Here is a 57,671-nt window from a genome sequence, read left to right as displayed (position 1 = left end):
CTCATTCGTCATCCTCAGGCTGTAAAAGTGATACGGGACAATATACATGCGGGTGCAGGGTCCCACAGTAATAATGCGATAACTAGCTTAGTGTTTTTGTATGCGTGGCGTGAATGGCCGGGTGCGACCTCGTCCTCGTTGGCCTCCCTGGTCGCAGCGGGAAAATGGCATCGCTTGCCAAACGTCGGCACGTTTCTCTTTCCCGATTGCTCGCTGTACTTTCTACCGAGACATAAGAATTCCTAGTAAACTTTATTGTGACGAGGCTCGTGCATGGTTCTTCGCTAGCCCATGTACCAGCCATCCGGTATTCCTCGGGCATAACTGTGGCGGAAGAGTAACGCAGTTTCCTCATCAGTGGCCCGTTGTAAAAATATGAGAAAGGTTTGACTGATGAACGAAGTTATTTTGGCTGCGGCATCCGCTCCACCGCTCGGAGTTATTGGGTGGATCATTATCGGTGGCCTCGCCGGATGGATCGCATCGAAGATCATGGGTACCGACGCTCAAATGGGCGTCCCGCTCAATATCATCGTTGGCATTATCGGCGGTTTCCTCGGAGGATGGCTGCTCGGTGTAGTCGGATTTGATGTCGAAGGTGGAGGAAAGTTCTTCAGCTTCCTTACCTGTTTGCTTGGTGCAGTAATCCTCTTGTGGATTGTTGGCCTAGTGGCCAAAAAGAGGTAGATAATAAAAACGTAGGGCGTTGGCTTTCAACCGCGTCGCGTAAGGGCGTAAGCGTAAGGCCTTAAGTAAGCGCCCGGGTACATGCTCAACGAGCCCGGAGCTAGAGTCGATCTAGTTCCGGGCTCGTAGTGGTTGTCCGTGAGGTATTACATGGTCAACGGAATTCAGTACTCACCATGACTCAACACTGGGCGATCCAGATTGGGAATTATCTCAGAGTGGAGCATAGTGAATTTTTCTTCTACCAAACGTAGGTAAGGGGATCGGTTAACACGATGTCTGGTGAATGCTATGTCTAAGGCGAGAATGTACCGGAACGCGGGCGCCTGCTATCTCTTCGACTATGTGTCGTCCGTGGCCAAACACTGCTCCTTTCGTTCCCATCATGCGTCGGCCCATCATCACGCTTCGGGCGTTCGCCGTCGAGTTGATAGTTCCACGATTAAAAAATGGCTGGTGAGTAAATTCGCATTCAATAAGGATCATGATTGCTTTTCACACGAGAAAAAGCGTCACAGGTATTTAGGCGCCGGCCGTCGTGCCGATTGTGTACTGGCGGGAATCCTGTTTGTCATGGGCGCTGCCCTCATTCCGTGGATGATAATTCTGCTGTTCACGATGCCATTTCCCGGCGTCCTCGGCTGGATCGCGTTGGATTGCGCAGAAATAGCCGCACTGTGGACAAGCGCCTGGTGGGTGCTGAAGCGTCAGCCTCATGCAGCTGCGGGTTTGTGGGGTGTCGCTGCTTTATTGCTTGTCGACGCGATTGCCGACGTGACAACGTCGTTTCCGAATATTGGCAGCGCCGTTGTGACTATTCCGGTGGAGTTATTCGTGAGTGGCTGGGCCGCATGGTGTGCTTACGCATGGGGAAAGAGTGTGTAAAAGGGCAGTCAGAATTTTTACGTGTGGAATGAAACCCTTCGCGTGGAGGGGAAACCATTTACGGCCGCGATAAAAAGGCGTAAGTGTGGAATGAGAGCGCAGGAGGTAAAGCCATGATCACGACGGAGAAGATTCACGACAAGCCGCCGGAGGGTGAGGGGACCCGGATCCTCGTGGATCGGCTGTGGCCGCGCGGCGTGAAGAAGGCCACAGCGCCGGTTGATGAATGGTTGAAGGGGCTTGCTCCTTCGCCAGAGCTGCGAAAAGACTGGGGTCACGATCCAGCGCGCTTTTCCGAATTTGCCGACAGGTATCGCTCTGAGCTGGATGAACGCCTGGCCGCCTATAAGGACGCCACCGATTCGGGCGACGACGGCGACAGCTCGGAGGCCGACTCCGATTCGGAGGCTGCTCAGGTGGGGGAGTTATGCGAGCGGGCAGCGTCGGGGGAAAACATCATCTTGGTCTTTGCCGCGAAAGATCGGGTGTTTAATCATGCCGTCGTTTTGAAAGCGTGGCTCGACGAGCACACGCGTTAATGATGGGTAGGCGCCGGCGATAATCCTCCGTTACGTACTAAAACCTTCCCACGGAGGCTCAACCGCGCGTAGGAGACGTCGGTTATGTGTTTGGGAAAGGCGCGGAGCGCCGTTCATACACACGGGAACGCGCGAGAAACGTCGGCTCGGGGCGTCGGCTATACATCGGTTATACACGTACAGAAAGACACATCCACACATCAAAAACAACATCCTGACCAGCGCCGATAAGAAAAGTTGAGTCGTGTGGAATAAGTTTGAGTACGTCCTCGTTACATTTAATGTCGCAAGGTTGAGCGACTAAGACTCAAGTTGGCTTGACAAACTTGAGCTTTCTGGGTCAGACTGTGACAGGTCGTTGAGTCTGATTCACTCAGCCTCACACAAATACGTAGATGCTCCGGGGTGAGATCACGGGTAGGAACTGTAAGTGAACCCCATATGATCCTCACCGGGCACAACAAATGTAACGAAAGGAAACACAGATAATGGGACGTGCAGTTGGAATTGACTTGGGTACTACGAACTCAGTGGTATCCGTTTTGGAGGGTGGGGACCCCACCGTTATCGCTAACTCGGAAGGCTCCCGGACGACACCGTCGATCGTAGCTTTCTCGAAGAACGGCGAGGTGCTCGTTGGGCAGTCGGCTAAGAACCAGGCTGTGACCAACGTTGACCGCACCATTCGCTCGGTCAAGCGCCACATCGGCGACGACTCCTGGAATGTCGATATTGACGACAAGAAGTACACGGCGCAGGAAATTTCCGCCCGTATTCTTCAAAAACTGAAGAGAGACGCTGAGAGCTACCTCGGCGAGGACGTGACCGACGCCGTTATTACCGTCCCGGCTTACTTCTCCGACGCTCAGCGTCAGGCAACGAAGGACGCTGGCCAGATCGCAGGCCTCAACGTGCTTCGTATTGTGAACGAGCCGACGGCTGCGGCGCTAGCTTACGGCCTTGAAAAGGGCGAAGACGATCAGACCATCCTGGTCTACGACCTCGGTGGCGGTACCTTCGACGTCTCCCTCTTGGAAATCGGCGAGGGTGTTGTTGAGGTCCGCGCAACCAACGGTGACAACAAGCTCGGTGGTGATGACTGGGATCAGCGCATCGTTGACTGGCTGACCGACAAGTTCAAGTCCTCACACGGCATTGACCTGACCAAGGACAAGATGGCTATGCAGCGTCTGCGTGAGGCCGCTGAGAAAGCCAAGATTGAGCTTTCCTCCTCGCAGCAGACCAGCATCAACCTGCCGTACATCACGGTTGATGAGGACAAGAACCCGCTCTTCCTCGACGAGACCCTGTCCCGCACGGAATTCCAGCGCATTACCCAGGATCTCCTGGACCGCACCCGTAAGCCGTTCCAGCAGGTTCTTTCCGACGCCGGCATCTCCGTTTCCGACATCGACCACGTGGTTCTCGTCGGCGGTTCGACCCGTATGCCGGCCGTGACCGACCTGGTCAAGGAACTGACCGGTGGTAAAGAGCCGAACAAGGGTGTTAACCCGGACGAGGTTGTGGCTGTCGGTGCTGCTCTGCAGGCCGGCGTGCTGCGCGGCGAGGTTAAGGACGTTCTGCTTCTGGATGTCACCCCGCTATCGCTCGGTATTGAAACCAAGGGCGGCGTGATGACCAAGCTCATCGAACGCAACACGACCATCCCGACGAAGCGCTCCGAGACCTTCACCACGGCGGAAGACAACCAGCCTTCCGTGCAGATCCAGGTCTTCCAGGGTGAGCGCGAGATGGCGTCGGCTAACAAACTGCTCGGCTCCTTCGAGTTGGGTGGAATTGCGCCGGCTCCGCGTGGTATCCCGCAGATCGAGGTCACGTTCGATATCGACGCCAACGGCATTGTCCACGTCACCGCGAAGGACAAGGGCACCGGTAAGGAAAACACCATTAAGATCCAGGATGGTTCTGGCCTGTCCCAGGACGAGATCGATCGCATGGTGAAGGACGCCGAGGCTCACGCGGAAGAGGACAAGAAGCGTCGCGAGGAGCAGGAAGTTCGCAACTCTGCGGAGTCCATGGTCTACCAGACCCGTAAGTTCGTCGATGACAACAAGGAGAAGGTCTCCCAGGACATCCAGGACAAGGTTGAGGAAGCAGCCAAGGGTGTCGACGAAGCCCTGAAGGGTGACGACATCGAGGCCATCAAGTCCGCTGTTGAGAAGCTGTCCGCGGAGTCTCAGGAGATGGGCAAGTCCCTGTACGAGTCCGAGGCTGCTAACGCCGGAGCTGCCGGTGGCGCAGGTGCTGCAGGTGCCGATGCAGGATCTGACAACTCCGACCCCAACGTTGTTGACGCCGAGGTAGTCGACGAAGACAAGAAGGATGATGACAAGTGAGTCTAGGCAACGACATGCCCGATGACCCGGGTGCGCCGGCCAACACAGACCCCGAAGGCGCATCCCCCAACGAGGCTGAAGCTGCGGTTGACGAAGCCCGCCTCGCGCAGGAAACGCCCGACGGAGACGCTCCGGAAGGGGCCGTCGACGGTGAGAACGTTGCCGAAGAGCTTGACGACATCGACGCTGAAGTAGATGGTCTTCAAGACGATCCCGACGTAGCGGTCGAATCCGCGGAAGACGACGCTGCCCGTGACCTCCAGGACGAGGGGCAAACGCCTGTTGATGATGGGGCTGGTGCTGCGGCTGGGGCCGGTGCCGCGTCCCCCGTCGAGAAGCAACTCGAAGAAATGACTGCCGATCTGAAGCGAGTCTCCGCCGAGTACACCAACTACCGGCGTCGGGCTGAGCGTGATCGGGTGGCCACATTCGAGCTGGCCAAGGCGCAAGTCGCGAGTGACCTTCTGCCCATGGCGGATGATTTCGACCTCGCGGAAAAGCACGGCGATTTGAAAGAGGAAGGGCCACTGAAGGTCTTCTCGGACAAATTCACCAAGCTGATTGCGGATCTGGGTGTTGAAAAGTTTGGCCAGGAAGGCGACGCTTTCGACCCCAACTTCCACGAGGCCGTTCAAGACATGTCATCTGGCGACGAGAAAATCGTGGCAACGGTTCTGCGCGCCGGGTACCGAATGGGCGACCGCGTATTACGAACCGCGATGGTTGTGATCGGCGACCCAGAGTAATTGGGCCGGCCCTGATCAGGGGTCATCGTGAGTAACCCTTATCTTTAGCCCGGGTGGTTAATAGCCGCCCGGGCTTTTTCATGCGTTGATTAGCATTGGGGCTGGAAGAGTGCAGCGCGTTGCTCGTGCCTACTTTCTCCCCGTCGCCCTCCTCGTAGTGCCCGTAATACGCAGAATTGCAGCCTCAGTAGCTTACTGAAACAAAATATCCTTCACTGGCGAATTAAATAGAGTCCCGGGCATACTATGTGCACAGCTGACCCAATTGTCGGCAGTACATATAGGCGTCTGCGTGGAGCGCAATTCTTAGGTGTAATTCCTAGGCGCGAGGCTGATCCCGCGATGGCTGCCATGAAACATGGCGTGGTCGTCGTGCATAACGGGTGAAGCCACCGTCCCTTTTTGGTATGGTCACCTTTCACAATTAACTCCGCGCAGTGAGCCACTAGTTCCCCGCCTAGTTATTAGTTCCCCAATGATGGAAGCTTTATGAAAGAAGCAGCAGCCTCTGAGCAACGTGTTCAGCTTGACGAATCACCTATTAACAACACTCAGACAGGGGAGCGGTATTCGCCCCGAATGGGTTTGGGCGAATTTACCATGAATATCCTCAACGGCATTTCGGTTGCCGTTGTCGTGGCATTGGTTCCCCAAGCATTGTTGGGAGAGCTATTTAAGGCTTTGCTTCCCGTGTTCCCGCAGGGGAAGGAAATCATCGGGATGGTGTCCGTCGCCTCCAGTATGCTGCCGATCGCCATCGGCCTCCTGGTTGCGATGCAATTCAAAATGACGCACATTCAGACCGCCACCGTCGCGATCTCCGCTGTCATGGGGTCGGGCGTCGTTAAGGGGATAAACTCCGACGGAATCCTCCAGCTCAAAGGCACCGGGCTGGTGATCAACACTGGGCTGACCGCTGCCTTCGCCGTCATCATGATTCTCCTCATTGGCGACAGGCTGAAGAGCTACACCATCTTGGTGCTTCCCCCGACGGTCATTGTGATAGCCGGTGGTCTCGGTAAATTTGTGACGTATCCGGCGGTGCTGGTCTTCACGAAGTGGCTGGGGGACCTCGTCGTCGGAGCGGCGGATCTGCAGCCCATCGTGATGGGGCTGATCCTGGGCATTGCTTTCGGCGTGATGATGGCGTCGCCAATTTCGACGGTCGGTATTGCCACCGCTATCTTCCTGTCCGGTATTGCCTCGGGCGTGGCGAACGTTGGATGCTGCGCCGTTGCGTTCACCATGATGTGGGCCGGGTGGAAAGTGAATGGGCCGGGCGGATCGCTTGTACATGTGGTGGGATCCGCGAAAGTTCAGGTTGCCAACATGATGCGACGGCCTGTTGCGCTGTTGCCGGCGATAGTTGCGTGCGGCGTTAGTGGCATTGTGGCGGGCATTTTCCGGGTGCAAGGTACGCCCATTTCGGCCGGCTTCGGGATTTCCGGGCTGGTTGGGCCGTTGGCGGCGCTGAATGCCGAGGGCTGGGGATGGAGTGTTCGCAACATCCTGGTTGTCGTGCTTGTTTACGCGGTTGTGCCGTGTGTGTCGGCGTATTTCGCGGTCAAGCTTTTCGATAAGAAGCTCGGCATGACGAACCAAGACATGTATGCCCTGAAATTCGACTAAATCTCTGTGGGGTAGGAACCTGGGATTTAGTTGGTGGGGGCTGGCTGGGCGTTGAGTATGGCCTTTTGGGGTGGGGGGTACCGGGACCAGGTTGCCCGCCATGTCCAGTGCCTAAAACTGCGGTGGTATATGGCGGGGCTATGCGAGAACTGCGGTGGTATATGGCGGGGCTATGCGAGAACTGCGGTGGTATATGGTCAATTTTTGGCCGATTTTCGTCCATATACCCCCGCAGTTTTCACGTTTCACTTAGGGGGACGAGTCCCAAGGCTCTCGGGCTTGCGACTTGCCGGCTTTGTTATTTCCAGGCGCACTTTATTTGCCTGCTCTGCACCCCACCCGCGCTTTTCCAGGACTGGATCATGAGATGGGCCGGTCCAACGTCCGGCATGGAAAACGTGGCTCGAGCCTGGAATATTTTCCCTGTTTAAACCGTTATTCCCAATGTAAAGTTAAGTCTACTAGACTCAACCTTGAGGGTTGGTGAGCGAGCCACGTGTGTGGTGGTGATAGTTTGCCCTGCGATTTTGGCATGCGGCGACGATTACCACGCGTCCTGAACCATGGGCACAAACCTCCGACGTCAGCTGGGCAGCCGAGTATCCGGAAACGGCTGACCAAGAAGGCACCGCGAGGGGCCAACACCCCCACAGCGCACCAACGACACCAACCAATACAAGACAACAACAGTAGCAAGCAAGAGTAAGCAACAAAGCGACAAATAGCGGAAGAAGGCAAATATGACGGCTCAACGAGAATGGGCAGAGAAGGATTATTACAAGGACTTAGGAGTTTCTCGCAGCGCCAGCGAGGACGAGATTAAGAAGGCGTACCGCAAGATCGCGCGGGATAATCACCCGGACAGCCACCCGGGTGACTCCGCCGCGGAGGAGCGGTTTAAACAAGCCAGCGAGGCGTATTCCGTCGTCGGCGATGCCAAAAAACGCAAGGAATACGACGAATTGAAGGACATGCTCGCTTCCGGCGGCCTCGGCGGCTTCGGGGGCAGCGGCTTCAATAATGGCGGTTTCAACTCGGGCGGATTTGGCGGCCAGTACGGGTCGTCGGGCGGTTTCCGCACCACATTTAGCAATTACGACACGGGCAGCGGCTTTTCCGCGTCCGACTTGTTCGGCGGCGGGTCCGGCGGAGGCATCAACGATATCCTCGGCGACCTCTTCAACGGTCGGGGTAGCGCGTCTGCTGCCGCTAGCCGTGGCCAGCGTAACCTCCGCGGCGCCGACGTCGAAACGGAAATTACGTTGGATTTCCGCGAGGCCACCAAAGGCGCCACCGTGCCGATCCGCTTGACGAACCCCTCGTCGTGCCAGGAGTGTCACGGTTCGGGCGCTAAACCTGGGACGTCGCCGCATACGTGTTCGACGTGTAATGGTAAGGGCGTTGTGTCCGACAAGCGTGGCGCGTTCGGGTTGTCGCGGCCGTGTTCCGATTGTGGCGGCACGGGCACGAAGATCGACGATCCCTGCCCGGCCTGCAAGGGCAGCGGTGTGACCAACCGCACTCGGACGATTACCGTGCGTGTGCCGTCGGGCGTTGTCGACGGCCAGAAGGTTCGCTTAGCTGGTCAGGGCGAGGCGGGAATGCGCGGCCGTCCGGCAGGCGACTTGTTCGTCACCGTGCATGTGCGCCCGGACAAGCTCTTCACTCGCAAAGGCGACGACCTGCGTGTTACCGTCCCGGTTAGCTTTTCTGAGCTCGCGTTGGGCGGGGTCGTCACAGTGCCGACGCTGGACAACAAGGTTCGCGTCAAGATCCCCGCGGGCACTAACGACGGCCGTACGCTGCGTGTTCGTGGCCGCGGTGTGCCGAAGCGCAACCAGAAGAATGGCGACCTCCTCGTGACGGTGAAGGTGGCGGTCCCGCCGAAGCTGGACGAAGGGGCTGCCTCTGCGCTCCGTAGTTACGTGGCCGAAGAGAAACGCCTGGGCTTTGACCCGCGCGCTAACTGGCCAGGGAAGGAGGGGTAAGTCATGGCTTCGAACTCTGATCGACGACGCAATACGACGAACTCCTCGAGCGCTGGCGGAGCTGGCGGAACGCGTGGGGCTGGCGCTAGCGCGACCGATGGAGCTGCCGGAACACGCGGCGGCGAAAACCCCACGACCAGCGACACGTCTCGGCAAACCCACACCAGAGGACATCGGCAGCCGCTGGGCGAGGTACGTCGGGAAGAAGTTTATGTCATCTCGGTGGCAGCGGAACTAACCGGACTCCACGCTCAGACGCTCCGCACCTACGACCGCATGGGGCTCGTGACGCCCGAGCGGACGCGGGGAGGTGGGCGTCGATACTCGCCGGATGACATTGAGATGCTTCGCGAAATACAGAAGCTTTCTCACGAAGATGGTGTTAATCTCGCGGGGATACGGGCGATCATTGACCTGAAGTCTCAGGTGGATGAGCTGCAGGCGGAGAACCACCAGCTTCGGGAGCGGTTGGCTCGCATGGAAGCTCAACACGGCAGGTCACGTGGGGAAATTGTGCATGTGCCTCGGTCTACCGCCGTTGTGATGTGGGAACCGGGGGCTCGCCGTAGAAAGGATAGGCGTGATAGAAGGTAGCCGGCCGCGCGGCCATGACTCCGTGACCCAGGATGGCGACGACACCACCGGAGTCCATGAAGCATCCCTGGTCCCCGTGGTCACTGTCCTTCAAACTCACGGATCGAGCTTCGTCGACGCCGTATTTACTCACCTCTTCGCCCGCCGCCCCTCCTTTATCCGGCGTCTTCCGGCGGACTTGTCGCAGCTTAAACCTCGTTTTCGACGTGCGCTGGTGCACGTCTACGCCAAGCAGGCAACAGGGAACGGGCTGGATCGACGAACGCGCCGTTTTCTCCGACACCTCGCCGAGGACCACCGCAGTTTTGGCGTCGAGGCCCCCGACTATGTCGCAATGGGTGACGCCATCATCGACGCCGGCCGCGAGTTGATCGCGCCGCAGGTCACGTCGGAAGAATTCGAACTCTTCGCGATGGCGACCGGCCAGATCATCGGCCTCCTGGAAGAAGGCGCGGCCGAATATAGCGAAGTCCCCGTGCGCTGGGGTGCCACGGTCCTGGATGTCGACCACCGGTCCGATGCGATCACGGTCGTACGGCTTGCCGCGGATTCGCCGATTCCTTACCGCGCCGGGCAGTTGGTGCCGGTCCTGGCGCCGCAGTCGTCGGGTCAGCGGAAATGGCTGGCGCCCGCTATCCCGCACAGTGACGATGGGTTGATCGAGTTTCACCTCGAAGTACCCAGGCTTGAGGGGCCCCGGCAGCAGGTGTTAACGCGCAGTTCAGCACTGGTTTTTGACCTCGCCCGCATGACTCGCCCGGGCGACGTGTGGGAGATCGGCGCCGCACGTGGATCCATGACAGTTGACCTTCTCGACGGCTCACGCCCCGCATTGCTGGTGGCCCACGGTGCCCACCTGGCGGCGATCCGCGCGATTATCCTCGATCTTGCGTCGAAACCGTCGCCGCCGCAGACGCACCTATTCTTCGGTGCCGAATACCCCAGCGACCTGTACGAACTCCGGACACTCTGGTCATTCGACACGGCCATGGACTGGCTGACCGTGCATCCGTCGACGGTGCATGCGGAGGAGGACCAGTTCGCCCGCATGTCCGCCTATGCTGTCGCGCCGCGCGATTTCACTGTTCGGGAGGGGATTTCACTTGCCGACGACGTGATGGCGCGCGGCCCGTGGCTCGGCCATGAAACGCTGCTGGCGGGGCCGAAGCCGATAGTGGGGGATATCAAACGGAAGCTCATGGCGTCGGGCATGAACCCGGCGCTGATCACGATGACCTCGTAGGCGTTCGCGATGGGGGGCACGTGCGCCGCGCCCACCCACGAGCGCGCTACGCGATAACCACCACGAGGTCGCCACCGTCAACGTGGAAGGTCCCGTCGGAAATAATGCGCTCGATGGTTCCGTCAACGGGGGCCGTGATGCTGGCCTCCATCTTCATCGCCTCGATCACCGCGATCTTGTCGCCGGCGTGAACAGTGTCGCCTTGGTCCACGGTCACCGTGACATTGCCCGCGTAGGGTGCGGCGACGTGGCCGGGGTTGGAGCGGTCGGCTTTCTCCGCGGGGTTGACGTCGGCTTCGACGGATTCGTCGCGGACAAAGACGGGCCGCAGCTCACCATTAAGGAAGCACATGACGGTCCGCACACCGCGGGCGTCAGGTTCCGAAATGGACTGCAACTGCACAATAAGGTCAATGCCCTTAGCCAACTGAATCTTTTGTTCCTCATTGGGGTACAGGCCGAAGAAGAACTGATTCGTGGATAGGCGGCTCACCTCGCCATATTCGTTGCGGTGCGTATCAAAATCAGCCGCGGGGCCAGGGAAGAGCAGCCGATTCAACGTGTGACGGCGATCTTCCGACGACCCATTCAAAAGGCCCTCATCCTCGGACGATACCGGCGTGATCTCCGGCGTCTTCTCCCGACCCTTGAGCGCCTGGGTGCGGAACGGCTCGGGCCATCCACCGGGCGGCGTCCCCAGCTCACCATTGAGGAACCCGATGACCGAGTCCGGGATGTCATAGTCATTCGGATTCGCAGCGAAGTCCGCCGGATCAATACCCGCTCCGACCAGCTGTAACGCGAGGTCACCGACCACCTTGGACGACGGCGTCACTTTCACCAGGTGCCCGAGCATCTTATCGGCCGCGGCATAGGCGTCCTCGATTTGCTCAAAGTTGTGCTCCAGCCCCAGCGCTGTCGCCTGCGCGCGAAGGTTCGTCAGCTGGCCACCAGGGATTTCGTGGTTGTACACCCGGCCCGTCGGGGCAGCGAGCCCCTTGTCGAACGGAGCGTACACAGAGCGCACACCCTCCCAGTACGGTTCCAGCGCACTCACGGCCGCAAGGTCCAGGCCGGTGTCGTACTTCGTGTTGGCCGTAGCTGCGACGATGGCAGACAGTGAGGGCTGCGACGTCGTCCCTGCCATAGGAGCCGACGCGCCATCGATAGCATCCGCGCCAGCCTCCCACGCCGCCATGTACGTGGCTAGCGATCCGCCGGCAGTGTCATGCGTGTGAATGTGGATGGGCAGGTCGAATTCCTTACGCAGCTCCGTGACCAGCATGCGCGCCGCCTCAGGCCGGAGCAGCCCAGCCATGTCCTTGATCGCCAGAATATGCGCGCCCGCGTCCACGATGGTGTGCGCCAGATTCATGTAATAATCCAGCGTGTAGAGCTTTTCGTTGGGGTCGGCGACGTTGCCGGCGTAGCTCATCGCCACTTCCGCCACCGCGGTTCCGGTTTCCCGGACGGCATCGATCGCGGCCTTCATCTGGCTCACGTCGTTCAGGGCGTCGAAAATTCGGAAAATATCGACGCCAGACGCAGCGGCTTCCTTCACGAACGCCTTCGTTACCGTCTCGGGGTAGGGGGTGTATCCGACGGTGTTGCGCCCGCGGAGCAACATCTGGATACACACGTTCGGCATCGCTTGGCGCAGGCGATCCAGTCGTGCCCACGGATCCTCCTTGAGGAACCGCATGGCGACGTCATAGGTGGCGCCGCCCCACGCCTCGACGGACAGCAGCTGTGGTGTCGTGCGCGCGACATGGCCCGCGGCGGCAACAAGGTCGTTCGTACGGACGCGCGTGGCCAGCAACGACTGGTGCGCATCGCGGAACGTCGTATCGGTCACCGCAACGCCTCGGCGTTGCCGCAGCTCCTGCGCGAATTTCTCAGGGCCGAGCTTCAGAAGTCGGTCCCGCGATCCCTCGGGCAGCGGAGCCGACGTGTCCAGAGTCGGCAATTTATCTGCCGGGTTGAGAGTGGTCGCGCGCTCACCGTTCGGCTTATTGACCGTCACATTGCCCAAGTACCGCATGATTTTGTCGGCGCGGTTGGCGTACGGCTTGGTCGTGAGCAGATCGGGGTGATCCGCGATAAACGACGTGGTGAAATTGCCGGCACGGAAATCCGGGTTATCCAGGACGCCCCGGAGGAACCGGATGTTCGTCGCGACGCCCCGAATGCGGAACTCGTCGAGCGCGCGCCGGGCACGATGGACAGCGGAGTCGAAGTCCCGCCCGCGGCACGTGAGCTTGACCAGCAGCGAATCGAAGTGCCCGGTGACCTCCGCGCCCGTGGCGGTACCCCCGTCGAGGCGAATACCGGAACCACCCGGCGACCTATAAGCCGTGATGTACCCGGTGTCGGGGCGGAAATCGTTGGCGGGGTCCTCCGTGGTGATGCGACATTGCATCGCGGCACCGTGGAAAGAAATCGTGTCCTGGGTCAGCCCAATTTCGGGCAGCGACGCTCCCGCCGCGATCTGCAGCTGCGCCCGGACAATGTCGATATCCGTGATTTCCTCGGTGACCGTGTGCTCGACCTGCACGCGAGGGTTCATTTCGATGAACACGTGGTTGCCGTCTTCATCAACAAGGAATTCGACGGTTCCCGCGCCGCGGTAGTTGATGTGCCGCGCGAAGTTCACCGCGTCGGTGCAGATGGCCTCGCGCTGTTCGGGCGTCAGGCTAGGCGCGGGCGCGAGCTCCACGACTTTTTGGTGGCGACGCTGCACGGAGCAGTCGCGCTCAAAGAGGTGGACGACGTTGCCTTGTCCGTCGGCGAGGATCTGCACCTCGATGTGCTTCGGGTTGACCACCGCTTGTTCGAGGAAAACGGTGGGATCGCCGAAGGCGGTTTTGGCCTCATTAGATGCGGTTTCGCACAGCTCGCGGAGTTTGTCGCGGGAGGGGATGAGACGCATACCGCGCCCGCCACCCCCGGCAACGGCCTTGACGAAGAGCGGGTAGGGCATCTCCGACTCGTCGGCCAAGTGTTCTAGCTCGTCGAGGTCATCGGTGGCGGGGGTGTCGCCGAGGGTGGGCAGCCCAGCCTCTTTCGCGTTGTGGATGGCGGTGGCTTTGTTGCCCGTCATGTCGAGGACGTCGGCGGTGGGGCCGACGAATGCGATGCCTTCGCGTTCACAGGCGCGGGCGAGTTCGGGGTTCTCGGAGAGGAACCCATAGCCGGGATAGATGGCTTCGGCCCCGGAGTCTTTGGCGACGGAGATAATTTCGTCGACGTTGAGGTAGGCCTTGACCGGGTGGCCTTCTTCCCCGATTTCGTAGGCTTCATCAGCCTTGATGCGGTGGGAGGAGTGTCGATCCTCCCAGGGATAGACCGCGACTGTGCTGGACTCGAGTTCGTGTGCTGCGCGGAACGCGCGGATGGCGATTTCGCCGCGGTTGGCGACGAGAACCTTGGAGAACTGACGTAGTGGCATAGCTTCCTATCTCAACATTGAGGCGAGCTGGTCGTGTCGATGAGTTTAGCGGTAACCATGCCAATAAGTGATGTCAGTTGGTCAGGCCCTTGATGTAACCAAACCGGTGGTTCGTGATCGATACCGCTTGTTCCAGCAGGAATGGCAGAATTTCACGACGCCCGTCGGCAAGAACCGGGTGGTCGATAACAATCGATCCCGAGTGTGCCGCCGCCTTGTACAGCGCCGGGTCGACGTCGCCGAGGGTGCGCACACGAACGGACTCCGCGTTTTCCACTTCGGCCGCGTAGGTGGCGTCTTCTACACGACGGATGCTGAATCCCATGGCACCCAGCTCGGTGGCAGTTTCTGCGGTGGCGGAAACGTCCATCGGCGTGCCCGAGATTTCCGACGCCAGCGTCAGGCGAACAAGGTCACGAATGAGGGTCGGCGACGAACTGGGCGATCCAACTCGGACGCGCAGCGGTGCCAATAACGGCCGGTAGCGGAAGATATTGGACTCGGCGATGAGCGCGGTGTTGTCGTGCTCGACGCCGAATTCGGTGCTCCAGGCGTAGACGTCGGACTCGGCCGCGCGACGCAGCCAGTACAGGTCGGCCGGTGTGAGTGTGTTGTCCAGCTGGCCTTTGATCCTGCGGAGTCGCTGGGCCACATGGCGCTGGAGTCCTGCACGAGGTAGCTCGTCGACGTCCCCTTCGGACCAGGTTCCCTGTTGCGCCACGTAGTTCGGGCCGCCGGCTTTGGCGCCCGACCCGAGCGCGGAGGCCTTCCACCCACCGAAGGATTGCCGCTGTACGATGGCCCCAGTGATACCCCTGTTGACGTAGGCATTGCCCACTTCCACGTGGTCAATCCACCAGTCGATCTCGTCCGGGTCGAGAGCGTGGAGCCCGCCGGTGAGCCCGTAGCCCGTGGAGTTCTGCCATTCGGTGGCTTCCTCCAGTGTCGCGGCGTGCATAATGCCGAGGACTGGCCCGAAGCATTCGTGGGTGTGGTACCACGATCCGGGCTTGACATTGTCGCGCAGCCCCGGGGACCAGAGCGTCCCTTCTTTGTTCAGCTTCCGCGGCTTGACCAGCCATTTCTCGCCACTCTCGAGCTGCGTCAACCCCCGCATCAACTTGTCGGATGGCGGCTCGATGATTCCATTCATGGTGGTGGAAATATCGGTTCCCGGGCCCACTTTGAGGGTCTCGACGGCGTCGATCAGCTGGTTCATGAATCGCTTTGACTTGCCGACGCTGCCCACCACGATGACCAGCGACGAAGCGGAGCACTTTTGTCCCGCGTGGCCGAAGGCCGACTTGAAGACGTCGGAGACCGCGAGGTCCGGGTCGGCAGATGGGGTGACGACGATGGCGTTCTTGCCGGACGTTTCCGCGTTGATCACCATTTGCGGTTTCCAGCTGCGGAAGAGCCGTGCCGTGTCGGAGGCGCCGGTGAGGATGATGGAGTCCACCGCCGGGTGGGAGACGAGGTGCTGGCCGGCTTCATTTTCAGCAACGTTGACGAGTTGGAGGAGTTCCTCGTCAATGCCTGCTTCACGCAGGATCCCCACCGCAACTTCGGCAATGCGGACGACCTGAGGTGCAGGTTTAATGACGACGGCCGCGCCCGCAGCGAGGGCGGCGAATACGCCACCCATGGGGATAGCCAGCGGGAAGTTCCACGGCGGGGTGATGAGGACAACGGAGTATGGGGTGAACCGCGACCCCTTGACGCCATCGAGCGCGCGGGCGGATTCCGCGTAGTAGCGGGCGAAGTCGATGGCTTCGGAAATCTCGGGGTCGGATTCCGCCACGGTCTTGTTCGCCTCGTGCGTCATCGCGGCCAGCAGTTCTCCCCGGTGCGCGGCCAGTGCGTTAGCGGCGGCCTCGAGGACCTCGGCGCGGTCGTGTCCGCTGGTGTTGCCCCACGCGGAGGACCGTGACCGTGCGCGAGCGACGATGGCGTCGATATCCGACTTTTCCGTGATCAGGGGGCTGGTGACGGGCCCCGGGTCGTGGTCCAGCCACCGCAGCGCCCATTCGCGGTTGGCCGGCAGCGACGGGTCGGTGTCCGGCTCGTTGACGAAGTGGCCGGGGACGGACTCGACTCGCTTGGACACGTCGGCGGCGGATTGTTCTTGCTGACGGTCCTGCTGGCGCCGTGGCCCTGCAAACGTGGTCCACCGGTCGTTGACGGCGTTGAGGTAGCGCTTCTCTTGTTCCTGCATGGGCGTCATATCGTCGTCGCCGGCGACATCGGGCGCGAACAGCGCGTAGAGGAAGTTTTGGTGTGCGCCGTTTTCTTCGAGCCGTCGGACCAGGTAGGACACGGCAACGTCGAAGTCTTCCGCGTGGACGACGGGTGTGTACAGGATGACCGTCCCCGTGATCTGCCGCACGGCCCGGGCCTGGGCGGGGGCCATACCTTGGAGCATTTCGATGTCGAGCTGGTCCTCGACGCCGCGCTGCACAGAGAGTTCGTGCGCGGTGGCCACCGTGTAGAGGTTGTGAGAGGCTGCACCGATTCGAATGGCGTTGGCGTGCTCAGGCTGCAGCGCCACATCCAGGAGCCGCAGGTAGTTGGCGTCGACCTCGGCTTTCGTCAGGTACGGGGTCTGCTTCCAGTCGTGGATTTCGGAGTCCACGCGCTCCATGGACAGGTTCGCGCCCTTCACAATGCGCACCTTGATGGGCGCACCGCCCTTGTTGACGCGCTCGTGCGCGAAGTCGATGAGTTCGTGCAGGGCATCCAGGGTGTCGGGGAGGTAGGCCTGAAGCACGATGCCGGCTTCCAGGTCCATGAACTCGTCTTCACTCATGAGCTCTTTGAAGAGCTTGATGGTGAGGTCGAGGTCTTTGTATTCCTCCATATCCATATTGATGAAGGGGTGCGGTGTTCGTTTGACCGCTTCCCGGTACAGAGGGCGGAGGCGTTCCTTGAGCCGACGCGTGTTTCCTTCGATGTCCCACGGGTTGAGTTGGGAGCACACCGACGATGCCTTGATGGACACGTAGTCCACCTTGGGGTTGCGGAGGAGCTCGATGGTCCGGTCTAGCCGACGAGTTGCCTCGCGCTCACCGAGGACAGCCTCGCCGAGGAGGTTGATGTTGAGCCGGAACCCGTTGGCGTGCGCGTCGTCAAGCAGTTTGTCCAGCGCCTTGCCGTTGGCGTCGAGCACCAGGTGCCCCACCATTTTCCGCAGGTAGCCGCGGGCGATGGGCATCACGATGCTGGGCAGCACTTGTCCGGCTAGAGCCCCGAGGGAGACGAGTGCCGTATTTAGAGGCCCAAGGAAGTCGGGGAGGGGTTCCTTCCGTCCGAATGGACTGCCCAGGGAGGCAAATTCCTTCGCGGCGACGGCGTTGTCTTCTGGTCGTGCGACGCGGTCGACGAAGCCCATAGTGAAGTCGATGCCCTGTGGATCGTGAACGAGGGCTGCGAGTTGTTCAGTGGACGACGATTCCTTGCGCGTCTGCTCCCCGTTGGTCGCCTCGAGCCATTCGTGTGCGCGGGCGATGGCGCGGTCGGTGATGTCGTCGAGGTCGTGGGAGTTGGGTGGAGGCTTGAGGAAATCGGGATCGTCGACGTTGCTGGCGGTTGTGGTGGTGGCGGAGATTTCGTCACCGGTGTCCGCCTCAGCGCCCGTACTCGTGGCCGTGTCATTGCCTACTGCGCTGGTGTCCTGTTCGGTGGCGTTCAGCTTCTTGTCTTTCTTGTTTTTCTTACCGCTTTTGTTGTGTTTGCTGCTCATGGGGTGGCTCCCTTGTGGGGTGGGGTGTGCGGTGTGCGTCCTGGCTCAGCGTGTGGTTGAAAGTCACAATTGTGCTGGTCAGTATGTGTGAAAACCACATTATTGTGCTGCTGTAGCTCCTGCAATGTTCACCCCTGAGGTGTGTGGGTATCGGCAGGCACCCCGTCGGTGATGACCTGTGCGAGAGTCGACGAGTAGTCCCTGTACCGGTGGTTTTTCAACAGCTCATCGAACGTGAGTCCGGGAATGATGAGGCCTCCAAGGTCGCGAATTTTCTGGTCACTGGGGGGAGTAGCTGCCAGGCCGTTGGGGGTGAGCCACGCATCGGCACCCCAGTGTGCGTAGGACGGGTCGGGGCCGTGCGCACCGTCGTCTGGACCAGTGGTGAACATGATGGGATCGGCATTATTCCTACCGACGACGATCTCCGTGTGCCCGTCGAGCGCGTGCGGAGCTAATTCACGCGCGTGATCCACGCCAGTTCCGGGGGATCCGACGATGACGACTGTGTCGGCCTCGAGTGGCGGCGTTGCGTCCGAGGATCGTGCAGCATGCCCGACGACGACGCTGCCGTAACTGTGCCCGGTGACGGTCAGTTGCGCGGACGGGTTGCGTGTGCGGAGCGATTGTTGGAATGAGCGCAGGGTTTGTGCTCCTCGGATGGCGTTATCGGTGCTGGCTGCAGCGGGTAGCGATCTGGGCGCGGGGTAGGCAGACCATGCGATGACACTGGCCTTATTGCCGCTGGCTTGCCTGATCTCACGTGCCCAGTCCGTGTGCCCGTGAATACGTCCGGGTTCACTAGAGCCGACTCCGCCGACGAGGGTGGCGACGGCGGGACTTGTGGTGGGGTCTCCTAGCGCGATGGCCACTCCGTCGTGGTCGAGATGGACGAGGTAAGCGTCGTCGTTGTCGGCGAGTGTTTTCAGTATTCCCTCCAGGTACTGCTTTTCTTTGTCGTTGTGGGCGGCGGAAAGCCAGGTATCGAGGCGTTCTCGGAGGATACGGTCGGTGTCGTCAACCGTGCGTCCATCGAGCCATGGTTGTGAGTTGTCGCGTTGGGGGGCCGGGTCGGGCATGGTGGTGGGCAGGAAAGCGTCAGTGATTCCGGCGGCGGCGAGGACGTGGGCGAGTGGTTTGAACTTGGAACTATTCCATATGTCGACGAGAAGATGCGCGAGCACACCGTCGATAGTGTCCAGGAACTTGAGTAGGAGGGCGAGGTCGGCTTTGCATGCCGTTTCGATGATGTACAGGCCGGTGCTAATGAACGGGTCGGCGGTGGCGTCGCGTTGAGCTTGGAGTTCTTTGATGGTGTGTTCGAGGGATTGCGCGTGGCCGAGGGGACCGCGTAGTGCCGACGAGTGCGCGCGCAATAAGCCGACGGACTGTGTGATGTGGTCGATGACCGCGCGCGTATCCGCATTAATCGATTTCAGTGTTGCGTTGGCGGCGCCACCGTTGATTCCACCGATGATGTTGGCGGGGATAGGGCTGTCTGAAATGCTGGTGGTCATGGGCCCGATGAGTCGGGCCATTGAGGCGGCGACGGCATTGAGCTCATCGGGGCTCCATTGAGGGACATGTGTGAGCGGGCCTCCTCCGACCAGGCTGTGTGTCAGCGGTCCTCGCATTACCGACGCTTGAGCTGCCGAGGTTTTGTTTACCGTCGAGGTTGGGTTGAGTGCCATGAGCTGCACCTTTAACCGAGGTTGTCCGCAGGCGTGGCAGTGTCATCCGCACGCATCGGGAACAGTGCACTCAAGCGCGTTGACGAAGCCTCGTCCGCAGCGCAGACACGGCCTCGTAACGAGTCGACGGATTCGGCAAACCGCGTGTGCCGCGCGCTCAGTTCGTGAGCCTGCGCATAGGCGGCGTCGGCCATAGCGAGCAAAGCGGCATGGGTTCGCGATGAGTGGAAGCTGGGCGCTTGTTCATGCGCGGCGTCGCAAACAGCGCCGACGTGCTCGACGGCTTCCGAATGGTCGTGGTGGTCGTGCATCAGGGTGCGCAGCGCCGAGGGAGTGATCGTGAGAGTCATGCGCCACATCGTGCCAACAACAGGTCCGTTGTGCGCGTCGTCAATAGAGGAAAATCGTGTTTTCTGTGGATAACTCCGCACCTGTGGATAACTGGGGGTCGGCGGCCAAAATAGCCCCTAACGTGTCACACTCTGCCGCTAAGCTGCCACGGGGGACCTCTATGCCGTGACAGCAAGCCTCTATGCCGTCACCCCAAATTGATCGAGCGCCAACTTCCCGGCCATCAGCACCACCACGACAAGCAAAACAATACGGACGAATCCAGCACCTTTACTAAGGACCATTCGCGCCCCGATCTGCGCGCCCACAGTGTTGGTGACGGCCAGCCCGAAGCCCAGCAGCCACCAGATATCCCCATTGATCGCAAAAACAACCAGTGCACCTAAGTTCGTGAAGGTATTGAGGATTTTGGCCCAAGCGGCACTGTTCAAAAAGTCCTCACCCAGCAGCGATGTGACCGTGAGGATTAAAAACAAACCGGTGCCGGGGCCGAACGCACCGTCGTAGATCCCGAGCCCCGTGATCAGCACTAATGCAGCAGCCCATCGCCTACGCGTGACCGCCCGTCGGACTGTGACCTGCCCAAACGATGGCCGGAGCAGCACAAACGCGCCGACGGCAACAAGGAGCACGATAACGATCGGCCGCATAATGTCCTTATCAACGGACGACGCGATAACCGCTCCGAGCGCCGACCCACCAAACGCCAGCGGCGCGTAACGGAAAGCGGTCCGTGCGGCCGGAACGCGCCGGGCCATGGTAATCGCGGAGCTGCCGGTACCGCAGATAGCAGCGATTTTGTTGACCCCGAGCGCCTGAGCATACGTGAAGCTGGGGTTCAGGATCATGATGAGCGGAAGGAGAATGAGCCCGCCACCCCCGACGACGGCGTCGACCCACCCGGCGAAGAGTGAGGTGGTCAGCATGAGGGCGATCACGGTGGGGGACATGCGAAAATCGTATCGCTTCCCTTACTGGTTCTCACTGATAGCTACTGCTATTCACTGATAGTCTGTGGCGTATGCGCATTTCACTGGCCCAGATTTGTTCCGTCCCCGATGTTTCTAGGAATACGGATGCTGTGTGTGAGTTGATCATGCGCGCGTCGTCGGAGAACTCTGATCTCATCGTGTTCCCGGAGGCCTCGATGTACCCGTTCGGTCAGGGTCGGCTGGACACGATCGCGGAGCCGCTGGATGGTCGGTTTGCGACGACTGTCCGCGAGACTGCCGAGGCGGCCGGCATTGTTGCCGTGGTGGGAATGTTCGCGCCGGCCGATTCTGTCGAGACCGAGAAAGGCACGCGCCATCGGGTGGACAACGTTGCGCTGGCGGTTGGCCGCGATGGTGCCGACGGAGATCGTGTCAACGCGGCGTACCGCAAGATCCATTGCTACGACGCGTTTGGGTACCGCGAGTCGGACACGGTTCGCCCAGGTAATGAGCTGGAGTATTTCCAGTGCGCGGGTATGACTGTTGGATTGTCGACGTGTTACGACATTCGTTTCCCGCAGCAGTTTAAGAATCTGGCGCGTGGTGGTGCGCAGGTTATTGTCGTGCCGACGTCGTGGTCGGATGGACCGGGCAAGCGTGACCAGTGGCGGACACTGACTGCTGCACGAGCGTTGGATTCGACGACGTGGATCGCCGCCGCGGGGCAGGCTCGCCCGGGCGGATATGACAAGGTTGGCCAGTCCGACGGTCCGACCGGGATTGGCCACAGTGTTGTGGTCGGTCCTGACGGAACGAGGGTCGCGGAATTGGGCTACACCTGCGGGTATGTCACCGCGACTATTGATACTGATCGGCTGGACTCCGTGCGACAAAGCATCCCTGTGCTTGGCGACGATTAGTGCCGACGGCTGGGTCGGGGTAGATGTCCGCGGTACCGATCTAATGTGAGCGCTTCCTGACGTAAGTGGCTAGTGAGGTCAGTAAGGCGCCTCCACCGACATAGGCGAGTAGAGATGGTGAGAAGATTTCGGCTTCCCCTTGCTGGGTAACCCCGTACCAAATTCCGAAAATAATTAAAACGGCGCTTGCGATCCAAACAAAGTACTGATGTTGTGCGTCGATTAATGTGACGGGAAGAAATAGAATCAGGCTGGTAACTGCGATAATGGTTACGCCGAAACCGGCCACGCCAATTACCCACGCGCCCGTTATTGCGCCAATGAGAAATAGGAGAATACCAACGCCGATCGAAGTAAGTTCGACGATTGGTAATTTGCTGGACCGTGCGTTCATCTCTATCCCCTGTATCAAGTGTAGAAATACTTCTCTTACGTCTTTCTGTTGGCTAGCTTCGCAATCCGTGACTGTGACGTTATCAATGTTGCTGTGGGGGGTCCAGAGGGGGCTTTAGCGACCGAATAACACCCCAAAATTGGGGTGAAATGCCAAAGATGAATGGCTTAAACTGCCGACATTAAGGTGTTACTACCTGAGCGCGAGGTTGGAGCCTCCAAGTTTGGCAGTGTCACCTACATGGCCATCCGCACTGGTCGTTAATCTGCGCCACTTTTTATACGGTGAACCCACCAGCCCCTCCAGGGCGAATCTCCAAGATGGGAAGCAGGTTGCCCAATCTATAAAAGGATGCTTCTAGCGGAGCGCCATCTGTACACTACGAAACTATGCTCATAGAAGTAAGCGAGTTACGGTTTTCGTATAAAAAGGCTAAGTCCGTTTTGGATGGAATTTCGTGCTCTTTTTCCGACGGAATTAATATCGTGCTCGGTTCTAATGGCGCGGGGAAAAGTACCTTAATGAAGCTCCTCGCGACAGAGTTTAAACCTAAATCCGGCGTGATCAGGTATGACGGCAAAGCAGCGGAGCGAAAAAACCGTCCTGCCATCGTGTCGCGCTTAGGCTGGGTGCCGCAACATAATGCGGTTGATACATCTCAAACTGTGCGGGACTTAGTCCAGGCAGCAGCATGGCTTCATGGATATTCCAGGAGCGAGGCCCGGACCGCAGCGTCCGAGGCTATTGCGCTTGTCCATTTGTCCGATAACGAAGGTGACCGTTTTTCTTCGTTGTCCGGTGGCATGCAACGTCGGGCGATGGTTGCTGTCGGGATAGCTCACCGTCCCGACGTCCTTATTTTGGATGAGCCAACATCGGGATTAGACCCAAATCACCGAGCCTCGCTCTTGAGCATTATTCGTCGCCTCAGCGGCAAAACCTCAGTCATTATGTCGACGCATATTTCCTCTGATATTGAGCCTACCGATCGCGTTCTTTTTCTTGATTCCGGACGTATTGTCGCTGATGTGCTCTCGGAAGAGCTCGAAAGGCAATATGGAAGTATTGATGCTGCTTTCGGTCAATTGACTGCGGAAGTTGTATGATGGGTTGGAGGCGGCATCTTCGTTATTTTGTTCCTGCGCCCTTCGTTGCTTTTCTTTTATTCTCCGCGTGGCGAGTGGGCTACATTATCGGCTATTGGCCAGATGTTAATGAAGTACATTCTGAAACACTTGCCCTTATCGGAGTGTGCTTAGCGGGGTGTACTGCCTACGACATCGCACGCCATGATGTTGACTATCTCCGCACGATATCGTCAACCTCCGTACGGCGAAGCTGGTATCTCTGCGGGCTCGGTGCATTGTATGCATTGATATACAACGTCGTAACAATAGTTGGTTTGTATGCCGTGTGTTTATCTGGAGATCCCGGTGGTTCTCCATGGTGGTCGATTCCGGTTATGGGGCTGATCTGGTCCCTGTTCTCCGTGGGGCTCGGCGGGGTTATTGGCCGATCGCTCCATACCAAACCGCGTTTAGCGGCGATTGTCGGCTTCATTGCCGGGGTGGCCGTCGTGGTTCTCACTTTAATGGCAGGGTTGCTACGTGTAGTTCCGAAAATTCTATTCTTGAGGCCGTATTCATCGGGGAACTACGTGGGCTACGTAGAGCAATCGGCCCAATTACGTCCAGTTATTGTTGGTGTTGTTATAGGAATTGTACTGGCGGCAATGCTCATTTTCGTCACCACGACCGATTGGGTAAGGAGTAAAAAGCTTTTATCGTTAGCTCTACCTGGAATCGTCATCGTCTCTGTGGTGGCAACTCTCGTCGGAATAAATGGACCTCTGGTAACGGCACGTGAGAAACCATCGAATCCTTCATGCACCCGTTCCGCCGACGGTGCCCGGTATTGCAGTTGGCCAGAAGATGAATCCACTGTGCGGAAAGTGGATACAAACTGGTCTGCCTTTTTGTCTGAATTGGACGAGTTGGGATTCAAGGTCGACGCTGGTGAGTATGCTCCCAAAAAAGTTGGTGGCGATGTTCCCTTGATGGCGGCTGACGCGGGACGATCCTCAACTCTTGTACTCCATGACGTGGCTGAAACCGCCATTGCACAACACAGCGATGAAGCGGGGTGTGAGTATTCCGAAACGGATGGAGTATCGACTATCTCTATCGTCGCAGAATGGATTGCCGATCATTTCGGAGACAAGCCCATTCGCGACGTCTATGGCGGGGCGAATGGCCCTGGTACGAGCGAGGCCCAGAAGTGGACGGACCAGAACACTGAAGGGCGACCATTTCAGGAGCAAGAAGAGCGAATTGAAAACATCACGCGGGATCTTAAGGCCTGTATAGCTTCTTCTGAGAAAGGCAATGCCTAGGCAATCGAGGAGAATAAAGCATCCGGAAGTAAAAGAAGTGTGAGGATTACTTATGAGTAATAGCGTCTTCCCTTATTTCCGCCTTCGTGGCTGGCGTGAAGCCCTATTGCTGTGTTGCGTTGTCATTCCTCTGGTCTGGTTTCATGATTTTTCGCTCCCGCAATTGTTTGGTCCGGAACTGAGCATCCCTGTTTTCCTTCCGAACCTGGTCCCGGTGGTGCTGGCGGGAGCGATGGGTGTTCTGCTGGGGAGTCAATGGTCAGAATCGTATGAACGTGCCGTGACATCCCGCTCGACGGAACGTCCGCGCCTGATTCTGTCGTTCATGTGCGTTCTCATCTTGGTAGCTGTAGCCGGCCTGATGAGGATCCGTTACCTGGGGTGGGAAACGGTTAGTTTGATCAGCGCTCACAGCATGGTGTCTATTGGGTGTGCGGCTGCATTTGGTGGCCGTTGGGGGTCGGCAGTGTCTTTGCGCGTAGTGCCTCTCCTTTCTCTTATCCTTTGTCTCAGCCCGTGGTTAGTGGGGGAGGGCACGCCGTGGGGAAATTCAGTCGGAGTTGGTACGAGTCCCGCGGTGTTAATAGGGGAGGCTGTTCTGGGGGTTATAGGTTTGGTCGTCTGGGTCCGGCAGGGCCGCTAGTTCCTTTGGGTGTGGTGGCCCGTTATTGCCGGCGCACCCATCCCAGGCACTCGTGTTCAACTCATGCACACAGGTGGTCAGCCCCCGCGCACGCATGTCCATCCCGCGCACGCATGTCCATCCCGCGCACTCGTGCCCAGCCCACGCACGTGTGGCGACCAATACACGCACACAGCCACCCCTCGCCACCGGTACCCCATCCGCTACGAAAAAATTTCTAACAAATCTGCCTTGAGTGGAATAGACTCAACTTCGTGTCAGTTGTACTAGATGTGATTAAAACCTGCGTGAAGTACACTCAACAATGGTTATAGCAACGTTCTTCGTCGGCTAGCGGTCAGCCACCCGGTCGGTCCCGTCGACTGAGCCGCAAAGCTCCCGTCCCACAGGCCACACACAGAACGGTCAGCACAGAAACAGTAAATACAGAACAACAAACGCAGAATAGAAAGGTGACATCATGAGCTCTTTTACCCCCACAACTCGTACAGCTGAAGCCCTCCAGGCCGCACTTCAGGACGCCTCGAAACGAGGTAACCCAGACATCCGGCCAGCGCATTTACTCGTCGCTCTCCTCGAGCAGGCTGACTCTATTGCGTCGCCAGTTATTCAGGCTGTGGGCGCAGACCCGAACCAGGTCCTCACTCGGGCACGAAGTCTGGTGGGTGGGTACCCCACCGCCACTGGCCAACAAATGGCGAACCCGCAGTTCAACCGCGATTCCCTCAACGCGCTAACCACCGCGCAGGAATTAGCAGGCCAGCTGGGCGACAGCTACGTGTCCACTGAAGTTTTGCTCGCCGGCATCGCATCCGGTGACAGCGATGCAGCGAAATTACTGCAGGAGTTCGGTGCCACCGCGGACGCACTCAAAGCGGCGTTCCCGTCGGTACGCGGAAACCAAAAAGTGACCACCGAGGACCCAGAAGGCCAGTTCCAGGCCCTCGAAAAGTACTCCACGGACCTCACCGCCCGAGCACGCGACGGCAAAATCGACCCCGTCATCGGCCGCGACGCCGAAATCCGACGCGTCGTCCAGGTACTGTCACGGCGGACAAAGAACAACCCGGTGCTCATCGGTGAGCCCGGCGTCGGTAAAACCGCCATCGTCGAAGGCCTAGCACGACGTATCGTCGCTGGTGATGTGCCTGAATCGCTGAAGGACAAGAAACTCGTCTCGCTCGACCTCGGCTCCATGGTTGCCGGTGCAAAATACCGTGGCGAATTCGAGGAACGGTTAAAGGCCGTCCTTGATGAGATCAAGAACGCCGACGGTGAAATCATCACCTTCATCGATGAGCTTCACACCATCGTCGGTGCGGGCGCGACCGGGGAATCCGCAATGGACGCCGGCAACATGATCAAGCCGCTGCTGGCTCGCGGTGAACTCCGCCTCGTGGGCGCAACCACTCTGGAGGAATACCGCAAGTACATCGAAAAGGACGCCGCCCTTGAGCGCCGTTTCCAGCAGGTATACGTGGGCGAGCCCAGCGTCGAGGACACCGTCGGCATTTTGCGTGGCCTCAAAGAGCGCTACGAGGTTCACCACGGTGTTCGGATCATGGACTCCGCCCTGGTCTCGGCCGCGACGCTGTCCGACCGCTACATCACAGCCCGGTTCCTTCCCGATAAAGCCATCGACCTTATCGACGAAGCCGCCTCGCGGTTGCGCATGGAAATCGACTCCCGGCCAGAAGAAATCGACACCGCCGAGCGCGTCGTGCGTCGGCTAGAGATCGAGGAAATGGCCCTGGAGAAGGAGACCGATGAAGCCTCGAAAATCAGGCTTGAGCACCTGAAAGAAGAGCTTGCCGACGAACGCGAAAATCTGAAAGCACTGACCGCCCGGTGGGAGAACGAAAAGTCCGCCATTACCGAGGTGCAAAGCGTTAAGGAAGAGCTGGAGAAGGCCCGGTCCGATTCGGAAATCGCGGAGCGCGACGGCGACTACGAGAAGGTAGCAAAGCTGCGCTACGGCACTATTCCTGAACTGGAAAAGAAGCTGCACGCCGCCGAAAAGTCCGTGAACTCCACCGAAGAGAACGCCATGCTCTCTGAGGAAGTCACGCCCGAAACAGTGGCCGAAGTTGTCTCCGCGTGGACCGGCATCCCCGCCGGCAAGATGATGCAAGGCGAAACCGAAAAGCTCCTGGCCATGGAGAAAGTTTTGGGTCGCCGCGTGGTCGGCCAGGACGAAGCCGTGAAGGCCGTCTCCGACGCGGTGCGCCGCGCTCGTGCTGGTGTCGCCGACGAGAACCGGCCGACAGGCTCGTTCCTCTTCCTCGGCCCCACCGGCGTCGGCAAGACCGAGTTGGCCAAGGCGTTGGCGGACTTCCTCTTCGACGACGAAAAAGCCATGGTCCGCATCGATATGTCGGAGTACGGCGAGAAGCACTCCGTGGCGCGGTTGGTCGGTGCCCCTCCGGGATACGTCGGTTACGACGCCGGTGGTCAGCTGACCGAAGCAGTGCGTCGTCGGCCCTATACAGTGGTCCTATTCGACGAGGTTGAGAAGGCTCACCCCGACGTCTTCGATGTCCTCCTGCAGGTGCTCGACGAAGGGCGCCTGACCGATGGACAAGGCCGCACGGTGGACTTCCGGAACACCATCCTGATCCTGACCTCGAACTTGGGCGCAGGTGGGACCAAGGAGCAGATGGAAGCGGCCGTGAAAGCCACCTTCAAGCCGGAATTCATCAACCGCCTTGACGACGTCGTTATGTTCGACGCTCTGACCAGTGAACAGCTGACCAAGATCGTCGACATTCAGATCGACGCTCTGGCCAAGAGGCTGGAGTCTCGACGCCTTGTGTTGGATGTCCACGACGACGCGAAGGAATGGCTGGCCAAGCGCGGCTACGACCCCGCGTACGGTGCCCGCCCGCTGCGTCGGTTAGTGCAACAAGCCATTGGCGACGAACTGGCGAAGGAACTCCTCGCCGGGGATGTTCGCGACGGCGACGTTGTTGAGGTCACGGTGGCTGAGGGCGGAGACAAACTCGACGTCCACGGTGGCGGTGTGTCGACACTGTGATGTCGCATCGGGCTGCACGGCAGGTTGTTAAAGGGGAACTGGTGTCGTTACCAGGAGCATCTCACAACCTGCCATACTGCAGTCTGGAGCTCGTCCGCATAAGCTAGTGCCCATGACCGTATACGTTTCTCCAGACATCTTGTCCAAAGCTATCAACAAATCGAATCGTATTAGTATCTTGAGCACCCACTGGTCCAGTGGAAGCCGAAACGCGTATTCGAGGTTCGTGTCTGAACATATTCCGGACGCTCAGTTCTGCCCGCCAGAGTTAGCCCTCACAGGACTGCCCTCCCGCGAAGCCGGGCGTAACCCGCTGCCGAACAAAGGGATCCTGCAGAACTGGGTCTACAAGTGGGGACTGGACAAGAAAACGCCGATCATCATTTACGGCCAGCACCACGGCATTTTCTCCGCCCGTGCCTGGTGGATTCTCAAGTGGGCTGGGTTCACCGACATTCATATTCTCGACGGTGGCCTCCCCGCGTGGGAGGACGCTGGGTATCCCGTGATCGCCGGACCGGGGAGCCTCCCGCAGCGATTCCGTACAGAGATCACCGTCGGCAATATGCCCACCATCGAAGCCGATGAAATCGACCAGTGGATTAAGGACGGCGGATTCCTCCTTGATGCGCGCGACGAACGTCGTTTCAACGGGATTGCCGAAAAGCTGGACTTCCGAGCTGGCCACATTCCGGGTGCGATCAACATGCCGGTCCAGGACTTTTATAACGAGGACCGGACAGTATTGTCGCCCGACGAGATCCGGGCACGGTTCAACAGGGCGGGAATTACCGACGGCTCGAAAGTGGCTGTGTACTCCGGTTCCGCGCTGCACTCCTGCGCGATGATCGCCGTGATGGAGCACGGTGGGATCGGCGGTGCCACGCTATTCACCGGTGGTTGGTCACAGTGGGCGGGGAATCCCGACAACCCCATCGAGCGTTCGGACGATTAAGCCGCGCTGCGCGAACGGTGGCTGGACGAACCAGCCGCCGCGCGACCCTGTCACCGCGCGAACCATGTGACGTTCGTGTAAAAATTTGTGCCCGTCGGGGGTAACCTACCAGCGTATCGCCTGGTCATTGCCTCGAAATGAGGTAACTAGATGGCGAAGTTCGCTCGACATGTCCGGGGTTGCGGATATAGTCGAGTGACGAACATGCCGTTACGAGTTGCAACGGGAGAGCTTGCTTTCCGCGCCGGGCGCATCGTGCTTCCGGCCAGGAAAGTAGCGCCGTAGGAGCAAACCCTCCCCGGGAATCTCTCAGGCCCAGTACCGCTGCAATGAGGCACCACTGGAAAGAGCTGTGCATACAGCCGCCGAAGGAGAAAAGCAGACCGACAACAGCGCCACCTTGAGGGCTCTATAAATCTGTAGGGCTCCCTATACAGGGCGTTGGTGAGGCTGCCGAAGCTCTCAGGTACAGGAGACAGTGCGGGGGAGGCGACCGGTCATCGCCTTCGACGAATGGGAAACAATGTCTCATCCACAGTCTCAGCAGCAGTCCCCCCAACAGGCTCACCCGAAATTCGATCCGGAGAACACCCAGGGTGCGGCCCCGGCGTCTATTAAAACCACGGCCGATCTCACCGCGCCATTGAGTTCACCACGCGTGTCGGCCGCGTCGTTCCCGGCGCGGCACATCGGCCCCAACGCGTCGAGCATCCAACAGATGCTGCAGACCTTGGGGTATTCGTCGGCACATGAACTTGCCGACGCAGCGTTGCCCGATTCCATCAAGAACCGGGAACTTAATCTGCCACCTCGTCGCACCGAGCAGGACGTGCTGGCCGCGCTGCAGGTGTATGCCGATAAGAATGTTCAGAAGAAGCAACTGATTGGCGCGGGTTATTATGACACCGTCACGCCGGCTGTGATCAGGCGAAACATTGTGGAAAACCCGGGGTGGTACACCGCGTACACCCCGTATCAGCCGGAGATTTCGCAGGGTCGCCTGGAGGCGCTGCTGAATTTCCAAACCGCGGTGGGGGATTTAACCGGTTTCGACGTCGTTAATGCGTCGCTGTTGGATGAGGCCACTGCTGTTGCGGAGGCTGTTCAGCTGATGATCCGCGGTGGGCGTCGGTGTAAAGGTGGAGAGTCGGTTGTGCTCCTGGATAGCGCTTGCCACCTGCAGGTGATCGCGGTTGTTCGCTCGCGGGCGAAGGCTGCTGGTATTTCGCTTCGCGTATCGACGATTACCACCGATACGATTGCCGACGAAGAGAACCTTGTCGGCGTCGTTATTGCCCAACCCGGAACGACGGGTGAGGTCCGTGACCTGAAACCTCTCATCGACGCTGCGAAGGAGAAGAAAGCGCTGGTCACGGTGGATTGTGACCTTCTTGCGCAGACGCTTCTGGCGTCGCCGGGTGAGCTTGGTGCGGATATTGCGGTGGGTTCTGCGCAACGCTTCGGTGTGCCGCTTTTCTTCGGTGGGCCGCATGCGGCGTTTATGGCCGTCGCAACCTCGCTGACCAGGAAGATGCCGGGGCGCATCGTCGGTGTGTCGAAGGATGAAGAAGGAACGCCCGCGTATCGCTTGGCCCTGCAGACCCGCGAGCAGCATATTCGACGCGACCGCGCGACCTCTAATATCTGTACGGCGCAGGCACTGTTGGCTGTTGTGGCCGGCATGTACGCCGTGTGGCATGGGCCGGATGGGTTGAAGGAAATCGCTGGCCGTATTCACGCGCATGCTGCTGCGCTGGCCGACGCTGTTGTCGCGGCTGGTCTTCGCATTGAGCATGACACGTTCTTTGACACCGTCACCGTGAAGCACAGCACTGATAATGCAGCGCGTATCGCCGTCGCGCGAGCCCATGAAGAGGGCTTTAACCTGCGAGAACTCGGTGGTCGGCTGGTTGGCATTTCCATCGGTGAATCCACGACCGATACTGATATTCGCCAGTTGGCCGCGATACTGATCAGCGCTGAGGGCCGCGATAGTGGTTCCGGTCCCGACAGTTTGGATGAAGTGCGTGAGCTCACCGCCGGTCTGCCTGGTGATCACCGCGATGTGGCGAGCGCTGGAACAGCACATTTACCTACGGAGCTTCTCCGTCGCGATGAGATTTTGACGCACCCGATCTTCCACGCCATTACCTCAGAAACCGAAATGATGAGGTATTTGCGGATGCTTTCCGACCGCGACCTCGCCCTCGACCGCACCATGATCCCGCTGGGGTCGTGCACGATGAAACTGAACTCCGCGGTAGAGATGGAGCCGATCACGTGGCCGGGGTTTGCCTCGATTCACCCGATGGCTCCCGACGATCAGACGGCGGGGTGGCGTGAACTTATCCACGATCTGCAGGACAGTCTGGCCGAGATGACCGGTTACGCGGCTGTTAGCGTGCAGCCCAACGCGGGGTCGCAGGGTGAATTCGCTGGTCTGCTGGCTATTCGGCGCTACCATCAGTCGCGCGGTGACAATGAGCGCACCATCTGCCTGATCCCGGAGTCCGCCCACGGCACCAATGCGGCGTCGGCGGCGCTGGCTGGGTTGAAAGTTGTCGCAGTGAAATCTCGCGACGACGGTTCCATCGATCTCGATGACCTGGACGCGAAGCTGGAGAAGCAAGGCGACAAAGTTGCCGCCATCATGATCACGTACCCCTCCACCCACGGCGTCTACGAAGAGCATGTTCGCGACGTGTGCGATAAGGTCCACGCGGCTGGTGCTCAGGTGTACATCGACGGCGCCAACCTCAACGCGCTGGTCGGGCTGGCGAAACCCGGGCAGTTCGGTGGCGACGTCAGCCACCTCAACCTGCACAAGACCTTCACCATTCCTCACGGTGGCGGCGGCCCCGGCGTCGGCCCGCTGTGTGTTGCTGATCACCTCGTGCCGTTCCTGCCGGCTGATCCGATGGAAACGACAAGTGCCGACGCGCAGCGCCCCGGTGATGGTGCGGGAGGCTCCTCCGACAGCACAGAAGGCTCGAGCGACGCCCCGTCCGAGGCGCACGGTGTGCCGATTGCCGGTGCCACCTATGGTTCCGCCGGCGTCGTCCCGATCTCCTGGGCATACATCGCGTTGATGGGGGGCGACGGCCTGGCAGCGGCGTCGGAAATGGCCCTGGTGAATGCTAACTACATCTCCCATCAGCTCGCCGACGATTTCCCCACCTTGTACACGGGGAAGAATGGTTTGGTCGCGCACGAATGCATCCTTGACCTGCGTGAGATCACGAAACGCTCAGGGATCACCGCAGAGGACGTTTCCAAGCGGCTCATGGACTTTGGCTTCCACGCGCCGACCTTGGCGTTCCCCGTGCCTGGGACTCTCATGGTGGAGCCCACCGAGAGCGAGGACAAGGGCGAGCTCGACCGCTTTATCGAAGCCATGCGCACTATCCGTCGCGAAATTGATGAGGTGATCGACGGCACCGTCGCCGAGGAAGATTCCGTGATTCGCCACGCCCCCTATACGGCCTGGTCTGTGACGCGCGACGACTTCGACGACGCCGTGTCCCACGGCCACTTCACGCGCGAAAAAGCGGCATTCCCCGTCCCTGGCCTGCGTAGGACCAAGTACTTCCCACCAGTTCGCCGCATTGACAATGCCTATGGCGATCGCCATGTGGCGTGCTCGTGCCCGCCCTTGGAGGATTTCGCCATTACCGACGATGAATTCAACAGCCTGGATAAATAGGCACCCACACCAGCACCAATTCCACGTACCGCAGCACTAACCCCAGCGACGTTGACAGGAGAACACGACGTGACAGACCAACCCACCACAGGATCCGGCGCAGGATCATCCACCCCACAGAAGACCGCATTGCACGATGTCCATGAGGAACTCGGCGCCCGCTTCACCGATTTCGGCGGCTGGGACATGCCCCTCAAATACGGCAGTGAGTTGGACGAACACAAAGCTGTTCGCACCGACGCCGGCATTTTCGACCTCTCCCACATGGGCGAGGTTCGAGTCAGCGGCCCGCAGGCTGCCGAAGCCCTCGATCACGCATTGATCTCACGGTTATCGGCCGTGGCCGTCGGTAAGGCGAAGTACTCCATGATGTGTACCGAGGACGGCACCATCATCGACGACCTCATCACCTACCGCCTCGGCGACGACGAATTCTTGGTCATCCCCAACGCCGGCAACGCGCCCACGGTGGCCTCGGAATTAGTCTCCCGAGCTGAGTCTTTTGACTGCACCGTGGCCGACGAATCCAGCGAAACGTCGTTAATTGCGGTGCAAGGCCCCAACGCGGAGCGCGTCTTGGCCTCACTCCCCGGCGCAGATGTCCGCAACCTGGCCGAGGTGAAGTACTACGCCTTCTTCCGCGGCACCGTTGCCGGGCACGATGTGGTCATCGCCCGGACCGGATACACCGGGGAAGACGGGTTCGAGATCTTCGTCCCGAACAGCGGCGCCCACGACGTATGGGCCGCGATCATGGGCACAGGCGCTGTGACACCATGCGGGCTGGCTAGCCGCGATACGCTCCGCCTGGAGGCGGGCATGCCGCTCTACGGCCACGAACTGGACCGGTCACACACCCCGGTCGACGCGGGCCTCGGCGTATTGGCGGCGACGAAGAGCAAGGACGCCTTCGTTGGCCGGGACGCCATCGTCGCTGCGAAGAAGAACGGTGCGACGCGGAAACTTGTCGGGATGAAGGGGGACGGGCGACGAGCTGCCCGCGCCGGTTACACCGTGTTGACCAGTGATGATAAAGAGGTCGGGGAGGTCACTTCGGGCGCGTTGTCGCCGACGCTCGGCTACCCGGTGGCCATGGCCTATGTGGATGCGGACGTCGCGGAGCCGGGAACCGCGCTTTCCGTGGACATTCGTGGTAAGCATTATCCCTACACGGTGGTTCAGCTTCCGTTCTATAAGCGCGACCGCTAGCCCCAACAGCAACCACATCAATCGACGTTTAAGACCATTCATCCGCAACGACGAGTGCGGATAACAATGCGAAGGAGATCCTGATGTCCAACGTTTCATTGCCCGCTGACTACCTGTACTCCAGTGACCACGAGTGGATCGACAACGACGCCGCCGAGCCTGGCGACACCGTCCGCGTCGGCATTACCCATGTTGCCGCTGACCAGCTGGGCGAGATCGTGTATGTTGACCTGCCCGACGTCGGCACGGAGGTCGAAGCAGGAGAGGCTTTCGGTGAAGTGGAATCCACCAAGTCAGTCTCCGACATCTTCGCTCCCGTCTCGGGCGAAGTGGTCTCGATCAATGAAGACCTTGGCGATGACGCCGGCGTGATCAACTCCGACCCCTACGGCGATGGCTGGCTGTACGAGGTTCGCATCTCCGACCTGGGGGAGCTGTTAGACCAGAGCGCCTACGCCGCTGAGAACGATATCGACGTGTAGGGTCTGTCAGCGAATAACTGGTCAACGACGGCTGCCACTACCTCCTGTCGGGCTCGACAGCATGATTCCCAGGGGCAGAGGTGGCGGCCTTTGTGTGCGGGTGGAGGCATTGTCCGCGTAAGCGGATAGACTATCTAACGATGAATTCCGCAGTTTTCCTGATTCTTGGCGCTCTGCTGCTCCTCGCGGCCGCAGCGCTGCTGTGGGCTGCCAACCGACCGGCAGATGATAGGGAGTGGCGCCGAGCTCTCAACCGCCGCGCCGGGGCGCACGAACGGTCGACGTTGTCCCAGGTGGGGAGAGCTGATCTTCCTTATGAAGGGGAGGAGACGTCTGGCGAGTCGCGCGGTCCGTCTGATGGCGTTCCGTTTAATGACGGCGACGTCGGCGAAACACTCCCGCCGCGCCGCAGAAACCCGCGTTTTAATCCCCAGCAGCCCCAGACTGCGGACGAAGCATTCTCACATTTCGGTGTGAACCCGCACGCAGAGGCGGAAGAAGAGCGCGTTGATCAGCAGGAATGGTCCGACGATCGGCTGCCTGCCGACGACGTCTCGATGACGCACGCGGATGAGTCAGTGGAATCCCAGCGTGTCCAGCACGGAGCGGTCTCCCATGCCGCCGGCGAGGACAACGCGTCCGCTGTGACGCGTAATAACGGGGACGAACGCTCAGACACAGATTCACCCTCGCGCAGCATTCCCGTAAGTAAAACGGGTGCCACGACGGAGTCCTCCGCGGACTCACCAGAAGACGCAGCCGCAGATGCGCCTGCAGACACACCAGAGGACCCCGCCGAGGAGTGGTTCGCGAACCCCACGCGAGCGACCCGTCGGGCACGTCGATCATGGGCTGCCGAGCACGGATGGCAGTTCGACCGCACCGATCCCGACTTGGCCAACGAGTGGGCCGACCACGTCGGCGCATCACCAAGCGAAGCCAAAGACGTCGTTTCGGGACGGATGCGCGCACGCCGCGCACACGTGGCCGACATCAACGACAACTCCTACCTAGGGTTACGCCGATCCGGTTCGTCAGACGTACTCATCGACTTCCGGGACCGTGACCATTGGGCTCTCCAGAATCAACCCGGCGAAGCCCCCGGACAGATCAAACCTCCTCGGCCCGACCAGGAATATGTGGGATCGTGCGGAGGATTCGAGGTGTTCTCCTCAGACCCCCTGTCCGTCCGGCTCATGATGGATTCCCGCGCCGACCGCGCACTCGCACACCTCCGCGGCGCCACCGCAGCCGTCGTCATCGACCCGTGGTGGATCCTCGTCCGCTGCAATCGCCGCCCCACCATCGACGATATCCCCAGGATATTCGCCTATATCGCCGATCTTGACGACGCCACCCGCGTCCTGCCCAACCCGACAGCCGAGTATCTGGACATGACGGATGGCGACCCCGGCCGTGCATATTCGTACGACATCTTCACCCTGGGTGACGGCCCACGCATGCAGGCCGTTCCCGACGCTGGCCTCGCAGGTCAATCCGCCACGGATGCGGGGTCCGCTGCTGATCAACCCGGAACCGCCAGCCAATCCGACGGTAACGACGTCGGCAATAATGATGAACCGGCCGGCCAGGAAGAGCCCTCTGGTACGGATACTCATATCGGATGGTCGGATAGGCCCGAGTTCCGCCACGAGTATGTTGACTTGCCGCGTCGGGATCGAAGCCGACGAGAGGGGACGACGGCGGACGACGAAATGTGGGATGAAGTGGGGAAATCCACCGGAGATATTCCCGTTGTGGGTAGCGATCCTGACCACTCGGGGGCGCATGAGCGGTCCGGGCGAGTTATCCGTGTGGAGTCTGATTACGACAAGTCCACCATTTTCGGCGATCCGCCGTCGTCGGGGAGGCACCGCAAGAGCTCGGCCCGGCGAGGCGCGTCCCACCGGCGGGAGGATGACGATGTGCCCATCGTCGATGGTGAGCTCGAGCCCGAGAATCGGCTCGACCCGGATTAAACGGAACTACAAGCCGGACGATAACAACCCAGCAGCCAGAAGGAGTTTCTTTTCATGAGGGATCACACTAACCCAGGGGCGAAAGACACCCAGCCGACCTCTGCTGCGCAGTCTTTGGATCCAGAGCGCCGGGCCCGGCTGGCAGAGTTAGTCAAAGAACTGGCCGTCGTGATGGGGAAGGTGACATTATCCTCGGGCAAAGAGGCAGATTATTACGTCGATTTGCGTCGGGCCACGTTGCACCATGAGGCTTCGCCATTGATTGGTGCCCTTTTGCGGCAACTGACCGAAGACTGGGATTTCGACGCTGTCGGTGGCCTGACCTTGGGCGCAGATCCTGTCGCCGATTCAGTTTTGCACGCACCCGGCCGGCCCATCGACGCCTTCGTCGTGCGCAAAGAGGCGAAGAAACACGGCATGCAGCGTCGCATTGAAGGCCCGGACATTAAAGGCAAGCGCGTCCTCGTCGTCGAAGATACGACAACCACAGGGAATAGCCCATTGACCGCGGTCAAGGCGGCGCGGGAAGCCGGGGCCGAGGTTGTCGGCGTGGCGACCGTCGTCGACCGCAACACAGGCGCGGCCGACGCCATCCATAAGGAAGGCTTGGAGTACCGGTCCATCCTGGGATTGAAGGATCTGGGACTTGAGTGATTCACCCCACGCGGCGGATCCCCACGCGTCAGACTCAGGCACGGTACAACCCCTAGTTGGCGTCGGTGCTACCGAGTGGAATCCGCACCCCGTCGGCGTTGGCCCATGGGAGGTCGAGCATCCCGGCCAGCCACGGCCGACGGATGATCGTTATGACCCCACCCTTTTGGACGAGGGCGACCGGCGCAATGTCGTCGACGCCTACCGGTACTGGAAGCGCGAGGCCATCGTCGCGGACCTGGACACGCGCCGCTTTCCGTTCCACGTTGCGATCGAGAATTTCACGTCGGACCATAACATCGGGACCGTTGTGAGGACCGCGAATGCTTTTGCTGCAGAGGCGGTGCACATCGTCGGCAAGAAGCGGTGGAATCGTCGCGGAGCCATGGTGACCGACCGCTACCAGCATCTTTATCATCATTCGACGGTTAACGACGTGCTCCAGTGGGCGCATGAGCACGATCTCACCGTGATTGCTGTGGATAATGTGCCGGGCTCGGTGCCCGTTGAGACGGCTGAGTTTCCGGAGCGGTGCCTCCTCCTGTTTGGCCAGGAGGGGCCGGGGGTAAGCGAGGAAGCGCAGCGCGGTGCTGTGCAGACGGTATCGATTGCCCAATTTGGGTCCACGCGGTCGATTAATGCGGGGGTTGCTGCAGGGATTGCGATGCATGCGTGGGTGAGGCAGCACGCGGATCTGTCGCGGGCGTGGTGAGTCTGCAGTTCCTTAGCAGTGTCCGCCCATTCGTGTGGGTTCAGTAGCGCCTACACCATCTATAGGGCACGATTAATGCAATGCAGCATAAACGCAATAGCAACGAAACTGACACACCTGCGGACGTTACCGCCGGAGACACACCTACTCACGAGGGTAGTTCACGGATTAATGGCGCCGAGCAGATCAGCCGTCGTGGCAGCTCTTTGCGTCCGCATCGTCGCCAGCAGGAATTGTGGGAGAAATGGGATCATCGTGCTGATTTAGCCGAGGATGCTATTGATGAGCGCCATGCTCGTCGGCTGTTGGGCTTGCCCGGGACGAATCTTGCGGTCGTTTCGTGGCCCGCTGCGACGCGGGATAAGTTCTTCTTGCGCTGGCATTATTGGTGGCAAGCTCATTATTTAGATTGCTTGGTTGATGCAGCATCGCGACGGCCGTTGAAATCCCGGTCGCGTCGTATCAGCCGGACGATGAAGGGGATTCGACTTCGTAATGGTGCGCCGTTGACAAAAAACCGTTATTACGACGATAAATCCTGGTTGGCTTTGGCACTGGATCGTGTCGTGGGGCTAGGGCATGGCCATCAAGCGAGGGGTTTGAAGGATCTTCAGCAGAACATTATTGATGGTGTCGATCCGTTGACGGGGGTTGTTCCGTGGCGGGCTGGGGAGGCATTTTATAACGTGCCGACGAATGGTCCAGCGGCGATCATGATGGCGCGGATGGGCCGTGTAGATGAGGCTGAAGCGATCACCAACTGGATGTTTGAGAACCTCATCAATCAGGATGGCCTTCTTATAGATGGCATACGGATGAAGATGGATGGTCCGGAGCCTTCGACGGCTATTTATGCCTATAACCAGGGTGTTGCTTTAGGCGCGTGTGTAGAAATAGCTCAACGGCGTCGTGAGGAAGCTGGAATTACGGATAATCCGTCCAGTGCTGGGGCGCACGCTGGTTCCGACGTCGCGATCTCGTCGATTACCAGGGTCCACAATCTGGTCCACGCCATCGCGGTGAACTTGGCCACGGATACCGGCGTGGTCAAGGGCTCGGGCAGCGGTGATGGCGGTCTCTTCCGGGGCATCCTGGTGCGGTATCTGGCCTTAGTGGCGACGGACCTCCCGGATGACCAAAAGCTATCCCGAGCGACGAAGCGCTTGGCGGCCAAACTTGTCTTGTCGACGGCAGACGCGGTGTGGGATCAGCGCCTGGAGGTTAACGGGCTCCCCGTTTTTAGTGCGGATTGGACGCGTCAGGCGGAGATCCCGCGGGCTGCTGGCCGCATTGCTGGGTCGAGCGGTAATGCGGTAGCAGGCGCGGAGATTGCCGAGCGTGATCTGTCCGTGCAACTGTCGGGGTGGATGGCGATTGAAGCTGCTGCCCGGGTGGCCAATTATGAGCGATTGCGAGGGGCTTAGTGACTGCGGGACGCCACCTCGTTGACGCACCCCGCCTCGCTAGCGGTCTTTGACCGGGGCAAGCAAACCGGATTCATATTTGATCTCACCGGCACGAACTTTGTCGTAGTAGTTTAGCTTTGAATCGATAAAAGCGAGCATGTCGCGCAAGTTCGCGATCTTGTCCTCCACTACGTGGCGTTGGTTTTGGAGGATGTCTTTGCGTTGAGGAATGCTACTTTCACCCTCCAGGCACAGCTCCATATACTCACGCATTTGGTCAATCCCCATACCGCATTCGCGCAGGCAGCGAAGACCCCTCAGCCAGGCAATATCGTGCTCATCAAAGACACGATAATTGTTTTCATCGCGCATGACCCGAGGCACAAGCCCGATTTTGCAGTAGTAGCGCACAGTGTCGATGGAGATTTCGCTGGCTTCGGAGGCTTCGCTAGTCGAATACAACATGGGGTGCTCTATCGCCGCTGGTTGATGAGGTCCGTGAAGAAATCGACGGTCTCCACTGCTTCGTGATCGAAGAACAGTGAGGACCCAGTGTCAAGCTCGGCTATGGCGGCCATATCCTCCTCGGTCAATCTGAAATCCTCGATGTCGATATTCTGCTGGATACGCTCAGCGTGGACGGACTTTGCCAGCCCGACGATACCGCGCTGGTAGAGCCACCGCAGTACCACTTGGGCGACAGACTTATCGTACTGCTTGCCGATCTCGGTGAGCACAGGGTTATCGAAAAGCCCATTGCGGCCTTCACCAAACGGAGCCCAGGCCTCGACAGTCACGCCGTGCTTCTGCAGCTGATCGACACGCTCGGTTTGTTGGTTGAATGGGTTAATCTCAATCTGGTTCACGACGGGGTAGGCGGAGTTGAAAGACCCCAAGTCGTGCACGCGCGCCGGCGTGAAGTTCGATACACCGATCGAGCGAATCAGGCCCTCTTTCTGGGCGCGCTCGAGACCCCTCCAGGCTCCATACACATCGTTAAAAGGCTGGTGGAGCAGCATGAGATCAACGTAATCGGTACCCAGTTTGTCCAGTGAAGTCTTCACGCTTTCGTACGTGGCATACTCGCCGTAATTATCCAGCCACACCTTGGTGGTGAGGAATAACTGGTCGCGATCAATGTCGCTACGACGAATCCCCTCGCCGACGGCTTCTTCGTTGAAGTAGGCCTGGGCGGTATCAATGTGGCGGTAACCGGCCTCGATGGCGTGGGCGACTGCATCGGCCGTCTGGTCAGCGGGAATCTGGTACACACCGAATCCCTGAACGGGGATCGAGCGACCGTCGGACATAGTCAGCGGTTTCAGCATGATGTACTCCTTATGAGGTTGACTACGTCCAATTCAACAACCTGGGAGTGACTTCCAAGCAAATTTGGATATGCATTGGCGCGGTTTTGGGTGCTGGATGGCTAAAACCATAAGCATGATGTGGCACGGCTGAAGCCCCTCTGGGCAGTACCCGTTCTATGAAACGAATAGTTCTTCTATAACTTCATTGATCGACTCCAGAGGAGCTACAAACCACTCGGTGACATGAGTAGCATTCGCTGATCTGTCTAAGGAATTGGGGTCTTGGGCAGTGATTTCCAATCGGGCGTGGGAGAACGCTCTATGGATCGCGGCCTCGACGGCTGACGCCTTGACGTTATACAGCTTGTAGGTTGCGGCTATCTCGACAGGCGCGAATAGGTAGGTAGCTGATTTTTCTGCGCCTCGTATGCGGCCTTCGACGGTGCCAGTAGTGAAACCGATCTTGTACAGGTCCTTGATCTGTTTGATGTCAGGATCATCGCTCAAGGAGCGCAGGACATAGATATACCCAGAGGCAATCTCTTCGCCATCGATTTCTGAGGTTTGGATAGGTGTCCTCCGGGCAAGTACTTTTCCATCCTCCTCGTAGAGGCGGATCGCGAAGGACTGTACATACATGGCGCTCTCGGTTCCATTTTCGAAAATCAGCCGCAAGCGAGCTTTGGGCTTGCCGCTAGAATCGAGTGGCGCATTCGGCTCGGGATCGTGAACTTCTGCTACGAATACGAGAGCACCTTTGAGCAGATAGAACTTGCCCTCGGCGATAGACGTTTCACCAGGGAAATTTACGAGTGCAGCGGCGCCGTTTCGCAATTCTTCATGCTTTTTCTTGAAGAGGCCACGGAATTGGCAAAGTCTTTCGCTTTTTTGCGCTTGGCTACAGAGTCGGCACTTTTACGCGTCGCCTTCGGAAGAATACTGACATCGTAGAGGTCAGATTGTTTCTCCCCATCAGACAGGATGCTGCCGAGTACCTCATTGTCAAACTCTGGGTCTTCCAGCAGGGCATCGACGGAGTCCGGTACCTCAGGATCATCTAGCAGTCCTACATTATCGAGGTGGGCGAGGGCTGCTCGTTTCTTGTCGTCGGCGCGGATACCAACAAAGCGGGCGCCAAGCTTTCTCTCTGCAATGTTGAGAGTATCCGGTGATGGCTCACGACCGTTCTGGTCGTAGAACTCGAGAACTTCTATAAAAGCCCGCTTAAGCCGATCATCGCCTACCTCCCGGACCTCACCGTTCTTAATAACGGAGTCCACCACTACCTGCTGCGGAACTTCTTCGTTGAGGTCCGGGCAGCACTCACGGATCATTCTCGGAACCAGCACCTCGTTGGTGGTCTCTGGTTTCATTCGTCCGGCGGGAGCTTTGGCAAATGTGACGTCTTGGAGAATTGGGGCCTTGAGATCGCCTAAGTCTATGTCGAGGATTTGTTTGACTAGTGCTATAGAGGGTTCCTTGAAGATCTCGATCTTGAAGACGCCTTTTTGGTCTCGCTATTGAAACTATCAGCCTTCTTTGTTTTGAAGGTTAAGTTCGGTGTGAGAACTTATTGCTCGGTGATACTAACGTCACTGCTGGGACCTTGCATAGAGCAATGTTTACGCTGTTGGGCCCATTCAGTGGTCGCGTCGCATTCCTGCCTGATTTCCTCGACAATGGCGAGGATGGCGGCATGCCCAACGACCACCGCCTCGGTTTCGTCTTCATCAGCGGTGATGTGTTGACTCTTGACTTGCCGATGTGATGGCGCCGGAACTTTATGCCCGCCAATAATTCACAGTGCTTTGGGAACCGGTTGTGCCAGTGTCTTGAGATCCGACCACGATTCAGATCTTTCGATGTCCTTCTCGTAGGCAATCAGGTACCCCCAACGCTGGCCTGCGTAGGTATCGTCAGCGATGATTCTGCGCACCAGCGACTCGGCAGCCTGGCGTTTAGCTTGAACTTGGGCGTCGTCTCGGCCTTGTTCGCTCTTGCCTTCGATGATCCAGTGCACCCCGTCGGTGTCCTTGGCTACGAAGTCTGGGAAGTAGCGGTCTCTCGAGTTGAAGTAGATGAATGCGTTGTCCTGTGGATGCAGGCGGTGCCACCATTTGATCTTTGGCGAGGTGTTGAGCAGTTTCGCTAACTGGTACTCACCACTGTAGGAATCGAAGTGTTCTGCCTCAAAGAGGGACTTAAACCAGCCGCCGTAGACCCGTCCACGCACGAACTCGGCTCGCGAGTCGATTTGGTCGTGGATCTTCTCGCCCAGCGGCAGGGTATAACCGTCGCCAGGCAGTTCCTTTGGATGAATAGTCGGCACCTCGCGGGTAGAGCGCAATGCGTCCACCACATAGTCGTGGACGAGCTGCTGTAACAGCGACTGAGCTGAGGCTAGGGATTTCACTGTCCAGTTCTCGAAGGGCACATGCCTCATAAACTCCGGCACCAGGCCGGCGTCGATATAGCGAGCCGTCCACTCAGTCTTTGGCACCAGATTCATGTTCATGATGAGTGTGGTCAGTGCCTGATGGGCATCATCGTCAGGGATCGGGATGGAATCGATTTCAGTGTTCTCAGAGTCAGCTGCCCGTAGCCCTTTCCCAACAGCCGCGACGATCTCCTTGCGGTACATCACATCACCAGCAGAAGTCACTCTCCGAGCTGCTTGTTCGATCTGCTCATTAGTAATCTCAGATAGGTCAATCGGAGGCTGCTGTGCTGTAATCGTGGTGACCGGGAAGTGGTAGGAGACATCGGCGAAGGCTGGATTACGGTCAATTGAGACGACCTCCAAGTCAGTGTTGCCATCCGCGGTGCCGTCATCAAGGAGACGGACGCCTACGCTGGGAGTCTGCTCGGTAGCATCCGGGATCGACTCTCCGTGGCCGGTTGCTGGAGCATCAAGTCCTCCTGGCTGTTCACTTGGATCAGTTAGTGGTTGAACGGGTGAAGGACCACCTGGTGTGTGAACCTCCCCGCCTGGGCCTTCTTGGTCTTCAGCCGCTTTACGAATAGCCTTTCCGATTTCACCTTGATCATTCTCTTTGACTGCCTCGTCAAGGCCGAACTGCTGCAAGACATTCTCGGCTGCCAAGAGTTCTCTGAAGGACTGGTGGGCAATGATGTCGAGTTGATCGATCTGCTTCACCCCGGTGTAGCACCTAAACGGTAGGCGCAATCCACGCCCCATCGTCTGTTGCGTAAGCACTTCAGAAGCCATTGCTCGTAGCGTGACGACCACCGCGATGTTCTTTACATCCCAGCCTTCTTTGAGCTTGTTAACGCTCACGACTGCCAGCACCGGTGAATCTGGCTGGTCCAGACGGTTCAGCAGCTGTTGGGTGGCGTCATTGTCGTGCTGGGTGTCCACCTGCAACACCGCCGAGTCTCGTCCGAAAAATTCCGGCGTGCGGAGCAGATCAGCAACTTGGGTCGCATGTTCTACGTCTGAACAGACAACGAAAACCACGGCATTGAGTCGGTTGAGGTTGTTGCTTGCAACATAAGAATCATAGAAGGCCTGTTTAACCCCACGAAGCTGGAGCGCATCACGCAGTTGCTGCTCTTCGGAGGCCTGATCAGTGCCGTAGCCATCCTTACGGAAAGCCAGTACTGGGGCTTTGACGTACTGATCCTTGATCGCCTGATAGAGCGGGTATTCGAAGATTACATGGTCCTTCTTCTTATCTGCCGAGGCCGTCAATCCAATCGATGCCGCTGGCTCCAACTCGCGCAATGCTGCATTAAAGGCCTTCGCGGTAGTTCCGTAGAGATGGGACTCATCAGCAATCACCACCAGGTCATCTAGGTCTTTCAGGTAGTCGAAAAGCACCCCGGCGTTCTCGTTGTAACGACGCGGCTTTCGACGCATCGCCTCCCGTGTGCCGCCGTGAGTATCTCCTTCGACATCCTTCGGAGCAATCAGCTGCTGGATGTTGAAGATGAATGCCAACATCGGGGCCTCACGTCCGTAGGACAACATGGCCGTTCCGTTGGTGCGGTTGATCCAGGCTGAATAGTCCAGTGGCGTAACCACCTCGGGCGGAACCTGTGAGCCGGTAATGAACTTCGGTGCACCTGGGGTGAAGTTCTGCACTGTCTTAGCCTGGACAGCCGTGCTAGGGGTGACGATCACGACGTTGCCCACACCTTGTCGGCGCAGATACTCCACGAAAGCGGCCATTAAGTAGGTCTTGCCAACTCCGGTGGCCAGGTTCAGCACCTGTTGTACCTCGGGGTCATAGTCACCATCAAGGGCGAAAATGAGCTGCCGGAGGGCTTCCTTGTTCGGGGCACGTAAATCAAAGTCGGCGCTGATAGCTTCGAGCAAGTCGGAGTCGAAGCTAATGTTCAGACGTTGAACCATTACCGGTCACCACCTTCGGAATAGCGGAAAATATCATCCGGGATAGCAACCACACGCGATCCCTTACACGCCCGACGCAGAAGCTGGCGAACACCATCCATGACACTAGTTGCGGCGAGCACGATCCTCTCACCTTCCTGAACTTGGGACACCAGCCAATCAACCTGTTCCGCGGTCGCAACACCCTCGACAACTTTCAGTAAAGAATTGCCGCGACGGCCGTCAAACACATAATCATCATCAGGGTGGAGTAGATGGAACCCAAGGTTCGCCGCCACCGACTCCACCAACACATCGCCGGTAGCTTCCGAGGTGAGAATGACGCGTTCAAGCTCGGGGTCATAGTCGAAGCAAGCTGGCGACAAATGGGCGATCTGAAAACCACCGCCACCACGCCAACTAACGACCCCTTTGGTGCGCTTGGTCTTCGCCGCAGCCTTGAGTGCCTTGACTCGGGGATCCTTCTTTGCCTCCGGGTCATCAGCAATCAGCTTGTTCAATACTGAAGTGAACTTCGCCGCGTTCTCCGGTGAAACACCATCGGGCAGCTCGACGCCATCAGCTGGGACCCGCTTACCCTTCGTGTGCGTCACGCCGCCCGGATCCTGGTCGTGAACGACTTTTTCCAAGCGCGGTTTAGTGAAGGTAGTAAACGTGGACTCAAGCAACTCGCATGTCACCCAACGCCGACCCATCTTCTGCGCGACTGCCGCCGTGGTGCCTGACCCAGCGAAGCAGTCCAGCACAATATCGCCGGGGTTAGAGCCAATATGAATAATCCGTTCAAGAAGTCGCTCGGGCTTCGGTGTTGCGAAAGCATTGGTGTCGGGAAACAAAGAGCCAATTTCTTTGACTGCACCTCGATTGTGGCTGACCTCTTCATTGGGGAATAGCGTCCGAGGTACAAGTCCCTTCACTGATGGGTAGGCCTTCCTCATAATCCGGCCTGCACCATTTCTGGTGAACACAAGCGGGGGCAATGCTTCACGAGCTGCTAATCTCTCTCCGACTTTAATACTTGCGGAATTCAACGGTTCAGCCAACATGATCGCTTGTACGTCTCGCTTAATCTTATCCATACCGACGCCGCAAAACTCAGCTCGTTTAACGGCATCATCGATGTCACGGAGCTCGTAATCGGCCCACTCCCGCATCGCTGCTAACATCGCGTCCTGCGACCATCCCCAGTGCCGTCGCGACGATGGATACATTAGTTCGCCAGTTAAAGGATGCTGGATGGCATATACCATCCCCTGGTGCGTAGAGGCCCCAGGCGCGCACGGATCAGCCATAGCCCATGGCCCACTCGGGTCGTTATCTGGATTGGAGAATCGACCATTCATTTCAGCTGTGCGTGCTAAACGATTGACTCGAAAAGCTTCTTCCCGGCGATAAACTAAAATAGTGTCGTGATCGCTGGAAAAATATGCTGCATCATTCCGGGGCCCATCGGCTTTCTGCCAGATAACTTCTGCGACGAAGTTTTCGCTACCGAATACTTCGTCAAGCAGGAGTCGCATACGATGATTCTCAACATCATCCAGGTGCACCCAAATGGAGCCATCGGCGGCAAGAAGCTTCTTCAGATGTAGTAGCCGGTCGCGCATCATCGTGAGCCAGATCGAGTGCTCCAGGTTGTCTTCGTAATGCGCAAAAGTCTGGGCTGTGTTAAACGGCGGATCGATGTAGACCAGCTTCACCTTGCCTACGTACTTGTCAGCAAGCTCTGGTACGCGAGTGAGGGCTTCGAGGACGTCTCCCGATTCGCCCAGAATCAGCAGGTTGTCGTCTTGGGGTTCGCGGTCAGCGCGGTCGGAGTATTCGAAGTCTTCGGTTTTGGGGCTTTGGGTCCCCTGGACGTAGTCGTCGTAGACAATAGTGTGAGTTTCGCAGTAGCGGGGGTCAGAGGGGTCGACCCAAGTGTAGCCGTACTTCCCGGTTTCGGTGGGGATGAGGGCTTTATCCTTGTTGTACCAGGTGAGCTGGAGCCGCTGTTTCGTCATCTAGCTAATTGCTTTCTTTGTCGCGACTGTAACTACTTCGCAGATGCTGCCGATTTGGCAGTCAAGTATTTGGCAGATCCGGGTCAGTAGGTCGGTGGTGACGTTTTCCGCCTTTTCTGAATTTTGCCTTAGTTGCGGCGCCGATACCGGATTGTTCTTGGAGTCGCGTTTCGTTGAGGTCACGATTGATCAGGACTTTCCGCAGGGGGGCTTGTAACTGAATACGAGGTTAGTTGTGATTGTTTTCCTCCGGGTCGGTCAGGTCACCGTCGTTGGTCGTATCGTTCCGGCGCGTTGATTCCTTTCGCGAGCAACGGATGCTTGTTCAATAGTATCTCGATGGTGTTTGCCAACCAAGAGGTCAAAACTCCAGAACGCATAGCTACGTCGTCAAGCGCGACAAGAATTATGTAAATCGAGTGATCCGAGAAGTTTCGGTACCTCGGTTTGATTCGTCTCATGGTTTTCGGTTGTAGTCCGGGAACATCGAGCACCTGGTGATTCCATAGTTGAGTGCAATGAACTACCCGGTTACGCAAGTACACGAATGACTGGACTTGGCCGGCAGTAATTTGCGAGAAGTATTCATTGAATCCGCGATGTCGTCTAACACACCAAAGGTACTGGAAGCCTCAATGAGGCGAGACAGGCTACCAAACGAGCTTGCTTCCACGATAACTCAAATCGGCATGCGGTCATAGGCTTTAGGCTTGTAGCTACGTCCCTGCTTGATGTCATCGCAGTAGTGAGCGACGAAAGGTTCTTTGCTGGGGTCAAGGTTGGAAAGCGCGTGCTCTTCGAAACTTTCAGCGTCCAGGTGGGGTGATTGGGTAAAGCCTACGCCACGTGCGAACATCCCGGTTACCCCAACAAGGCGACCAAAGGAATAAGCAAACCTGGTTCGTAGCAGAAGTTCAAGAGGGTGCAGCAGTTCATTATAGACGCTCACAAGCTCCTGCTCGTCATCATAGAGTGCACGAATTGTCTCGAATGAGGTGCCCTCGAAGAACTGGTTGTCACCCCGTGCTGGGTCATGCTGCCAGTACCGGAAGTATCCGGAGAAGCGGTAATAATTGACCTTCGCGAGGTACTCGGCTGCAGCTGCAGTGTCATCGATGTGCATGCTGCGCTGGCGGAGCAGTTCTACTTGTTGGTCGTAGCTGAGCCAATCTATCGGCACCGGGTATGCCTCCGCAAAAACGAAAGGCCCCCGTCATTTGTGCATTACCCGCTAAGCGAAAGAGCCCGACCGGAGATCTATCACTAGACAATTTACAATACCGCGCGCGTTTAAGCAACGTAGGTTCGATCGCGTTGTTCCGCATTCTCGTGGGATCAGGGATATATGCGTGAGGGCGCGACGCGGTCACCTGTGGCTTGCCGGAATTCAAGTCAATCCAGGCTCTTAGAAGGAGTCAGTCATGGCTATTGGGGAATTCGGGTATTCACCAATGATGTCTTTGGAACTATCCGAACTGCCGAGCATGAGGACAGGGTTTATTTCGGTGGCTGTGATGTGGCCACCGACTTGGGATGTAAGGATCTAGTTAATGTCATCAAGCAGTATGGACGTGGGGTAGCGTTCCGCCATCCCATCGCCGATGCGTTCGACACGAGTGACCTGGACGTTGAAGCTGCCGGGCGTCTCGTTCAAATCAATGATGTGGCCAAGAAGATTCAACCAGTGATGGCCCACAGCACATGAGTCGCTCAGAACCAGCAAGCCTAAGAGAAGACGTTTAGTACCAGGCGATGGTGGCTGAGCAGGCCGCCGTGGTCGCCGAAATACAAAACAAGCATAGCCGGGCGGCTGCCTACCGCTATTACAGGAAAGGAGACCGCAAACCCTGATATTGATCAACTGATCCTCAGCCCAGAACTCTGCGTAGCTTTGCTCGACAAAGGGGACCGTCGACGCTGACGCGGCAACATCACTTTTCAATCTCGCGACAGCAGTGCTCAGGTAGTCGCTAACAAACCATCTTAGATGCTGTCGAGCCTTCGATGAAGCAAACTGGCAAGCGCCAAATATTCGAGTGCTTCCTGGGGATCCTGTTCGGAGGCAAGCTCATGTGATCCAGGGTTTCTTACACCTAACATTGCACCGCGAAAAAGTGCGTGGAATCCGGCTTGCTCATCTATACCGGATCGACCTTCATGACGCGCAACTGAAACTTTAGCGTCTTTGCCACCGAAAGCTTCGTCCATCAACTTCGTACCCGAATTCTCGGATCCTAGGAGACCTCGGACCCGAACGTCGATGGATACGAATGCTTCATTTACAGCCCTACTGAAATGACCGTCCGCGAAGAGCTTTCCTGCTGAATCAATGACGCGGGGGTGAAGATTCTCAAGGGTGAGGCGCCGAATAGGTGCCACACGCGGAAGATCCTTTTTATCCAGGCGTGCTTCGGTATAAGCCAGGTCAGCAAACGGGCCACCAGGCAAATGGTTAACAATGATTCGGGTAACGAGGTAATGGAACTTCCCACCGCGTGGATCGGGAAACTCGATGCGATCCCCTTCGTAGACCGGGGTTTCGGTGCCGAAGTAGGCTTTCTCGATACCCGAATCGTTGAGAACGACCGACTCGTAGTCAGCGCGGCTATCGGTACCCGAGGAACTGCTGATAACAGTCACTGTTTGTGTTCCGTGCCGGCGAATCAATGGTGGTAAAGGCAAATGAACCACTTCCTTACTGTTTGACCAATCAAGCCGCTAACTTATGTTCGAGCGCCTTTGTATCCGTCGTGACACGAGAGTTCCAAAGCGCTTGATGCCTGTGATGCGAGCTAGGAGTTTCTCGAGCCGGGATATTGAGACGTAGGTGGCGTCGAAGTGCTCCTCGAGTTCGTCGAGAAATGGCGACTATATAGTCTTCAAAATATTTGGCACCGAGATGTAGTGGTGTCCCAATTCAGTGCGTGATCCTGCTTCTACCACAGCCTTGAATATGGAACCGAAAATGTCAGGATTGACATTCTTCCAGATCAAGTGCTCAGGTCGACCAGGAAATCCCTGGACTTTCGATCGACCTTTGGGATCTGGTATGGGGAATTCGACCAAAAAGGTGGCCATTCACATAGGGGAATACCCGGAGATACTCAGGTAGATAGGATTTATCGGACAGATCCAGGGCTGCGAAGATGTCTGTGATGACAGGCGCTGCGTCGAAACCATCGTCATGTGTGTAGGACGCAATGGCCTTGGTAAACGCCCCTCGGGGAAGAGATCTGTGTTTTCCGCGAAGTAACAAAAGAGTAGCCTGGCAAAGAAGATATTGAGCCCGTGGCGATCAGCTTCTGTCGTATAACCTCTTCTTCACAATATGGGTGTGCTTTCAGACTGTCATTTCTGAGTCGTCCCAGGCGTGGGAATGCTTTTCGCTTGTCGTCACTCGAGAAAAGTTACACAAAATCCCACTAAAACGTGCACAAAGCTACACTTAAGCTGATAAAAAGTGACATTTTTGACAGTTTAAGTGACAGTTCCGCGGGTTGGAAACTATAAAAAGCAATTCAGAGGGTATTTATAAACTACAAATGTATTTGTCACTTTGTAAGTTTTTGCCACTTACGAACTCCCACTGAGCGTCACTGAGGGCCGTAGATCATGCCAAAGATGCAAAACTCCAAGGCTTAACTCGAGCTTTTGTGACTTTGGCGGCAGAGAGCGCCGGTCGGAATGATCTCGCGCCATGCGTTTTCACGACCTGGCTTTTATAACCCCGCCCCTATGACTCACTAGCCTCGCGCTCGTGCAGCGTCTCCTTGGCATCGCGCGCAGCCAGCGGAGCAGCAAAGTCGTCGCTTGCGGCAGCTCCCTTCGACGCACGTGATTTCTTAATCGCACCGATAATCCCCGGCAGGATAGAAATGAACACGATCGCTAGGAAGATGAGCTCGATATTCTCGCGCACGAAGGTGAAGCTCCCTAGCCACACGCCGAGGAGTGTGACGCCACCGGCCCACAGGAAACCGCCACAGATGTCGAAAAGCAAGAAGCGGGCGTAATTCATGCGCGCCATGCCGATAGTCATAGGAGCATAGGTGCGGACGATGGGGACGAACCGGCACAAAATCACAGCCAGCGCCCCCCATTTCCTAAAGAACGCTTCGCCTTCAGTGATATAGGCCTTCTTGAAGATACGCCCATCGGGGCGTTGTCTGATACGATCTCCGAGCTTCCTACCAATCCAGTAGGAGGACTGGTCACCTGCGATAGCGCAGACGATGGAGACCAACAGCACCTGCCACACGGGTGCGAATCCATTGTGTTGGTTAGCTAGCATGCCTGCGGTGAACAGCAGGGAATCGCCGGGGAGGAGGGGGAACCCAAGCCCGGTTTCGATGAAAATGATGAGCCCCAGGCCGGGGAGGATGAGGTGCCCGAACGGACTATCGGCCCCCAGCCAGTACATCGGATCCAACAGTTTCGGAGCTGCTGTCACCGTTTCGCTCGCCTGAGCGAGGATACTGGTGCGCAACTGTGGCACCAGATCAGCAGAGGCCGCTAGTGTTGCTCGTGCGGACGTGGCGACGTCGGCAAGCATGTCTGTGCCGTGAGCGAGAGCGGCGGAAGCGAATGTTTTTACCCCTGTGCCACCCATGGAAAACGCTTGGGCAAGAACAGTGAGGTCGACAGCGGTCAGTGCACTCATGATCCCACAGCATACTTGGTACGGATCCTTCCTTTTGACTCCGAAACCGCGAATTTGCTGTGAAATTCCTCAATGCGGCCTCACGATGCAGGTCATGAGCGGTAAAGGACGTGGTGTACGGGATAGGGGCGGCGAGTTGCTATGGGTAGTGGCGTAGCTAACATTGGTGTCCAATTCCGTTTGCTATGGCCAAATTCCCCTCACCATGCACGGCTTTTCTCGTCGTGCCGTATTTTCTTATGTGTGAATCATTTCCACGGCGTAGAGCGGCTTAGCGACGGCAAAATGATAGTGATCCAGGGCTCCGTTGCCGCCGGGATTGCATTTTGGTTTGCGCACCATGTAATCGGTCACCCTCAGCCGTTCTTCGCTCCCATGGCGTCGGTGATCGCGCTGGGTACAAGTAGCGTTGGCCGGTTGCGCCGGTCGGTCGAACTTGTTGTGGGAGTGGCCTTAGGGATTGGAATCGGAGACATTATCATCTCCCGAATTGGGACGGGATCCTGGCAGATCGCCGTCACCGTGGCCTGCGCCCTGGCGGCCGCGTTATTCCTCGATAAGTCCCCACTGGCTCCTATCCAGGCAACGTGCTCGGCTGTTTTGGTAGCGACGATTATGCCTCCGGGGACAATGGGCGGCATCACCCGAATGATCGATGCCCTGGTCGGCGGTCTCATTGGGATTATGGTGATCGCCTTGGTGCCTAATAGCGCCGTCCGTCCTGCGCGCCGCGAAGTAAGCCGAGTCATTGGCCATGCGGGGCATGTTCTTCGCACTGTGTCGCGCGGACTGAGGAGCAACGACGTGGGAGTGGTCTCCGACGCGTTGGTATCTGCCCGAGGAACTCAGGCGCGGATTAATGCCATGATTGCCGCTGTACAGGGCGGTACGGAGGTCGCTGCACTGTCCCCATTCTATTGGGGTGCGCGTCGTGATATGCGGAAGATGAGTCAGATTTTGTCGCCCGTGGACAATACGATGCGCAATTCTCGTGTTCTAGCGCGCCGGGCCGCGACGATCATTTCGGACCAGAAAGATGTTGATGAGCGTATTCCAGTTATTTTGGATGCGTTGGCACATGCCTGTCAGGAATTAGAATCTATCTTCGCTGAGCAGGGGAAATCGGGGAAGATTCACGAGGCTCAGCGCTTACCCGCTGTGATTGAGCAACTGAAGAATACAGCGGCGGTGACGTCCGGAGATCATGGTGAGAAATCCGGTGTTTCAGGCATTGTTGTGATGGCACAGGCGAGATCCATCATCGTGGATCTGCTCCAAGTGTGTGGCTTGTCGCGTGAATCGGCTGTGGTTGTGTTGCGGCCGGAAGACAAGAAAGGCGACGGCTCTAACCTACAGATTTGGGAAGGTTAAACGCGGGCGTGTGTTCGTGTTATGGCGTCGCGCTCGCTTTCGCTCAGGCCACCCCAAATGCCGTAGGTCTCACCCACGGAGAGTGCGTGCTCTCTGCATTGGTTAATAACTGGGCACGTTGCGCATACTGATTTTGCAGCATGTTCGCGGGCTGCACGGGCGCGTCCCCGTTCGCCTTCCGGGTGAAAGAACAGGGATGCGTCGGTGTCTCGGCATGATCCATGCCTTTGCCATTCCCACGACTGTGTGGTTGGGGTCGGTAGGTTGTGGATCTGAGGGAGCATGTTCTCCTCCGTCGGGTGTGGTGTGGGTCGTGGTATGCAGATGTGTGGTGACGCTCATGTTTGTTTGGGTTTCTATCGGGTGCGGGAGCGGTACCTCTTCATCTACGGGGGGCGGGTGGTTGCCCATTCTTCAGTCAAGACCGCGTTGGTGAACGGAACGTAACGAGAACACGACTTTTAGGTTGCAAAAGTAATTGACGTATCTGGTTGTACGTGGCCTGCCTCTTGTTGAGCAATCGTGAGCGTTCTACGTAGAGACTTGTTGGGGATAGTTCCAATCAACGGCTCGTCGGATGATCGTCCACTAAGAACGCGGTTCGATGGGCGATAGGCAAAAACCGCCTCTGCGACGGACGGGTACCCCCCTTACTGAGGGGGTAAATAATCGCCAATTCTGTGCATTTAATACATAGAATTATTTTCTTTGTTTTGTTGTAGTTTTGAGTGGCGGACGGTTGTAGGCGCGGTCATGTACTCTGGTTTCTCAGGTTCTATAGTGCTCATCCGCCTTCTATGGAATCGCCGTGATATTTTTTACGACACATCGTCGTCATGAATTGTCCATTTTCAATAAGCGAAAACACCGCCGACCAGGCTCTTTGTTTGCTTATATATTCATCGACGCAAATAAAATTGTCTTTTTCTGATCTTCACGTCAGAATGAGGCAAGAGAAATCGCGGTTCAGTGCCCGGGAATGCGATTGGGTGTGTTCTCGTCGGTGGTGACGGCGCCGACGAGCCGTCGTCGACAGTGAAAGAAGAGGAAGTTAATGTCTGCAGCAGCTAGCGATGGGGCCATTAATGGCCTGGTTGCCGCAGCTGCGCGCGGGGATCGGGATGCCTTGCAGAAAATCATGGATTACATCCACCCAAAAGTGGTGGTGTACTGCCGGCATCGTCTGTCAGATGATTCTTTCCCCGGTCCGGAGGATACGGCCCAAGAGATCTGCATGGCCGTATTGAAGTCGATAGATCGCTTTGTTGACCGTGGGACGCCGTTCATGTCGTACGTGTACGGAATCGCTAGTCACAAGGTTAAAGATGGCTATCGTTCGATGGGGAGGGACCGCAGTCAACCGACGGATGAGATCCCCGAAGCCATTCATGATGTTGCGGGTCCAGAAGAGTTGGCTATTCAGTCGGATGGCCGTAACAAACTGTTGCGTTTGCTCGACATACTGGGTGAGAGACCCCGCGAGATCATTATTTTGCGAGTTCTTGAAGGGTATACCTCGGAAGAAACAGCCAAGATCATTGGTTCCACGCCGAATGCCGTTCGAGTAGCTCAGTTCCGGGCGATTGCTAAATTGAAAAAGGCAATGGCTGAGTCGCCTGACTACGGTGAGGCGATTGCCTTGGCCAACAAGGCCAAAGAGGACTGACAGTGATCACGGGGGTCAACTCACAAAGGAAGTACATACGCTGCGACGGCAACACCGTGCCCATGATGGTGATTATTGCCGACGACGGACGTAGTGCGGTGTCGCCCGCAGGCGGGGCCGTACAGTAATAACCGGTTTTGGTGTGGATGGAACAGCAGGAGCGAACAGATGAGTGGTTTTGATAACTGGGATCGTGAGGGGGTTGAGCACGATCCAGAATCCCTAGCTGCTGTTGACCGCTACCTTGATAATCTCTCCCGGGGTACCGACTCCGACGATGACCTCGGTCAGCTGTTCATCCAAGCTCGGCAGGACGCGGAACGTGATATCCCGGCAACACCTCAGCTCAGCGACCTAGGCTTCTTTGACAGCTTCTCCGACGACGAGGCGCTGGACGATTCCCCCGTCGCTAATGCTCCGACGACTGTCTTCCGCCCCGTGAGTGCGGAGGGACAAACCACTCAATCCGGTGACGACGCAGCTCGCGATAGCGACGGTGACGCCACGGTGCATGACTTCGCAGCCTGGAAGAGTCAGCGTGGCGCGTCGGGTGATGGTGCTGCCAAGGGTTCGCGTTCAGGCCGTCCACGTCACCGTTCGTGGCGTCATGGCGATAACCACAATCCGGTTCCGCGGTGGATGTACGCGCTCGGCGGCGCTGCTGCGTCCTGTGTTCTTTTTGCTGGTGGCGGAGCTGTTATTCACGCCTCGACGCCGGGTTCGCCTCTGTGGGGGCTGAACCAGCGGTTCTTCGGCGATCACGCTGCCGCGGTTGAGTTGGCCTCGACGCTCGATCAGGCCCGCGAAAAGCAGGAGGCCGGGGACACCCAGGGTGCTGCTGCTTTACTGGAGAAGGCGCGCGAAGTTGCCCACAAGGCCAAGGACTCCGGCTCGAAGGATTCGAAGAAAGACGAATCAACGACGACGGTTACCGTCACCGATCAGTCTGTCGTGAAGGGTCCCGACGGCAAACCCACCACCATCGAGAAGACGATGAGCAATGGTGAGCCGAAGAAGGCTGAGCCGCGCAAGGACCCGACGACCACGAATGATCGCGACACCAAGGACACCAAGACGACCACTGAAACGTCGACGGTTACCGTGACCGTGACGACAACGGTGACGCCTGCTCCTGTGCCCGGGTCGAATGGCAGCAACAGCGGTTCGAACTCCGGGAGCGGAAATTCATCGCGTGGATCGTCGTCGTCAGATGGTTCGAGCGACGACGTGACTGAGTCTCCGTCGTCTGGCGACGCGAGCTCCTCCGCCGAGGAGTAGAAGCCGGCGCGACACCGCGACAACGCGCGGCCCGGTGCGGCCGCGCCCCTACCGGTACCCGGCGATGCCGTGGTTGAGCCCGTCCAGGAACCCGAGGCAGTAATCCCACGGGGCGTACTCGTCGGGATTGGGGTTGGCGCTCGGTTCATGAATGGGCGGCTGCTCGTGGTTATACAGCGCGAGCAGGTTGTTAATGAGGATCCCCCAGTCGTAGTAGTGCATCTCTTCGCAGTCATCGCACAGCATCTCCACACCGCGAATGCCGAGCGGGGTGAGAACACGCTGCATCTCCCGGACGTGGTGAAGTTCGATAATGACTTCGCCTTTTTCCTCTTCGGTAAGGGGTTCCATAGGCTCATCGGGGTCGAGGAAGGAGGCGGGATCATTGGGATCTCCCGCGAATGGGTCCGGGGGCATATGGTCTGCGAAGTTCACCCCACTAGGCTAGCCCATGTGCCACAAAATTTTTGCGGTAGCATATGACAAAAGAGTGCGTGGTGGCACTTCGCTTTCGTCATGGTCCTAGGAGATAAATAGTGGAACGCACAGGTGGCGACGACCCCAACAAAGTTGCTCTTGTAGGTCTAACTTTCGATGATGTCCTTCTTATTCCTTCCGCCTCCGATGTGATTCCTTCCGAAGTGGACACATCTGCGCAGCTCACGCGCAACATCCGGCTGGGTATTCCGCTGGTGTCCGCGGCGATGGATACGGTGACAGAGTCTCGGATGGCCATTGCGATGGCCCGTCAGGGTGGCATCGGCATCCTTCACCGCAACCTTTCTATCGACGACCAAGCCCAGAACGTGGAAGTAGTGAAGCGTTCCGAGGCCGGTATGGTCACCAACCCCATCACCTGTTCGCCGAGCGACACGATCGGTCACGTCGACGAACTGTGCGCCAAGTTCCGTGTCTCCGGTTTGCCCGTGGTTAACGACGAGGGCACGTTGGTCGGCATCTGCACCAACCGCGACATGCGGTTTGAGTCGGATCTGTCCCGCAAGGTTGCCGACGTGATGACGCCGATGCCGTTGATCGTCGCTCAGGAGGGCGTCTCGGCGGAGGCTGCTCTGAACCTGTTGTCCACCCACAAGGTGGAGAAGCTGCCGATTGTTGATTCGTCGGGCAAGCTCACGGGCCTGATCACGGTGAAGGACTTTGTGAAGCGTGAGCAGTACCCGAACGCATCGAAGGATAAGGAAGGCCGCTTGATCGTCGGTGCCGGGATCGGTACGGGTGAGGATTCATGGAAGCGTGCGGGCGCCTTGGTTGATGCAGGTGTCGATGCCCTCGTCGTCGATACTGCTCACGCGCATAATTCAGGTGTTTTGAACATGGTCGCGCGGGTGAAGAAGGAATTCGGTGACCGCGTCGATGTCATTGGTGGCAACTTAGCGACGCGCGAGGCAGCCCAGGCCATGATCGACGCCGGTGCCGACGCCATCAAGGTTGGTATCGGGCCCGGTTCTATTTGTACGACGCGTGTTGTTGCGGGTGTGGGCGCGCCGCAGATCACGGCGATTATGGAAGCTTCCGTTCCCGCGCACAAGGCCGGGGTTCCGGTCATTGCCGACGGCGGTATGCAGTATTCCGGCGACATCGCGAAAGCCCTGGTTGCTGGCGCGAGCACGGTGATGTTGGGCTCGCTGCTGGCCGGTACTGCGGAGGCTCCGGGGGATGTTGTCACCGTCAATGG

The 57,671-nt window shown here is 58.1% G+C and carries 47 protein-coding genes, 1 pseudogene and 1 riboswitch (2 of these 49 running past the window's edge); of the genes and pseudogenes, 28 read left to right on the top strand and 20 right to left on the bottom strand.

Features of this window, described 5'->3' with window-relative positions; translation table 11 throughout:
* Positions 1-5, bottom strand: the 5' portion of a protein-coding gene (locus JMN36_RS08000) for a hypothetical protein (protein ID WP_204087948.1). 1,519 nt of this gene lie to the left of the window's left edge; 5 of the gene's 1,524 nt are visible here — the first part of the coding sequence; it begins with the start codon at positions 3-5; its stop codon lies beyond the left edge, outside the window.
* 388 nt (positions 6-393) lie between these two features.
* On the opposite strand from JMN36_RS08000, the gene JMN36_RS07995 reads away from it, so the two are divergent.
* From JMN36_RS07995 to JMN36_RS07955, 9 genes are all read left to right on the top strand, one after another.
* Complete coding sequence (locus JMN36_RS07995; RefSeq protein WP_204087949.1) at positions 394-687, top strand: GlsB/YeaQ/YmgE family stress response membrane protein; 294 nt, start codon at positions 394-396, stop codon at positions 685-687.
* Positions 688-978: 291 nt separating this feature from the next.
* On the top strand, positions 979-1,572 hold the full coding sequence (locus JMN36_RS07990; RefSeq protein WP_204087950.1) for a hypothetical protein: 594 nt from the start codon (positions 979-981) through the stop codon (positions 1,570-1,572).
* A gap of 113 nt (positions 1,573-1,685) precedes the next feature.
* Entirely contained in the window at positions 1,686-2,111 is a 426-nt protein-coding gene (locus tag JMN36_RS07985) for a DUF488 domain-containing protein (protein WP_204088617.1), read from the top strand.
* A 488-nt stretch (positions 2,112-2,599) separates the two neighbouring features.
* Positions 2,600-4,468, top strand: a complete 1,869-nt coding sequence (gene dnaK, locus JMN36_RS07980; protein WP_204087951.1) for a molecular chaperone DnaK — start codon at positions 2,600-2,602, stop codon at positions 4,466-4,468.
* On the top strand, positions 4,465-5,214 hold the full coding sequence (grpE, locus tag JMN36_RS07975) for a nucleotide exchange factor GrpE (RefSeq protein WP_204087952.1): 750 nt from the start codon (positions 4,465-4,467) through the stop codon (positions 5,212-5,214). Before dnaK ends, grpE begins: the two co-directional genes overlap by 4 nt.
* A gap of 600 nt (positions 5,215-5,814) precedes the next feature.
* Positions 5,815-6,843 (top strand): PTS sugar transporter subunit IIC, encoded by a 1,029-nt coding sequence (locus JMN36_RS07970; protein WP_236881785.1) that lies wholly within the window; start codon positions 5,815-5,817, stop codon positions 6,841-6,843.
* A 740-nt stretch (positions 6,844-7,583) separates the two neighbouring features.
* The gene (gene dnaJ, locus JMN36_RS07965) at positions 7,584-8,831 is read left to right on the top strand and encodes a molecular chaperone DnaJ (protein WP_204087954.1); all 1,248 of its coding nucleotides are present in this window, start codon (positions 7,584-7,586) and stop codon (positions 8,829-8,831) included.
* A 183-nt stretch (positions 8,832-9,014) separates the two neighbouring features.
* The gene (locus tag JMN36_RS07960; protein ID WP_041629054.1) at positions 9,015-9,425 is read left to right on the top strand and encodes a heat shock protein transcriptional repressor HspR; all 411 of its coding nucleotides are present in this window, start codon (positions 9,015-9,017) and stop codon (positions 9,423-9,425) included.
* Positions 9,412-10,668 (top strand): hypothetical protein, encoded by a 1,257-nt coding sequence (locus JMN36_RS07955; RefSeq protein WP_204087955.1) that lies wholly within the window; start codon positions 9,412-9,414, stop codon positions 10,666-10,668. Before JMN36_RS07960 ends, JMN36_RS07955 begins: the two co-directional genes overlap by 14 nt.
* Positions 10,669-10,714: 46 nt before the next feature.
* On the opposite strand, the gene JMN36_RS07950 is transcribed toward JMN36_RS07955, so the two are convergent.
* The 5 genes from JMN36_RS07950 to JMN36_RS07930 all read right to left on the bottom strand — a co-directional run bounded on the left by JMN36_RS07950 (position 10,715) and on the right by JMN36_RS07930 (position 20,847).
* Positions 10,715-14,116, bottom strand: coding sequence for a pyruvate carboxylase (locus JMN36_RS07950; protein WP_221924200.1), 3,402 nt, complete (start codon positions 14,114-14,116; stop codon positions 10,715-10,717).
* A gap of 73 nt (positions 14,117-14,189) precedes the next feature.
* Positions 14,190-17,855 (bottom strand): proline dehydrogenase family protein, encoded by a 3,666-nt coding sequence (locus tag JMN36_RS07945; protein WP_236883032.1) that lies wholly within the window; start codon positions 17,853-17,855, stop codon positions 14,190-14,192.
* A gap of 128 nt (positions 17,856-17,983) precedes the next feature.
* Complete coding sequence (locus JMN36_RS07940; protein ID WP_221924199.1) at positions 17,984-19,546, bottom strand: alpha/beta hydrolase; 1,563 nt, start codon at positions 19,544-19,546, stop codon at positions 17,984-17,986.
* 11 nt (positions 19,547-19,557) lie between these two features.
* Entirely contained in the window at positions 19,558-19,896 is a 339-nt protein-coding gene (locus tag JMN36_RS07935; RefSeq protein WP_204087958.1) for a hypothetical protein, read from the bottom strand.
* Positions 19,897-20,076: 180 nt separating this feature from the next.
* A complete protein-coding gene (locus tag JMN36_RS07930) occupies positions 20,077-20,847 on the bottom strand; it encodes a TSUP family transporter (protein WP_221924198.1) in 771 nt (256 codons plus the stop codon).
* Positions 20,848-20,918: 71 nt separating this feature from the next.
* Here JMN36_RS07930 and JMN36_RS07925 point away from each other — a divergent pair, with 71 nt between their 5' ends.
* Positions 20,919-21,749 (top strand): carbon-nitrogen hydrolase family protein, encoded by an 831-nt coding sequence (locus tag JMN36_RS07925; RefSeq protein WP_204087960.1) that lies wholly within the window; start codon positions 20,919-20,921, stop codon positions 21,747-21,749.
* A gap of 40 nt (positions 21,750-21,789) precedes the next feature.
* Here the strand turns inward: JMN36_RS07925 and JMN36_RS07920 are convergent, their stop codons facing one another.
* Complete coding sequence (locus JMN36_RS07920; protein WP_204087961.1) at positions 21,790-22,143, bottom strand: hypothetical protein; 354 nt, start codon at positions 22,141-22,143, stop codon at positions 21,790-21,792.
* Between the two features lie 389 nt (positions 22,144-22,532).
* Between JMN36_RS07920 and JMN36_RS07915 the strand changes: the two genes are divergently transcribed.
* The 12 genes from JMN36_RS07915 to JMN36_RS07860 all read left to right on the top strand — a co-directional run bounded on the left by JMN36_RS07915 (position 22,533) and on the right by JMN36_RS07860 (position 39,330).
* Entirely contained in the window at positions 22,533-23,249 is a 717-nt protein-coding gene (locus tag JMN36_RS07915; protein ID WP_204087962.1) for an ABC transporter ATP-binding protein, read from the top strand.
* Positions 23,246-24,535 carry a hypothetical protein gene (locus JMN36_RS07910; protein ID WP_221924197.1) on the top strand — a complete coding sequence of 430 codons (1,290 nt, stop codon included), beginning with the start codon at positions 23,246-23,248 and terminating at the stop codon, positions 24,533-24,535. Before JMN36_RS07915 ends, JMN36_RS07910 begins: the two co-directional genes overlap by 4 nt.
* Before the next feature lie 52 nt (positions 24,536-24,587).
* Positions 24,588-25,178 (top strand): hypothetical protein, encoded by a 591-nt coding sequence (locus JMN36_RS07905; RefSeq protein WP_204087964.1) that lies wholly within the window; start codon positions 24,588-24,590, stop codon positions 25,176-25,178.
* A 460-nt stretch (positions 25,179-25,638) separates the two neighbouring features.
* The gene (clpB, locus tag JMN36_RS07900; protein ID WP_204087965.1) at positions 25,639-28,212 is read left to right on the top strand and encodes an ATP-dependent chaperone ClpB; all 2,574 of its coding nucleotides are present in this window, start codon (positions 25,639-25,641) and stop codon (positions 28,210-28,212) included.
* Positions 28,213-28,438: 226 nt separating this feature from the next.
* On the top strand, positions 28,439-29,167 hold the full coding sequence (locus JMN36_RS07895; RefSeq protein ID WP_236883033.1) for a sulfurtransferase: 729 nt from the start codon (positions 28,439-28,441) through the stop codon (positions 29,165-29,167).
* 213 nt (positions 29,168-29,380) lie between these two features.
* A riboswitch (glycine riboswitch) is annotated at positions 29,381-29,501 on the top strand.
* Between the two features lie 189 nt (positions 29,502-29,690).
* The gene (gene gcvP / locus JMN36_RS07890; RefSeq protein ID WP_236881759.1) at positions 29,691-32,870 is read left to right on the top strand and encodes an aminomethyl-transferring glycine dehydrogenase; all 3,180 of its coding nucleotides are present in this window, start codon (positions 29,691-29,693) and stop codon (positions 32,868-32,870) included.
* A 69-nt stretch (positions 32,871-32,939) separates the two neighbouring features.
* Positions 32,940-34,079 (top strand): glycine cleavage system aminomethyltransferase GcvT, encoded by a 1,140-nt coding sequence (gene gcvT / locus JMN36_RS07885; protein ID WP_204087967.1) that lies wholly within the window; start codon positions 32,940-32,942, stop codon positions 34,077-34,079.
* Between the two features lie 83 nt (positions 34,080-34,162).
* Positions 34,163-34,561, top strand: coding sequence for a glycine cleavage system protein GcvH (gene gcvH, locus JMN36_RS07880; protein ID WP_012730971.1), 399 nt, complete (start codon positions 34,163-34,165; stop codon positions 34,559-34,561).
* A 140-nt stretch (positions 34,562-34,701) separates the two neighbouring features.
* Complete coding sequence (locus tag JMN36_RS07875) at positions 34,702-36,540, top strand: type III secretion system chaperone family protein (RefSeq protein ID WP_221924196.1); 1,839 nt, start codon at positions 34,702-34,704, stop codon at positions 36,538-36,540.
* Positions 36,541-36,594: 54 nt separating this feature from the next.
* Entirely contained in the window at positions 36,595-37,194 is a 600-nt protein-coding gene (gene pyrE / locus JMN36_RS07870; RefSeq protein ID WP_204087969.1) for an orotate phosphoribosyltransferase, read from the top strand.
* On the top strand, positions 37,187-37,906 hold the full coding sequence (locus JMN36_RS07865; RefSeq protein ID WP_221924195.1) for a TrmH family RNA methyltransferase: 720 nt from the start codon (positions 37,187-37,189) through the stop codon (positions 37,904-37,906). The genes pyrE and JMN36_RS07865 overlap by 8 nt, the downstream gene beginning before the upstream one ends.
* Before the next feature lie 80 nt (positions 37,907-37,986).
* Complete coding sequence (locus tag JMN36_RS07860) at positions 37,987-39,330, top strand: glycoside hydrolase family 76 protein (protein WP_236881758.1); 1,344 nt, start codon at positions 37,987-37,989, stop codon at positions 39,328-39,330.
* 39 nt (positions 39,331-39,369) lie between these two features.
* Here the strand turns inward: JMN36_RS07860 and JMN36_RS07855 are convergent, their stop codons facing one another.
* The 4 genes from JMN36_RS07855 to JMN36_RS07840 all read right to left on the bottom strand — a co-directional run bounded on the left by JMN36_RS07855 (position 39,370) and on the right by JMN36_RS07840 (position 41,995).
* Entirely contained in the window at positions 39,370-39,777 is a 408-nt protein-coding gene (locus JMN36_RS07855; protein ID WP_204087971.1) for a MerR family transcriptional regulator, read from the bottom strand.
* Between the two features lie 8 nt (positions 39,778-39,785).
* Positions 39,786-40,640, bottom strand: a complete 855-nt coding sequence (locus JMN36_RS07850) for an aldo/keto reductase (protein WP_204087972.1) — start codon at positions 40,638-40,640, stop codon at positions 39,786-39,788.
* A 156-nt stretch (positions 40,641-40,796) separates the two neighbouring features.
* Positions 40,797-41,456, bottom strand: coding sequence for a GIY-YIG nuclease family protein (locus tag JMN36_RS07845; protein ID WP_221924194.1), 660 nt, complete (start codon positions 41,454-41,456; stop codon positions 40,797-40,799).
* On the bottom strand, positions 41,429-41,995 hold the full coding sequence (locus tag JMN36_RS07840; RefSeq protein WP_221924193.1) for a hypothetical protein: 567 nt from the start codon (positions 41,993-41,995) through the stop codon (positions 41,429-41,431). Before JMN36_RS07840 ends, JMN36_RS07845 begins: the two co-directional genes overlap by 28 nt.
* Before the next feature lie 245 nt (positions 41,996-42,240).
* Here JMN36_RS07840 and JMN36_RS07835 point away from each other — a divergent pair, with 245 nt between their 5' ends.
* Entirely contained in the window at positions 42,241-42,390 is a 150-nt protein-coding gene (locus JMN36_RS07835; RefSeq protein WP_221924192.1) for a hypothetical protein, read from the top strand.
* Between the two features lie 30 nt (positions 42,391-42,420).
* On the opposite strand, the gene JMN36_RS07830 is transcribed toward JMN36_RS07835, so the two are convergent.
* The 4 genes from JMN36_RS07830 to JMN36_RS07815 form a co-directional block, all read right to left on the bottom strand.
* Positions 42,421-44,997 carry a DEAD/DEAH box helicase gene (locus JMN36_RS07830; protein WP_221924191.1) on the bottom strand — a complete coding sequence of 859 codons (2,577 nt, stop codon included), beginning with the start codon at positions 44,995-44,997 and terminating at the stop codon, positions 42,421-42,423.
* Positions 44,997-47,000, bottom strand: a complete 2,004-nt coding sequence (locus tag JMN36_RS07825; protein ID WP_221924190.1) for a site-specific DNA-methyltransferase — start codon at positions 46,998-47,000, stop codon at positions 44,997-44,999. Before JMN36_RS07825 ends, JMN36_RS07830 begins: the two co-directional genes overlap by 1 nt.
* Entirely contained in the window at positions 47,001-47,183 is a 183-nt protein-coding gene (locus tag JMN36_RS11095; RefSeq protein ID WP_221924189.1) for a helix-turn-helix domain-containing protein, read from the bottom strand.
* A 496-nt stretch (positions 47,184-47,679) separates the two neighbouring features.
* Positions 47,680-48,180, bottom strand: a complete 501-nt coding sequence (locus tag JMN36_RS07815; protein ID WP_221924188.1) for an Abi family protein — start codon at positions 48,178-48,180, stop codon at positions 47,680-47,682.
* Positions 48,181-48,345: 165 nt separating this feature from the next.
* On the opposite strand from JMN36_RS07815, the gene JMN36_RS07810 reads away from it, so the two are divergent.
* Positions 48,346-48,705, top strand: coding sequence for a hypothetical protein (locus tag JMN36_RS07810; RefSeq protein ID WP_221924187.1), 360 nt, complete (start codon positions 48,346-48,348; stop codon positions 48,703-48,705).
* Positions 48,706-48,983: 278 nt separating this feature from the next.
* Here JMN36_RS07810 and JMN36_RS07805 read toward each other — a convergent pair whose 3' ends face one another.
* From JMN36_RS07805 to JMN36_RS07800, 3 genes and pseudogenes are all read right to left on the bottom strand, one after another.
* Complete coding sequence (locus JMN36_RS07805; RefSeq protein ID WP_221924186.1) at positions 48,984-49,682, bottom strand: TIGR02391 family protein; 699 nt, start codon at positions 49,680-49,682, stop codon at positions 48,984-48,986.
* A gap of 316 nt (positions 49,683-49,998) precedes the next feature.
* Positions 49,999-50,279 (bottom strand): annotated as a pseudogene (locus JMN36_RS11010) (type IIL restriction-modification enzyme MmeI).
* Positions 50,280-50,733: 454 nt separating this feature from the next.
* Positions 50,734-51,660, bottom strand: coding sequence for a DedA family protein (locus tag JMN36_RS07800; protein WP_236881755.1), 927 nt, complete (start codon positions 51,658-51,660; stop codon positions 50,734-50,736).
* Between the two features lie 243 nt (positions 51,661-51,903).
* On the opposite strand from JMN36_RS07800, the gene JMN36_RS07795 reads away from it, so the two are divergent.
* Positions 51,904-53,031, top strand: a complete 1,128-nt coding sequence (locus JMN36_RS07795) for an FUSC family protein (RefSeq protein ID WP_221924185.1) — start codon at positions 51,904-51,906, stop codon at positions 53,029-53,031.
* Here JMN36_RS07795 and JMN36_RS07790 read toward each other — a convergent pair.
* Positions 53,028-53,315 carry a WhiB family transcriptional regulator gene (locus JMN36_RS07790; protein WP_221924184.1) on the bottom strand — a complete coding sequence of 96 codons (288 nt, stop codon included), beginning with the start codon at positions 53,313-53,315 and terminating at the stop codon, positions 53,028-53,030. The genes JMN36_RS07795 and JMN36_RS07790 overlap by 4 nt on opposite strands.
* Before the next feature lie 770 nt (positions 53,316-54,085).
* Between JMN36_RS07790 and shbA the strand changes: the two genes are divergently transcribed.
* Positions 54,086-54,697 carry an RNA polymerase sigma factor ShbA gene (gene shbA / locus JMN36_RS07785; protein ID WP_221924183.1) on the top strand — a complete coding sequence of 204 codons (612 nt, stop codon included), beginning with the start codon at positions 54,086-54,088 and terminating at the stop codon, positions 54,695-54,697.
* A gap of 168 nt (positions 54,698-54,865) precedes the next feature.
* On the top strand, positions 54,866-55,975 hold the full coding sequence (locus tag JMN36_RS07780; RefSeq protein WP_221924182.1) for a hypothetical protein: 1,110 nt from the start codon (positions 54,866-54,868) through the stop codon (positions 55,973-55,975).
* Positions 55,976-56,023: 48 nt separating this feature from the next.
* On the opposite strand, the gene JMN36_RS07775 is transcribed toward JMN36_RS07780, so the two are convergent.
* Positions 56,024-56,392: a DUF5319 domain-containing protein gene (locus JMN36_RS07775; RefSeq protein ID WP_221924263.1), complete on the bottom strand. Its 369-nt coding sequence runs from the start codon at positions 56,390-56,392 to the stop codon at positions 56,024-56,026.
* A gap of 119 nt (positions 56,393-56,511) precedes the next feature.
* Here JMN36_RS07775 and guaB point away from each other — a divergent pair, with 119 nt between their 5' ends.
* Positions 56,512-57,671, top strand: the 5' portion of a protein-coding gene (guaB, locus tag JMN36_RS07770) for an IMP dehydrogenase (RefSeq protein ID WP_221924181.1). Its footprint extends 355 nt past the window's final position; only the first 1,160 of its 1,515 coding nucleotides appear in the window; the start codon lies at positions 56,512-56,514; the stop codon falls past the right edge of the window.

This window comes from Corynebacterium pseudokroppenstedtii, assembly GCF_019754945.1.
GTDB classification, from domain to species: domain Bacteria; phylum Actinomycetota; class Actinomycetes; order Mycobacteriales; family Mycobacteriaceae; genus Corynebacterium; species Corynebacterium pseudokroppenstedtii.
This window is presented reverse-complemented; position numbering and strand designations above follow the sequence as displayed.

Excerpts from the sequence above, each read along its gene's own strand:
- pyrE (WP_204087969.1), top strand. The coding sequence starts at position 36,595 with ATGAGGGATCACACTAACCCAGGGGCGAAAGACACCCAGCCGACCTCT.
- JMN36_RS07910 (WP_221924197.1), top strand. The coding sequence starts at position 23,246 with ATGATGGGTTGGAGGCGGCATCTTCGTTATTTTGTTCCTGCGCCCTTC.
- JMN36_RS07915 (WP_204087962.1), top strand. The coding sequence starts at position 22,533 with ATGCTCATAGAAGTAAGCGAGTTACGGTTTTCGTATAAAAAGGCTAAG.
- JMN36_RS07925 (WP_204087960.1), top strand. The coding sequence starts at position 20,919 with ATGCGCATTTCACTGGCCCAGATTTGTTCCGTCCCCGATGTTTCTAGG.
- JMN36_RS07945 (WP_236883032.1), bottom strand. The coding sequence starts at position 17,855 with ATGAGCAGCAAACACAACAAAAGCGGTAAGAAAAACAAGAAAGACAAG.
- dnaK (WP_204087951.1), top strand. The coding sequence starts at position 2,600 with ATGGGACGTGCAGTTGGAATTGACTTGGGTACTACGAACTCAGTGGTA.
- clpB (WP_204087965.1), top strand. The coding sequence starts at position 25,639 with ATGAGCTCTTTTACCCCCACAACTCGTACAGCTGAAGCCCTCCAGGCC.
- JMN36_RS07950 (WP_221924200.1), bottom strand. The coding sequence starts at position 14,116 with ATGCCACTACGTCAGTTCTCCAAGGTTCTCGTCGCCAACCGCGGCGAA.
- JMN36_RS07985 (WP_204088617.1), top strand. The coding sequence starts at position 1,686 with ATGATCACGACGGAGAAGATTCACGACAAGCCGCCGGAGGGTGAGGGG.
- JMN36_RS07855 (WP_204087971.1), bottom strand. The coding sequence starts at position 39,777 with ATGTTGTATTCGACTAGCGAAGCCTCCGAAGCCAGCGAAATCTCCATC.
- JMN36_RS07940 (WP_221924199.1), bottom strand. The coding sequence starts at position 19,546 with ATGGCACTCAACCCAACCTCGACGGTAAACAAAACCTCGGCAGCTCAA.
- shbA (WP_221924183.1), top strand. The coding sequence starts at position 54,086 with ATGTCTGCAGCAGCTAGCGATGGGGCCATTAATGGCCTGGTTGCCGCA.
- JMN36_RS07860 (WP_236881758.1), top strand. The coding sequence starts at position 37,987 with ATGCAGCATAAACGCAATAGCAACGAAACTGACACACCTGCGGACGTT.
- JMN36_RS07905 (WP_204087964.1), top strand. The coding sequence starts at position 24,588 with ATGAGTAATAGCGTCTTCCCTTATTTCCGCCTTCGTGGCTGGCGTGAA.
- JMN36_RS07990 (WP_204087950.1), top strand. The coding sequence starts at position 979 with ATGTCTAAGGCGAGAATGTACCGGAACGCGGGCGCCTGCTATCTCTTC.
- JMN36_RS07875 (WP_221924196.1), top strand. The coding sequence starts at position 34,702 with ATGAATTCCGCAGTTTTCCTGATTCTTGGCGCTCTGCTGCTCCTCGCG.
- JMN36_RS07840 (WP_221924193.1), bottom strand. The coding sequence starts at position 41,995 with ATGAAACCAGAGACCACCAACGAGGTGCTGGTTCCGAGAATGATCCGT.
- JMN36_RS07790 (WP_221924184.1), bottom strand. The coding sequence starts at position 53,315 with ATGCTCCCTCAGATCCACAACCTACCGACCCCAACCACACAGTCGTGG.
- JMN36_RS07810 (WP_221924187.1), top strand. The coding sequence starts at position 48,346 with ATGCGTGAGGGCGCGACGCGGTCACCTGTGGCTTGCCGGAATTCAAGT.
- JMN36_RS07830 (WP_221924191.1), bottom strand. The coding sequence starts at position 44,997 with ATGGTTCAACGTCTGAACATTAGCTTCGACTCCGACTTGCTCGAAGCT.
- gcvP (WP_236881759.1), top strand. The coding sequence starts at position 29,691 with ATGTCTCATCCACAGTCTCAGCAGCAGTCCCCCCAACAGGCTCACCCG.
- JMN36_RS07935 (WP_204087958.1), bottom strand. The coding sequence starts at position 19,896 with ATGACTCTCACGATCACTCCCTCGGCGCTGCGCACCCTGATGCACGAC.
- JMN36_RS07800 (WP_236881755.1), bottom strand. The coding sequence starts at position 51,660 with ATGAGTGCACTGACCGCTGTCGACCTCACTGTTCTTGCCCAAGCGTTT.
- JMN36_RS07970 (WP_236881785.1), top strand. The coding sequence starts at position 5,815 with ATGAATATCCTCAACGGCATTTCGGTTGCCGTTGTCGTGGCATTGGTT.
- JMN36_RS07850 (WP_204087972.1), bottom strand. The coding sequence starts at position 40,640 with ATGCTGAAACCGCTGACTATGTCCGACGGTCGCTCGATCCCCGTTCAG.
- JMN36_RS07995 (WP_204087949.1), top strand. The coding sequence starts at position 394 with ATGAACGAAGTTATTTTGGCTGCGGCATCCGCTCCACCGCTCGGAGTT.
- JMN36_RS07775 (WP_221924263.1), bottom strand. The coding sequence starts at position 56,392 with ATGCCCCCGGACCCATTCGCGGGAGATCCCAATGATCCCGCCTCCTTC.
- JMN36_RS07930 (WP_221924198.1), bottom strand. The coding sequence starts at position 20,847 with ATGTCCCCCACCGTGATCGCCCTCATGCTGACCACCTCACTCTTCGCC.
- JMN36_RS07825 (WP_221924190.1), bottom strand. The coding sequence starts at position 47,000 with ATGACGAAACAGCGGCTCCAGCTCACCTGGTACAACAAGGATAAAGCC.
- JMN36_RS07920 (WP_204087961.1), bottom strand. The coding sequence starts at position 22,143 with ATGAACGCACGGTCCAGCAAATTACCAATCGTCGAACTTACTTCGATC.
- gcvH (WP_012730971.1), top strand. The coding sequence starts at position 34,163 with ATGTCCAACGTTTCATTGCCCGCTGACTACCTGTACTCCAGTGACCAC.
- JMN36_RS07780 (WP_221924182.1), top strand. The coding sequence starts at position 54,866 with ATGAGTGGTTTTGATAACTGGGATCGTGAGGGGGTTGAGCACGATCCA.
- JMN36_RS07835 (WP_221924192.1), top strand. The coding sequence starts at position 42,241 with ATGTTTACGCTGTTGGGCCCATTCAGTGGTCGCGTCGCATTCCTGCCT.
- dnaJ (WP_204087954.1), top strand. The coding sequence starts at position 7,584 with ATGACGGCTCAACGAGAATGGGCAGAGAAGGATTATTACAAGGACTTA.